Source organism: Microbacterium aerolatum, assembly GCF_007988825.1.
Classification (GTDB): Bacteria; Actinomycetota; Actinomycetes; order Actinomycetales; family Microbacteriaceae; genus Microbacterium; species Microbacterium aerolatum.
In genome coordinates, this window is sequence record NZ_BJUW01000004.1 from 113,187 (window position 1) to 170,307 (window position 57,121).

Consider the following 57,121-nt stretch of genomic DNA (forward strand, 5'->3'; position numbering starts at 1 on the left):
CAGCGCCTTGTCGATGTGCCGGATCTTGGCGAGCTCGTCGTTGTCGATCACGGGGAAGTCGACGGCCACGGTGCGGGTGTGCTCCGGGCCCCAGCTGAGCAGGTTGCGTTCGGGGCCGAGGGAGGATCGCAGGCTCGTGACGACCTCTTCGCGGATGGAGTCCAGCGGCGGGTTCGTGACCTGCGCGAATTGCTGCGTGAAGTAGTCGAACAGCAGGCGCGGGCGCTCGCTGAGCACGGCGATCGGGGTGTCCGATCCCATCGCGCCGAGCGGTTCGGCACCGGTCTGCCCCATCGGGGTCAGCAGCAGCCGCACCTCTTCCTCGGTGTATCCGAAGGTGCGCTGGCGGCGGGTGATGGATGCCGGCGGGTGCACGATGTGCTCGCGCTCGGGGAGATCGGCGAGACGCACGGCGCCTTCGTCGAGCCACTCCTGCCACGGGTGCAGCGTCGCCAGCTCGTGCTTGATCTCCTCGTCCTCGACGATCCGGCGCGCGGCCGTGTCGACGAGGAACATCTTGCCCGGCTGCAGGCGGCCGCGGCGCTTGATGCGATCCGGCTCGAACTCCAGCACACCGGTCTCCGAACCGATGACCACCAGGCCGTCGGTGGTCTCGGTCCACCGTCCGGGCCGCAGCCCGTTGCGATCTAGGGTCGCGCCGACGTGGGTGCCGTCGGTGAAGATGAGGGCGGCCGGGCCGTCCCACGGCTCCATCTGGTTCGAGTGGTACTCGTAGAACGAGCGCAGTTCCGGCGAGATGTCAGTCTGCTTCTCGTACGCCTCGGGGACCATCATCATGATCGCGTGCGGGAGGCTGCGGCCGGTGAGCGTCAGCAGCTCGAGCACCTCGTCGAAGGACGCCGAGTCGCTCGCGCCCGGCGTGCAGATCGGCAGCAGCGGACGGATGTCGCCGAGCAGCTCGGACTCCAGCTGCGACTGCCGGGCGCGCATCCAGTTGCGGTTGCCGCCGACGGTGTTGATCTCGCCGTTGTGCGCCAGCATCCGCAGCGGCTGCGCCAGCGGCCAGGACGGGAAGGTGTTGGTCGAGTAGCGGGAGTGCACGACCGCGAGCTCGGAGGCGAAGCGCTCGTCCTGGAGGTCGGGGTAGAACGGCTCGAGCTGGAGCGTGGTGACCATGCCCTTGTAGCCGAGGGTGCGGCTGGACAGAGAGACGAAGTAGGCGCCGATCTCGTGGCCGGCGCGCTTGCGCAGTCGGTAGGCCACGCGGTCGAGAGCGATGCCGGACAGGCGTCCGTCTGCCCCTGCCGGGGATGCCACGAACAGCTGTTCGAACGCGGGGCGCGCCTCATCGGCGAGCTTGCCGAGGTTCTCGTTCGCGGTGGGGACGACGCGCCAGCCGAGGACCTCCAGGCCCTCGTCGCGGGCGATCTTCTCGACCCCGGCCTTCTGGGTGCGGCGCTCAGTGGCCTGCAGCGGGAGGAAGGCGAGCCCGGCGGCGTATTCGCCGGCATCGGGCAGTTCGAAGTCCGTGACTTCACGCAGGAATGCGTCGGGCATCTGGGTGAGGATGCCCGCCCCGTCACCGGTGCCGGCGTCGGAGCCGATCGCACCGCGGTGCTCGAGGTTGCGCAGCGCTTGAAGCGCCAGCGCGATGATGTCGTGTCCTGCAGTTCCTCGCAGGGTGGCGACCATGGCCAGGCCGCAGGCATCCTTTTCGAATGCCGGGTTGTACAGACCCTGCTTCGGGGGGTAGGCGCCGGAGGCACCGTAAGGAGGCTGGAAGTACATCTAATACCGCCCTCAGGTATTCAGGTGACACCGGGGACGTCGTCGGCCCACTCGTTCAGTGCAATGGATTCCTCACTCGACGAGGAGGGTTATCGGGAACCGTCCTCGGTACTGGGAGCAGTGCTTGTGGCGGTGGCTCCGACGGTGACTTCGGCCGGAGGCTCGCTCACGTCGACGAAATCATCGAGATCGTTCTGCGATTGTACATCAGCGTCCGCATCCTTCCGGCCCCGGCCCGCCATGTACGGCGAGGGCTCGGTTCCGGGGTGCCGGCGGGTCTGCACGATGAGGATCACGATGCCGAGGACGACGCCGATGATCGCGGCCCACACGTTGCTGCGCAGGCCCAGGATGATCTCGCTCGGATCGATGCGGATGGACTCCCACAGGATGCGTCCTGCGCTGTACCAGATGAGGTAGATCGCGAACAGCTTGCCCCACTGCAGCTGGAGTCGCTTGCCGATCCAGAGCAGGAAGATCACGCCTACCCCGTTCCAGATGACCTCGTACAGGAACGTGGGGTGGAACAGCGTGCCCTCGGCGAGGCCAGGGGGGAACGCGGCGTTGTCGGATTCGATCTCGAGTCCCCAGGGCAGGTCGGTGGGAAGCCCGAACAGCTCGTGGTTGAACCAGTTGCCGAAGCGACCCATGGCCTGTGCCAGCAGCAGTCCAGGTGCGAGCGCGTCGGCGAACGACCAGAACCGGATGCCCGTCCACCGGCATCCCAGGTACGCGCCGACGGCGCCGCCGATGAGCGCGCCGAAGATGGCGATGCCGCCCTCCCAGATCGCCCATACCGAGCCGGGCTCGAACGGGTTCCAGGTGTTCTTGCCCTCGCCGAAGTAGAAGTTCGGGTGGGTGAGCACGTGGAAGATGCGCGCGCCGATGATGGCGAGCGGCACGGCGAGGATCGCGATGTCGATCACGACCCAGGGCTCGGCTCCCCGCTTGGTGAGGCGGTGGTTGGTCATCAGCGTGGCCACGACGATGCCGGCGATGATGCACAGCGCGTAGAAGTGGATCCGCAGCGGGCCGAGGTCGAAGTAGCTGACCTCGGGGCTGGGGATGCTGGTGAGCGCGCCGTTGAGCGCGGTGTGGAACGCGAGGGACATGAGTGCGATTCTAGTTCTCGTGTGAGCGGACTGCAGACGGCGTGCCTGCAGCGAGGTTCCTGGTGACGTCGGCGAGGGCGGGAAGCCCGCCGTCGCCGAGCGCGCGCACCAGGGCGGTGCCGACGATCGCGCCGTCCGCGTAGTCGATCACACCGGCGATCTGATCGGCGGTCGAGATGCCGATTCCCACGCAGGCGTTCTGCACGCCGTGTTCGCGCAGCCGCGCCACGAGCGTGCGGGCGGCCTGGTCGAGCGACGCGCGCTCCCCCGTGATGCCCATCGTCGAGACGGTGTACACGAAACCGGTGGAGGACTTCGCGACCAGCTCGAGGCGTTCGTCGGTCGACGACGGCGCGGCCAGGAAGATCCGGTCGAGCCCGGTGCGCTCGCTGGCGGCGATCCAGTCGGCCGCGGCCTCCGGGGTGATGTCGGGGGTGATGAGCCCTGCGCCGCCGGCGGCGAGCAGGTCGTCCGCGTAGCGGTCGACGCCGTACTGCATGACCGGGTTCCAGTAGGTCATCACGACGACCGGGACGTCGGTTGCGGCAGTGATCTCGCGCGCCGCCGTGAACAGGTCACGCATCTTGAACCCGTTCGCCAGTGCCGCCTGCGTGGCCTGCTGGATGACGAGTCCGTCCATCACCGGGTCGCTGTAGGGCGGGCCCAGTTCGATGATGTCGACGCCGTTCTCGGCGAGCGTGATCGCTGCCTTGATGCTGGTCTCGAGGTCGGGGAAACCGACGGGGAGATAGCCGATGAAGGCCCCTCGTCCGGCATCCCTGGCCTTCTGGATGGCGGCTTCGACGCGGCTCATCGGGTCTCCTCCACGGCATCTGCGTCGTACAGCTCGAAGTAGCGGGCGGCGGTGTCCATGTCCTTGTCGCCGCGACCGGAGAGGCACACCGCGATGACCGCGTCCTCACCCATCTCCTGGCCGAGGCGGATCGCCCCTGCCAGGGCGTGGGCGGATTCGATCGCCGGAATGATGCCCTCCGTGCGGCTGAGCAGCCGCAGCGCCTGCATCGCCTCGTCGTCGGTGGCCGGGATGTACTCGGCGCGGCCGATGTCGGCGAGCCAGGAGTGCTCAGGGCCGACGCCCGGATAGTCGAGGCCGGCGGAGATCGAGTGCGACTCGATGGTCTGCCCGTCCTCGTCCTGCAGCACATAGGTCTTCGCACCGTGCAGCACGCCCGGTCGACCGCGTTCGATGGATGCCGCGTGCTTGTCGGTGTCGACGCCATCGCCGGCTGCTTCGACGCCGTAGAGCTTCACGCTCTCGTCGTCGAGGAACGCATCGAACATGCCGATGGCGTTGGAGCCGCCGCCGACGCAGGCGACGACCGCGTCGGGCAGGCGCCCGATCTCGTCGAGGAGCTGCTGGCGGGCCTCTTCGCCGATGACCTTCTGGAAGTCGCGCACCATGGCGGGGAACGGGTGAGGGCCGGCTGCGGTGCCGAAGATGTAGTTGGTCTTCTCGACGGTCGCCACCCAGTCGCGGTAGGCGTCGTTGATGGCGTCCTTGAGCGTGCGTGAACCGGTCGTGACCGGAACCACCTCGGCGCCGAGCAGGCGCATGCGGGCGACGTTGAGCGCCTGACGCTCAGTGTCGACCTCGCCCATGTAGATCGTGCAGTCCAGGCCGAACAGGGCCGCAGCGGTCGCCGTGGCGACGCCGTGCTGGCCGGCACCGGTCTCGGCGATCACGCGCGTCTTGCCCAGTCGCTTGGTGAGCAGCGCCTGTCCGAGGACGTTGTTGATCTTGTGGCTGCCGGTGTGATTGAGGTCTTCGCGCTTGAGGAAGACGCGCGCTCCCCCGGCGTGCGCGGCGAAACGCGGCACTTCCGTGAGGGCAGACGGGCGGCCCGCGTAGGAGCCGAGCAGCTGCGCGAGCTCGGCGCGGAACTCCGGATCGGCGATGGCGGCCTCATAGGCGACAGTGAGCTCGTCGATCGCGGCGATGAGCGATTCGGGCATGTAGCGCCCCCCGAACTCGCCGAAGAACGGTCCGTGCTGGTCACGCAGGCTCACAGCGATCCCCTCCGCTCGTCGTCGCCGGCATCGAGGAAGCTCTGCAGCGTGGCGACCGGGTCGCCGGTCACGAGCGCCTCGCCGATCAGGACGACATCGGCCCCCGCGGCGCGGTAGTGGGTCACGTCGGCAGGCTCGAGGACGGCGGACTCGGCGATCTTGATGGTGCCGGCAGGAATCCGGTCGACGAGTCGCCCGAACAGATCGCGGTCCAGTTCGAAGGTCGACAGGTTGCGTGCGTTGACCCCGATGAGGGAGGCCCCGAGGTCGATTGCGACTTCGAGTTCCTCCGCCGAGTGGGTCTCGACCAGTGGTGTCATGCCGAGTTCGAGGATCAGCGCGTACAGCTCCTGCAGCACCTTCTGCTCGAGTCCTGCGACGATCAGCAGGGCAAGATCGGCACCGGCGGCGCGGGCTTCGAGCACCTGGTATGGCGTCGCGATGAAGTCCTTGCGCAGGACGGGCAGGGCCACGCGGGTGGTGACGGCCTCGAGGTCGGCGAGCGACCCGCCGAAGCGGCGTTCCTCGGTGAGGACGCTGATCGCCGAGGCGCCGCCGGTCTCGTAGAGCGAGGCCTGGTGAGCGGGATCGGGGATCTCGGCCAGGGCGCCGCGGGACGGGCTCGCGCGCTTGACTTCCGCGATGATCTTGACGCGGGATGCCGGGGCGAGTGCTGCGAGGACGTCGCGGGCCGCCGGGCGCGCCAGAGCCGCCTTCTCGACCTCGGCCACCGGGCGCGTGAGCGCGCGACGCTCTGCGTCTTCGACTGCGCCGGCCGTGAGGTCGGCGAGCACCATCAGTGGCCCTTCGGCGTGTACTTGGGTCCGTTGACGCCGTAACCGGCCTTGGCGAGGATCCAGCCGAGCAGCAGCCCGATCACGATGATCCCGACGGACACCCATACGAAGACGGGCTGTTCGAGGCAGAAGGCGATTGTGCCGGCGAAGAAGCCGAACAGCATGACCACCACGGCGGTCCAGGCCGCAGGCGAGTGTCCGTGGCCGGGGTCGGCGATCGGGTTGGTCATGTTCTCCTCCGAAGCGGTCGTGGGTGTGTCAATCAGTCTATCGGGGTCACCGGGTCGGATCGGTCCCACGCGACAGGTCGTCCCAGGAATCGATCGCGTCGACCGGTCCGTCCCCGTCGGCGTGGGCTGCGGCGTCGGTGCGGAAGCGGCGTCCGCCGCTCTTCCAGCGGTGCGCCGTCGCAAGCGCGAACAGGGCCGTCACGATCAGCAGCACCCAGCCGATCAGGGCCAGCACGGGCCAGGTCGAGGGTTCGATCGTCGCGATCATATCGGCGATCGTGGTGCTGCCTGCGAGGCCTGTCGTCTCGGTGACCGTCGGCGCGACGGCAGAGATCGGGGTCGCGAAGAGGATCTCCGCCGTCCACCAGGTCAGCAGGACTCCGGCGGACAGGGCGAGCGCGGCGAAGATGTACCTGAGCGTCCTGCCGACGAGCGCGAGGGCTGCGCCGACGGCGAGCACAGCGAGGCTGAGTGGCGCCAGCAGCGCCATGGCATCGGCACCGGCGACCAGGATCGGTTCGCCGGCATCCGCCCTCGTCACGGTCAGCCAGGTCTGCGTCGACGAGATGATGCCGATGCCTCCGGCGAGCAGCAGCCCGATCACCGAGACGCTGCGACCACGCCGCGCGATGTTCATTCGGTCACGCCGTCGTTGGCTTCCAGATCCGCGGCATCGAAGCAGGTGCGAGTGCCGGTGTGGCAGGCGGGGCCGGTCTGGTCGACGTACAGCAGGATGGCGTCCCCGTCGCAGTCCAGACGTGCCTCCTTGATGCGCTGGATGTTGCCGGAGGTGTCGCCCTTGCGCCAGTACTCCTGGCGTGACCGCGACCAGTAGGTGACTCGACCGGTCGTGAGAGTGCGGCGCAGAGCCTCGGCGTCGAGCCAGGCGAGCATGAGCACCTCGCGCGTGTCCCACTGCTGCACGATCGCGGGCACGAGGCCGTCGGCGTTCCAGGCGACCTGGGCGATTCGCGCTTCGAGATCACTCATCGGACCAAGATCCCTTCTGCGCGCATGGCGTCTTTCACGTCGCCCACGGTGAGTGCTCCCGAGTGGAACACGCTCGCGGCGAGCACGGCGTCCGCGCCTGCTGTGATGGCTGGTGCGAAGTCCGTGACCGCGCCCGCTCCGCCGGAGGCGATGACGGGGACGGATGAGACCTCGCGCATGAGCCGGACGAGTTCGAGGTCGAATCCGTCGCGGGTGCCGTCGGCATCGATCGAGTTCACCAGCAGTTCGCCCGCGCCGCGTTCGATCGCCTCGCGGGCCCAGTCGACGGCATCCAGGGTCGTCGCCGTGCGGCCGCCGTGCGTGGTCACGACGAATCCGGAGTGCGTGCCGGGGGCGCGCTTCACGTCGAGGGAGAGCACGAGCACCTGCGCGCCGAACCGGTCGGCGATCTCGCCGATCAGGTCGGGGCGGGCGATGGCTGCGGAGTTGACGCCGATCTTGTCGGCGCCGACACCCTGCAGACGCGCGACGTCCTCGACGCTGCGCACTCCCCCGCCGACCGTGAGCGGGACGAAGACGTGCTCGGCCGTGCGCTGCACGACGTCGTAGGTCGTGGAGCGGTCATCGACCGTGGCCGTGACGTCGAGGAAGGTGATCTCGTCCGCGCCCTGGGCCGCGTAGTGCGCGGCGAGTTCGACGGGATCGCCCATGTCGCGCAGGTTCTCGAAGTTCACGCCCTTCACGACACGTCCTGCGGCGACGTCCAGGCACGGGATGACGCGACTGGTGAGGGTCATCACAGTCTCGCAGCGTGGATGGCGGTGACCAGCAGGGCGCGCGCGCCGATCGAGTACAGGTCGTCCATCACCTGGTTGATGCCCTTGCGGGGCAGCATGACCCGTACGGCGACCCACTCGGGGTCCTGCAGCGGGGAGATGGTCGGGGACTCGCGACCGGGGGCGATCGTGGCCGCCTTCTCGACGAGGTTCGCCGGCAGATCGAAGTCGAGCAGCACGTAGCGCCGTGCGACGATCACGCCGCGCACGCGGCGCAGCAGGCGCTCGGTGCCCTCGACGTCGCCGGGGCGGCTGATGAGCACAGCCTCGGACTCGATGATCACCGGGCCGAAGATCTCCAGTCCCGCCTGACGCAGCGTGGTGCCGGTCTCGACGACATCGGCGATCGCGTCGGCGACTCCGAGCTGCACGGCGGACTCGACGGCGCCGTCGAGCGGCACGAGCGTCGCCTCGACGCCGTTCTCACGCAGGAACGCGTCGACGAGCCCTGGATAGGCCGACGCGATGCGGATGCCGGCGAGATCCTGGATGCCCTCGAAGCGTCCGGGAGGAGCTGCGAACCGGAATGTGGACTGTGCGAAGCCGAGCGCCTCGATCTCGCGGGCCTGCTGAGGGACGTCCCGCAGCAGGTCGCGGCCGGTGATGCCGACGTCGAGCGCACCGGATGCCACGTAGGTGGCGATGTCGCGTGGGCGGAGGAAGAAGAACTCGACGTCGTTGGCGGCGTCGATGACGTGCAGGGTCTTGGAGTCGCGTCGACCGGCGTATCCGGCCTCGGCGAGCATCTCGGCGGCGGTCTCGGCGAGCGAGCCCTTGTTGGGAACAGCGATGCGCAGCATGGGGAGCTTTCAGATCAGGGGAACGAGGCGGGGCGCATCAGAGATGTCGGTACACGTCCTCGAGCGTGAGCCCCTTCGCGAGCATCATGACCTGAAGGTGATAGAGCAGCTGCGAGATCTCTTCGGCGGCCTCGGCATCCGACTCGTACTCGGCTGCCATCCAGACCTCGGCGGCCTCTTCGACGATCTTCTTGCCGATGGTGTGCACGCCGGCGTCCAGCTCGGCGATCGTGCCCGATCCCTCTGGACGGGTCTCGGCCTTGACGCTGAGCTCGGCGAACAGCTCGTCGAAAGTCTTCACGATTCCAGGTTACCGGCTCGGGCACGCTCTCGAAGCCCGGCGATGGCCGCCTCGATGCTGTCCGCGCCGTAGACGGCGGAGCCCGCGACGAAGGTGTCGGCACCGGCTGCGGCCGCCTGTGCGATGGTCGCGTCGGAAATGCCGCCGTCGACCTGGAACCAGGCGTTCGAACCGCGCCTGCGGGCCTCCGCGACCAGTGCGCTCAGCTTCGGCATGGTCTCGGGTATGAAGCCCTGACCGCCGAATCCGGGCTCGACGGTCATCACGAGGACCTGATCGAACTCGTCGAGGATGTCGTAGAGCGCGTCCCCCGCCGTTCCGGGTTTGATCGCGACGCCCGCGCGCGAGCCGATGTCGCGCAGCCGCCTGGCCAGAGCCACCGGGTCGGACGCGGCCTCCAGATGGAAGGTGACGCTGGCGGCGCCCAGCTCGGCGTAGCCGGGGGCCCAGCGGTCCGGATCGTCGATCATCAGATGGACATCGAGCGGGATCGGGCTCGTCGCCTGGATGCGCTCGACCATCTGCGGCCCGAACGTGAGGTTCGGGACGAAGTGGTTGTCCATGACGTCCACGTGGGCGAAATCGGCGGTCGCGATGCGCGCGAGATCGGCCTGCATGTTCACGAAGTCGGCCGAGAGGATGCTCGGGTTGATGCGGGGCGCTGCGGGAAGGCTCATCGGTCTACTCCTGTGGGTTGCGCTGCAACAGGGCGAGGAACATGGCGTCGGTGCCGTGACGGTGCGGCCACAGCTGCACGCGTCCGGTTCCGTCGCCGGCGAGGTCGATGGGGCTCTCGACCAGATCGGAGACGACGGCCGCGGCATCCAGCTCCGTGACGTCGTCGCGGCCGCGCAGCACCTCGGCGACGATTCCGCTGGTCTCGGCGAGGTGGGGCGAGCAGGTCGCGTACGCGACGATTCCGCCCGGTGCGAGGGCGTCCAGCGCACCGGAGAGGAGCTGCGCCTGCAGCGGGGCGAGTTCGGCGACATCGGCGGGCGACTTGCGCCAGCGCGCCTCCGGCCTCCGGCGGAGGGCACCGAGACCCGTGCAGGGGGCGTCGACGAGGATCCGGTCGAACCCGCCGAGATTCGCGGCGGTCAGGTCGCGGCCGTCCTGCTCGTGCACCGTGACATCGCCGGGGACTGCCTTCAGAGCGCCCCGGACGAGCCCGGCGCGCGCGGGGACGACCTCGTTGGCCTCGAGTGTGACGTCGTGCTGCCTTGCGACCGCCGCGAGCAGAGCGGTCTTGCCGCCGGGGCCGGCGCACAGGTCGAGCCACTTCTCCCCCTCCGCGATCGGCTTCGCGGCAGTCAGCGCCAGCGCGACGAGCTGCGAACCCTCGTCCTGGACGCGTACGGTGCCGCCCGAGGCGCTGATCACGCGCTGCGGGTCGCCGCCCGGCGAGCCGAAGGCGGTCGCGGCGTACGGACGCCGCGGTTCGCCGGCTTCGGCAAGCCCAGGGAGCGCTACGAGCGTCACCTCGGGGGCCGCGTTGTCCGCATCGAGGAGGTCTTCGAGTTCGTCGGCCCTGCCCTCGGCCGTGAGTGCGCGGCGCAGGGCGCGGATCACCCAGACCGGGTGCGCGGTTCGCAGACCGAGCCGCTCATCATCAGAACGGGCGGCCTGCTCGATGCGCTCCTGCCACTGCCCAGGGGTGTCACGCGAGATGCGGCGGAGCACGGCGTTGGTGAAGCCCGCCGGTCCCCTGCCGAGTTCGGCGGCCACGAGATTGACGGATTCGTTGACGGCGGCGTGCGAGGCGACCCTGGTGGACAGCAACTGGTGCGTGGCGAGCCGGAGCGCGTCGAGCACTGCCGGGTCGATCTCATCGACGGTACGACCCGCGGCCGAAGCGATGACAGCGTCGTACGCGCCTCGCCGGCGCAGCGCGCCGTAGGTGAGCTCGGTCGCCAGCGCCGCGTCCTGCGGGCTGAGGGATGCCGCAGTGATCGCCGACGGCAGCAGAAGGTTCGCGTACGCATCCGAGTCGTTCACGGCCCGCAGCACGTCGTAGGCGACGCGCCGCGCCGGCTGCACCCGCCGCGCCTGGGTCGCGCCGCCGGTGCTGTTGTGCGGCGTGCGGGCCGGACGCCGCCTGGGGGCGCTCATGATCCCGCCCGCATCGTGTCGCTGCTGCGGAATCCGCGCCACCAGTCGACGGCGTTCATGGCGGGCTTGCCGGCCGGCTGCACGCGGCTCACAGCGAGCGGCGTGGTGGCGGTGCCGATGAGGAGGGCGTTCTTGGTGGCGGCGATCTCGCCGGGCTCGAGGGCGTCGGCGCCGTCGGCGGGCGCTGCAGCGAGGATCTTCACTCGCAGGCCGCCGACCGTGGTGTGCGCACCGGGTTCCGGGGTGACCCCGCGGAACCGGGCGTAAACGGCTGCGACCGGCTCGTTCCAGTCCAGTGCGCCGTCCTCGAAGACGAGTTTGGCCGCCGTTGTGGCCTCCCCTCCTTGAGGCTGCGCGACCGCGGTGCCGTCCGCGATGCCCGCCACGACGTCGGCGGTGAGGCGCGCGCCGTCCTCTGCGAGCACGTCGAGCGCGACATCTGCCGTGGCATCCATGGGAACGTCGACGGTCCGCGCCGCGAACACGTCGCCGGCGTCGAGTGCGGGCACGAGCTGGAACACGCTCGCCCCGAGCACGTCGTCCCCGGCGATCAGCGCGCGCTGCACGGGTGCGGCGCCGCGCCACTGCGGCAGCAGCGAGAAGTGCAGGTTGATCCAACCACGATCCGGCGTCGACAGCAGCGGCTCGCGGACGAGCCCGCCATAGGCGACGATCACGCCGAGCTCGGGGCGGAGCGCGGCGATCCTGCCGGTGGCCTCATCGTCGAGCAGGGCCGCCTTGAGGATGGGGAGCCCGAGCTCCTCCGCCGCCTGGGCGACCGGAGATGGCGTGAGCACGCGCTTGCGGCCGAGCGGGGCGTCGGGGCGGGTGATCACCGCGGCGATGTCGTGCGAGGCCGCGAGGGTGCGGAGTGTCGGTACTGCTGCCGTCGGTGTACCGGCGAAGACGATGCGCATGAAGGTGCTCCGGAAGGGGTCAAAGCTCAGGATCGAGCATATCGAGGCGGACGGACAGGGGGATCCGGTTGCTCTGCCCTCGCCGCCGTCGCCGGCCAGCTGCCTCCGCAACGACGGCGGCGCGCAGACGAGTCGCGACGGCTGGGCCCGCGGCGTATTCGAATCGGACGAGCGCGCGCACGCGCCCGGTGTCGCCCTTGTCCGATGTGGGGTCGCTCTCGACCGGCACGGGCCCGAGAACGGCGTCCGCGGGAAGCGGGAGCTCGCGAAGTCCGTCGATCGCGCGCGCCACAGATGCCGGCAGCCCCTCGACGAGCGCCACCCTGGTGGCAGGAGGGAGGTGCAGCGGCGCGCGGCTGTCGAGCTCGGACCGCGCGTAGGCCGGCTGCGTCCAGGTCGCTAGCGCCCGGCCGACGGGGCCGTCGACGCCGACGAGGTGTATCGGTGCGCCGGGGGCCGCGAGGGCCGCTGCGTTCGACCACCAGCGCAGGCAGGACTCTCCGATGCGCAGGTCGGGTGCCTGCAGCATCCGCGGCCCGTCCAGCAGGAGCACGGCGCGGTAACCGCCATCGGCTGTCGGCTCGGCGCCGCGCGTCGCGACCACCAGCGCCGGCTTCGCCTCGACCCTCTCGACGGGGTGGGCGCCGTCGGCGACGATGACCCGCACACCGGCGAACGCGCGACCGAGCTCGTCAGCGGTGCGCTCACTGCCCGACGCCGCCAGGCGCAGCTTCGTCGACGAGCACGCGCTGCAGTGCCACGCGCGCGCAGAACGACCGCACCAGCCGCACACCGGCACTGCTCCCCGATGGGCGGCCCCCAGCGGTCCCCCGCAGTGCGCGCAGCGGGCGGGCGCGCGGCAGTCGGCGCACACGAGCGTCGGAGCGAAGCCGGGGCGTGCGACCTGCACGAGCACCGGGCCCTCCTCGGTCGCCTTGCGCGCGGCCGCGAAGGCGCCGGAGTGGACGCGCTGGGCTGGTTGCTCCATCTCCTGCGGGCTGCTCAGCACGACCCGAGGGGTGATGCGGCGCTCGGCGCGCACATCGGTGAGCCAGCCGCGCTGCACGAGCCGCTCGACGTCGGTCGTGCGCGTGTGGCCGGCGAACAGCAGCGCAGATCCCTCCTGCTCCTGCCGGAGCAGCAGGGCGTCGCGGGCGTGGACGTACGGCGCCAGCGGTTCGCTGTACAGCGGGTCGCCGTCGTCCCAGATGGCCACCAGCCCGGCCTGGACGGGGGCGTACACCGCCGAGCGATTGCCGACCACGATGCACGGGGCGTCCTCCAGCGTGCGCAGGAAACCGCGGTAGCGGTCGGGGTTCGTCTGCCGCGAGTCGTGCCGGACGATCGCCTCGGCGGGGACGAACGCCTCGAGCGTCGCCAGCAGCCGGTCGAGGTCGCGATGATCGGGGACGGCGATGATCGCGGATGCCCCGGATGCCAGCACCCGCACCGCGGCAGCGGCGAGCAGTTCGGTCCAGCGCAGGATCCCGTCGCGAACTCCGGGGATCGCTTCGATCGCGGCTCGTCCACGATCGTCGATCAGTGTCGCAAGGCCGTCGTACTCTCCGAGCACGGCATCCGCCCGCTCCACGGCATCCGCGGCCGGCACGGGAGTCGGCGAATCGGCCTTCCACGCCTTCTCCACCCGCACCTGGCGCTTCGGCACCGCAAGACGCAGGATGTCGGATGCCGAACCGGCCGCGCGGTCCGCCGCACGCCGCGCGAGCCGGTACAGCCGCTCCGGCAGAACCGGCACGAGCGAGATGATGCTCTCCACGGTCGAGAGAGGGCGCTCCGAGTCGTCCTCCTCGGCCACCTCGACGACATACGCGTCGATCATGCGACCGGCGGTGCGCAGCGGCACGCGCACCCGCGCACCCACCGGGACGTCGCCGAGCTCGTCGAGCAGCACGTAGTCGAACAGGCGGTCCAGCTGCGGGAGGGGGGAGTCCAGCAGCACCCGCGCGACGCGCCGGCTCAAAGCCGGGCTCCGCGCGTGCGCATCACAGCCCCGCGGCGCGGCGCAGCTCGTCGGCGCGGTCCGTGCGCTCCCAGGTGAAGTCGGGCAGTTCGCGGCCGAAGTGGCCGTACGCGGCGGTCTGGCGGTAGATCGGACGCAGCAGGTCGAGCTGTTCGATGATCGCCTGCGGGCGCAGGTCGAAGACCTTCCGGATGGCGTCGGTGATCACCTCGTCGGAGACGCGGCCGGTGCCGAACGTCTCGACGTACAGTCCGACGGGACGTGCGACGCCGATGGCGTACGCCACCTGCACCTCGAGCCGATCTGCGAGCCCTGCGGCGACCGCGTTCTTGGCGACCCAGCGCATGGCGTAGGCGCCGGAGCGGTCGACCTTCGACGGGTCCTTGCCGCTGAAGGCGCCGCCGCCGTGGCGTGCGGCACCGCCGTACGTGTCGATGATGATCTTGCGGCCGGTGAGGCCGGCGTCGCCCTTCGGCCCGCCTGTGACGAAGGGACCGGCGGGGTTGATGAAGTAGCGATCGCTGGACGGCATCTCCAGGCCGGTGTTCTCGAGCACCGGGTCGATGACCAGTCGCCGCACCTGCTCGGTGAGCTCGTCCTGCGACACGTCGGGGTGGTGCTGAGTCGACAGCACGACGGCGTCGATCGTCTTGGGGGTGAAGCCCTCGTAGCCGAGCGTGACCTGCGTCTTGCCGTCGGGTCGCAGGAAGCCGAGCTCGCCGGAGCGGCGAACCTCGGTGAGGCGCTCCGCGATCCTGTGCGCCGTGTGACCGGCCATCGGCATGAGCTCGGGCGTCTCGACGGTGGCGAAGCCGAACATGATGCCCTGGTCGCCGGCACCGAGACCGTCGAGGGCGTCGCTGGAGCTGCCGTCGCGGTGCTCCTGCGCGAGGTCGACGCCGTGGGCGATGTCGCTGGACTGCTCCCCCACCGAGACGCTCACGCCGCAGGAGTCTCCGTCGAAGCCGGTCTCGCTGGAGGTGTAGCCGATGCCGTTCACGACCTCGCGGACGATCGTGGGGATGTCGACGTACGCCTCGGTGCGGATCTCACCGGCGACGTGCACGAGACCGGTCGTGACCAGGGTCTCGACCGCGACGCGTGACGCCGGGTCCTTGGCGATCAGGCCGTCGAGGATGCTGTCCGAGATCTGGTCGCAGATCTTGTCGGGGTGCCCCTCGGTGACGGATTCAGATGTGAAAAGGCGCAGTGCGCTCATCTAGGAGGCTGCCTTCACTCGGCGTGGCGAAGGCGGAGCTTGTCCTCGTTGATCTCGTGCAGCGCGATGGTCAGCGGCTTGTCCTCGACGGACGAGTCGACCAGCGGTCCGACGTTGTCGAACAGGTTGCCCTCGTGGAGATCTGCGTAGTAGTCGTTGATCTGGCGGGCGCGCTTGGACGCGTAGATGACCAGCTCGTACTTCGACTCGACGCGGTCGAGCAGGTTGTCGATGGGCGGGTCGATGATGCCCTTGGTGTGGTGTCCGGCCATGGTGGGACCTCCAGATCAGGCGACGGGTTCGTCGCGAAGTCGAATCGGCGGGCGCGCGAAAGCGTTCAGCGCGCGGTTGCCTCAGACAATTCTACGACCTCGCGCGCTGCTGCGGCGACGTCCTCGTTCACAATGCGGAAATCGAACTCGCTCTGAGCGGCCAACTCGACCTTTGCGGTGCGCAGGCGACGGGCTCGCTCTTCCTCGTTCTCCGTGCCGCGGCCGACCAGCCGCTGGACGAGTTCGTCCCAGGACGGCGGCAGCAGGAAGATCAGCGTCGCGGACGGTTCCGCGGCCCGCACCTGCCGTGCGCCCTGCAGGTCGATCTCGAGCAGGACCGTCTTCCCATCGGCGAGAGCCGCGTCGATCGGCGCGCGGGGCGTGCCGTAGCGGGAGCGGTTGTGGACGACCGCGTACTCGAGCAGCTCGCCGTCTGCGATGAGACGGTCGAACTCGGCGTCGTCGACGAAGTAGTAGTGCACGCCGTCGATCTCGCCCGGGCGGGGCGCGCGTGTCGTCGCCGACACCGAGAGATGGATCTCCGGGTGGTGCTCGCGGATGTACGCGGCCACGGTGCCCTTGCCGACCGCCGTCGGGCCGGCGAGCACCAGGAGCCTGCTGCGTCCTGCGCGCGGCTCGGACGCCGGGAATCGCTCATCGAGCCAGTTCGTGAGGCTGACGCGCTGCCGAACGCCCAGACCGCCGAGGCGCTTCACCGGCGAGATATCGAGGTCGAGCAGGATGCGGTCGCGCTTGCCCACCCCGATCGCGGGAAGGGCGAGCAGGAAGTCCGTGATGCGCATCGAGCCTGCCACCGACTCCGCGTCGGCGAACGCCTGGGCTGCGATGGACTGCGGAGTCACGACCCGCATCGTCAGGTCGCGTTTCAGCGCCGCTCGCGCGCGGCGCCGCTCCACGGCACGGCGCGCGGCAGCGGCCCGATCCACTTCGGGGACAGTGCGCTCAGACATCGAGAGCCTTCCGGTAGTCGGCGACGCGGGTGTCGATCGCCGTGGCGATGCCGTCAGGGCCGGCGGAGAGGATGCTGCGGCTCTCGGAGGCGATCACCATCGCCGCGGATGCTGTGAAGCGCGCACGCAGGTCGGCGGGACCGGCGCCCTGGGCGCCGAATCCGGGAGCGAGGATCGGGGCGGGAGGTGAGAACCGCGTGAGGCCGGCGTCCGTCCAGTCGACCGTCGCTCCGATGACGAAGCCGAGGCTCCCCCACTCGCCCGACGGCGTGCTGTGCGCGTTGCGCGTGCTCACCTGCGCCACGATCTCCGCTGAGACCGCCTGCTCTGCCGCGGTGCGGGCGCATTGCACACCGGCCGCCTCCGGATTGCTCGTGGCGGCGAGGACGAAAACGCCCTTGCCATGCTCCTGCGCACGCGTGAAGGTGGTGTCGAGAGCGCCGACGCCGAGGAACGGGTTGACCGTCAGCGCGTCCGCCTCCAGGGGCGAGCCCGGGCTGAGCCAGGCCGCGGCGTAGGCATCCATGGTCGTACCGATGTCGCCGCGCTTGGCGTCGGCGATCACGATCAGGCCGGCATCCCGTGCGGCCCGCAGCACGTCTTCGAGCGCCGCGAAACCGGCGGAGCCGAAGCGCTCGAAGAACGACACCTGAGGCTTGACGATGCCGACCCGCGATGCCGCGGCATCCACGGTGCGCAGCCCGAACTCGCGCACGCCGGCAGCGGAATCCTCGAGCCCCCAGGACTCGAGCAGCGCCGCATGCGGGTCGATGCCGACGCAGAGCGGGCCCCGCGCGGCCAGCGCCGCACGGACCCGCTCACCGAAGGAACCGGTCACAGGGCCGCCTGACGATCGAGCGCGTACTCCTGCAGGCTCTTGACGTCGAAGCCCTCGTCGGCGGCATCCATTCCGCTGACCGCTGCGCCGAGCACCGCGATCGTCGTGAACAGCGCCTTGTCCGCTGCCACGGCTGCCGCGCGGATCTCGTAGCCGTCGGCGCGCGCCGCACCACCCGACGGCGTGTTCACGACGATGTCGATCTGCCCGTCGTTGATGAGGTCGACGATGTTCTCGCCGCCACCGGCCTGCGTCTCGCTGTACTTCGCGACGACCGTCACCGGGATGCCGTTGCGGGAGAGGATCTCAGCGGTTCCCTCTGTCGCGACCAGCGTGAAGCCGAGCTGCTGCAGGCGGTGCGCCGGCAGGATCACGGCGCGCTTGTCCGCGTCGGCCACCGAGATGAACACGGTGCCCGAGGTCGGCATCCCGCCGTAGGCAGCGGCCTGGCTCTTCGCGAACGCGGTCGGGAAGTCCTTGTCGATGCCCATGACCTCACCTGTCGAGCGCATCTCAGGGCCGAGCACGGAGTCGACGATCTTGCCGTCCTTGGTGCGGAACCGCTTGAACGGCAGCACGGCCTCCTTCACCGAGACCGGGGCGTCCAACGGGACGCGCGATCCGTCGGACGCGGGCAGCAGCCCCTCGTCCTTCAGTTCCGCGATGCTCGCGCCCGCCATGATGCGGCTGGCGGCCTTCGCCATCGGGATGCCGAGCGCCTTGGAGACGAACGGCACCGTGCGGCTGGCGCGCGGGTTGGCCTCGATGACGTAGAGCACGCCGGCGCTGATCGCGAACTGCACGTTCAGGAGCCCCCGCACGCCGACGCCCTCGGCGATGGCGAGCGTCGCCTCGCGGACGCGGTCGATGTCGCTCCGGCCGAGCGACATCGGCGGCAGGGTGCAGCTGGAGTCGCCGGAGTGGATGCCGGCCTCTTCGAGGTGCTCCATGACGCCGCCGATGTACAGCTCCTGGCCGTCGTACAGCGCGTCGACGTCGAGCTCGATGGCGTCGTCGAGGAAGCGGTCGACGAGCAGCGGCGTGCCGGGGCCGACGATGACCTCACCGGCGGTGCGCACGAAGTAGTCGCGCAGGCTCGGGGTGTCGTAGACGATCTCCATGCCGCGTCCGCCGAGCACGAAGCTCGGGCGGACGAGCACCGGGTAGCCGATGTCCTCGGCGATCGCGACCGCGCCGTCGGCGTCGATCGCGGTGCCGTGACGGGGTGCGACGAGTCCGGCCTTGTCGAGCAGCTGCGAGAACAGCTCGCGCTCCTCGGCGATGTCGATCGCCTCGGGGCTCGTGCCGAGCACGGTGTAACCGGCGGCCTGGATGCCCTTCGCGAGACCCAGCGGCGTCTGGCCGCCGAGCTGGCAGACGACGCCGAGGATCGTGCCGCTCGCCGCTTCGGCGTCGAGCACCTCGAGCACGTCCTCGAGCGTGAGCGGCTCGAAGTACAGGCGGTCGCTGGTGTCGTAGTCGGTCGAGACGGTCTCGGGGTTGCAGTTGACCATGACGGTCTCGTAACCGGCATCCGACAGCGCGAACGACGCGTGCACGCAGGAGTAATCGAACTCGACGCCCTGGCCGATGCGGTTCGGACCGGATCCGATGATGACGACCTTCGTGCGGTCGGAGGGCGCCACCTCGGTCTCGAAGTCGTAGCTCGAGTAGTGGTACGGGGTCAGTGCGGGGAACTCTCCGGCGCAGGTGTCGACCGTCTTGTAGACCGGGCGGAGCCCGAACCCGTGGCGGGCGGTGCGCACCTCGACCTCGGAGATGCCGCGGATCTCGGCGATCTGCGCATCCGAGAAGCCGTGCTCCTTGGCGTGGCGGAACGTGTCGGCGTCGAGCTCGCCAGCAGCGCGCACGATCTCGGCGACCTCGTTGATCAGCACGATCTGGTCGATGAACCACGGGTCCATCGCAGTCGCCTCGAACGCCTGCTCCGCGGTCGCGCCGAGGCGCAGCGCCTGCTGCAGGGTGACGATGCGGCCGTCGGTCGGGGTCTTCGAGATCTCGAGCAGCTCGTCGACCGAGCGGGTCTCCTCGCCCCAGTGGAAGCTGGAGCCGCGCTTCTCGAGCGAGCGCAGTGCCTTCTGCAGAGCGGTCGTGTAGTTGCGGCCGATCGCCATGGCCTCGCCGACCGACTTCATGGTCGTCGTGAGCGTGGCATCAGCGGCCGGGAACTTCTCGAACGCGAAGCGCGGCACCTTGACGACGACGTAGTCGAGCGTGGGCTCGAAACTCGCCGGCGTGACGCCGGTGATGTCGTTGGGGATCTCGTCCAGGCGGTAGCCGAGGGCGAGCTTGGCGGCGAGCTTGGCGATCGGGAAGCCGGTCGCCTTGGACGCCAGGGCGCTCGACCGCGAGACGCGCGGGTTCATCTCGATGACGATGATGCGGCCGTTGGCCGGATCGACGGCGAACTGGATGTTGCAGCCGCCGGTGTCCACGCCGACGGCTCGGATGATGTCGATGCCGATGTTGCGCATCTTCTGGTACTCGCGGTCGGTGAGCGTCAGCGCCGGAGCCACCGTGATGGAGTCACCCGTGTGCACGCCGACGGGGTCGACGTTCTCGATCGAGCAGACGACGACCGTGTTGTCGGCCGTGTCGCGCATGAGCTCGAGCTCGTACTCCTTCCAGCCGAGGATCGACTCCTCCAGGAGCACCTCGTTCGTGGGCGAGTCGTGCAGGCCGGCACCGCCGATGCGGCGCAGGTCCTCCTCGTCGTACGCGAACCCGGAACCCAGGCCGCCCATGGTGAACGAGGGGCGGACGACGAGCGGGTAGCCGAGCTTCTCAGCACCGGCGAGCAGGTCGTCCATGGAGTGGCAGATGACGGATGCCGCGACATCGGCGCCCGCCTCGATGACGAGCTCCTTGAAGATCTGGCGGTCCTCGCCCTTCTTGATCGCATCGACCTTCGCGCCGATGAGCTCGACGTCGTACTTGGCGAGGATGCCCTGCGCGTCCAGAGCCATGGCCGCGTTGAGCGCGGTCTGGCCACCGAGGGTGGGGAGGATCGCGTCGGGCTTCTCCTTCGCGATGATCGTCTCGATCACCTCCGGGGTGATCGGCTCGATGTAGGTCGCGTCGGCGAAGTCCGGATCCGTCATGATCGTGGCCGGGTTGGAGTTGACGAGAATGACGCGCACGCCCTCCTCGCGCAGCACGCGGCACGCCTGGGTGCCGGAGTAGTCGAACTCGCAGGCCTGACCGATGACGATCGGACCGGAGCCGATGACGAGGACGGACTTGATGTCGTCGCGCTTCGGCATTACTTGGTGTCCTTCTTCTCGATGTGCGCGATGACCAGGTCGCGGAAGCGGTCGAACAGGTAGTTGGCGTCGTGCGGGCCGGCCGCGGCCTCGGGGTGGTACTGCACGGAGAACGCCGGGATGTCGAGAGCGCGGAGGCCCTCGACGACGTTGTCGTTCAGCCCGACGTGGCTGACCTCGACCTTGCCGTAGCCGTTGGGGCTGTCGAAGGAGCCCTCCAGCGGGGCCTCGACCGCGAAGCCGTGGTTGTGAGCGGTGATCTCCACCTTGCCGGTGGACTTGTCAAGCACCGGCTGGTTGATGCCGCGGTGGCCGAAGGGCAGCTTGTAGGTGCCCAGGCCCAGGGCGCGGCCCAGCAGCTGGTTGCCGAAGCAGATCCCGAAGAACGGCAGTCCGTCGTCCAGCACCGAGCGCAGCAGCTCGACGTGGTCCCCCGACGCCGCCGGGTCGCCAGGACCGTTGGAGTAGAACACCGCCACCGGGTCGATTGCGCGGATCTCTTCGATGCTGGCGGTCTGCGGCAGGACGTGTACCTCGAAGCCGCGCGCGGCGAGGTTGTCGATCGTAGCCTGCTTGACGCCGAGGTCGAGCACGGCAAGGTTGCCGATCCGCTCCCCCACGGCCGCCGTGACGGTGGCGACGTCGACCGACACCTGAGCCGACAGGTTCTGGCCGCTCATCTCGGGAGCCTGCTGCACGAGGCGCAGCTGCTCGTCGGCGTCCAGCGCGGCATCCGCACCCGAGAAGATGCCGCCGCGCATGGATCCGTCCGAGCGGATGCGGCGCGTGACGGCTCGCGTGTCGATGCCGCTGATGCCCACGATGCCGTCGCGGACGAGAATCTCGTCGAGCGAGGCGTTCGCGCGCCAGTTCGACACGACGCGCGAGGGGTCGCGCACGATGTAGCCGGCGACCCAGATGCGGCGGGACTCGGTGTCCTCGTCGTTCATGCCGGTGTTGCCGATGTGCGGTGCGGTCTGCAGGACGATCTGGCCCGCGTACGACGGGTCGGTGAGGGTCTCCTGGTAGCCGGACATTCCGGTGGAGAAGACGACCTCGCCCAGGGTGGTTCCCTCGGCGCCGTAGGCGCGTCCTGGGTACCGGGTGCCGTCTTCCAGTACGAGCACGGCGGGTGCCGGCATCCGGTCGTTCGATGGGGTTGAGCTTGTCAAGACGTGGCTCCTGTGTCGTGTGCGGGGATGAGCCGCTGAAGTTCAGAGATGAGAGTGTCGGGGGCGCCTGCGGTCGGGCGCAGATACGAGTCGACGATGGTGCCGGCATCGACGTTCCACGCGATGCGGACGAGACCGCCGGGTTCGACGACCCGGTCGATCGTGACCGTGGCGCGGTCGATGCCGGCGAGCTTGTCCTTGGCGAGGAACACGGTGGGCGCCCCGTCGAGGCAGAGCGCTGCTCCTCGATCCGTGACGGTCACCTCTCCGCGCGCACGATACGCGAGAGGCGTGATCGCCAGACGTTCGAGGGGCTGATCGTGGCGCGTGGTCGAGACGTAGAGCACCTCGTGCCTGCTGAGGACCTCGGCATGCTCCGGCACGCCGAGGGGTGCGCTGTACGCCGCGTCGCGCCCCAATCGTCGTCGCCACGCGAAGAGCATCGCGAGCAGCACGAGCACTGCGACGCCGATCGTGACCGCTATGGCGATGTCCCGCATGCTCACGCGTTCAGCTCCTCGACGACGGTTCCGGCGGCCAGGGTGACGACGCCGTTGTGGATGGTCCACTCCACGCGACCCGGGAGCTCGCGCCCCAGGTACGGCGAGTTCTCGCTGCGACCGTGAAGGTCGGCGGCGCTGAACGTGCTGGCGACGCTGGGGTCGTAGAGGGTGATCTGGGCGGGCCGGCCGACCTCGAGCGGTGTTCCGTGGCCCTCGAGCATCCCGATCCGGGCCGGTGTCGCACTCATGACGCGGGCGACGTCCGCCCAGTCGAGCAGCCCGGTCTGCACCATCGACTGGTGCACGACGCGCAGTGCGCTCTCCAGACCCACCATGCCGTTGGCAGCGGCCTGCCATTCGCAGGCCTTGCTCTCGACGGGATGCGGGGCGTGGTCGGTGGCGACGATGTCGATCGTGCCGTCGGCGAGGCCTCCACGGACGGCCATGACGTCTTCCTCGCGGCGCAGCGGCGGGTTGACCTTGTACCGGGCGTCGTAGCCGCGTGCGAGCTCGTCGGTCAGCAGCAGGTGGTGCGGGGTGACCTCGGCGGTGACATCGATGCCGCGCTTCTTGGCCCATCGGATGATGTCGACCGATCCCGCGGTGGAGAGGTGGCAGACGTGCAGGCGAGATCCGACGTGCTCGGCGAGCAGGACGTCACGGGCGATGATCGACTCCTCGGCGACCGCCGGCCAGCCGGCGAGCCCCAGCTCTGCTGAGACGACGCCCTCGTTCATCTGGGCGCCCTCGGTGAGGCGCGGATCCTGCGCGTGCTGGGCGATGACTCCGCCGAACGCCTTCACATATTCGAGGGCGCGGCGCATGATGAGGGGGTCGAAGACGCAGAAGCCGTCGTCGCTGAAGACGCGGACCTTCGCGCGGGAGTTCGCCATCGCGCCGAGCTCGGCGAGGCGTTCGCCCTTCTGCCCGACTGTGACTGCGCCGATCGGCTGCACTGTGGCGTAGCCGGCCGCCTCGCCGAGTGCGAGCTCCTGCTCGACGACGCCGGCCGAGTCGGCGACCGGTGAGGTGTTGGGCATCGCGAACACCGCGGTGAAGCCGCCGGCTGCGGCGGCGCGTGTGCCGGTCAGGATCGTCTCGGAGGCTTCGTAGCCGGGTTCGCGGAGGTGCGTGTGCAGGTCGACGAGGCCCGGGAGGGCTACGAGGCCGTCGGCGTCGATGACGCGCGCGCCGGTGCGGCTGAGCCCGCTGCCGATCTCGGCGATGACGCCGTCCTCGACGAGGATGTCGGCGCCGTCGCGGCCAAGCATCCGCGCGCCGGCGATCACGAGGGTCTCGGTCACAGGTCTCTCCCTCGTTCTTCGTCTCGTTCTCCTGCGAGCAGCAGGTAAAGCACGGCCATCCGCACGGACACACCGTTCGTGACCTGCTCGAGCACCGTCGAGCGGGGCGAATCTGCGGCGGCGGATGAGATCTCGAGGCCGCGGTTCATGGGCCCTGGGTGCATGACAATGCTATCCCGCGGAAGCGCGGCCGCGCGCACGGCGTCGAGACCCCAGGTGCGGGAATACTCCCGCTCACTCGGGAAATACGCGGCATTCATGCGCTCGAGCTGGATGCGCAGCATCATGACGGCATCCGGCCCGTCGGCCAGGGCGGCGTCGAGGTCGTACAGAACGCGGACCGGCCAGTGCGAGACGTTCTGCGGAACCAGCGTCGGCGGGGATACCAGCGTGACCTCCGCACCGAGCGTTGTGAGCAGCCACACGTTCGAGCGCGCCACCCGGGAGTGCAGCACGTCGCCGACGATCACGACGCGGATGCCGGCGAGATCGCGGCCCCGGCTGTCGGCGCCGAACCGGCGCTTGCGGATCGTGAAGGCGTCCAGCAGCGCCTGTGTGGGGTGCTCGTGCGTGCCGTCGCCGGCGTTGACGACGCCGGCGGAGATCCAGCCGCTGGTCGCGAGCGTGCGCGGTGCGCCTGATGCGGAGTGGCGGATGACGACGGCATCCGCGCCCATCGCCTGCAGGGTCTGCGCGGTGTCCTTGAGGCTCTCGCCCTTGGAGACGCTGGAGCCCTTCGCGGCGAAGTTGATGACGTCGGCGGAGAGCCGCTTGGCGGCGGCTTCGAAGGAGATGCGCGTGCGGGTGGAGTCTTCGAAGAAGAGGTTCACCACCGTCTTGCCGCGCAGCGTCGGCAGCTTCTTGACTTCACGCGACTGGGTGTCGGACATGTCCTCTGCGATGTCGAGGATGCGCAGGGCCGTCTGACGGTCGAGGGTCTGGGTGTCGAGGAGGTGTCTCATTCGCCGATCGTCACCTCATCGACGCCGTCGTTCTCGCTGAGGCGCACGTTGACGCGCTCGGTGCGGGCGGACGGGATGTTCTTGCCGACGAAGTCGGGGCGGATCGGCAGCTCGCGGTGGCCGCGGTCGACGAGGATGGCCAGGCGCACGATGGCGGGCCGGCCGATCGACTGGATCGCGTCGAGGGCGGCGCGGATGCTGCGGCCGGAGAACAGCACGTCGTCGACGAGGACGACGGTCTTGCCCTCGATGCCGCCGGGCGGGATCTGCGTCGGACGCGGAGAGCGCGTCGGGTGCTTGGCGAGGTCGTCCCGGAAAAGGGTGACGTCGAGTGCTCCCGTCGGGACGGGCTGCTGGGCGATCGATTCGATCACCGCGGCCAGGCGCTGGGCGAGTGCCACTCCCCTGGTCGGGATGCCGAGGAGGACGAGGCCGTCCGCTCCGCGGTTCGATTCGAGGATCTCGTGCGCGATGCGGGTCAGAGCCCGCGAGATATCGGCTTGCTGCAGCACGGTGCGCGTGCTCATCCGCCGCTCCCTTCTCCGCCTCTCTGGACGGTGTTAAAGGTTGCTGATGAGTCGAGTATATCGTCCGTCCGCTGAGGTCCCGGTGTTCTCGCTGGCGCGAGGACTCCGCCCCCTGCCGGTGTTCTCGCTGGCGCGAGGACTCCGATCACGCAGGCGCGGACTCAGCCGAGGCGCAGCGCGTCTTCGGTCACGGGGCAACGCTGCGCGCGGATCTCGTGGCCGGTCGTGGTGAGGCACTTACCGGTCTTGAGGTCCCACTTCCAGTCGTGCATGCTGCACGTCAGGACGCCCTCTTCGTCGACCTTGCCGGTCTTGGTGAGATCGGCGCGCAGGTGCGGGCAACGGCGCTGGACGATCCAGTCGCCGACCTCGGCATCCTCGGTCTGATCGGTCTGCTCCGAGTACCAGTTCTCGACGTACTCGATGCGGTCCACCGAGAGGCACTTGAGGAACGTGGTCAGGAACTCGTTGAACTTGCCGCTGCGGCCCACCGAGAACTGCATGGACAGGAAGATCGAGTTCGACCAGTCGATCTCACGGTCGCGGATGTTCGTCGAGACGAGGTCCGCAGGGATCGTGTACCAGTAGATGCACTCCTCGCCGGCGTACTCGCGCACCTTGGCCCGCGGGAAGTCGACAACCATGTCGAGGTCGCCGATGCGGAACCGGACGCAGCCGCCGACACCGAGGCGGATGGTGCGGGACTTCTTCAGCAGAGGCTCCCACCAAGCCTTGATCTCGGCGAGGATCTGGTCTGCCGGCAGCGCTTCGGCACGCTCGGCTTCCTCAGCCCGGATCTCCTCCTGGCGGCTGGCGCGCTGCTCCTCGAGGTAGTCCCACTTCTCGTCGAAGATGTGGTCGATCTCGGCCTGCGTGTAGAGGGTCTGCTCGATTGAGACGAGCTCGCGGTTGTCCAGCGTGACGACGGTGCCCGGCACGAAGAGCTGTCCGTCGTACTGCGGCGCGAGTTCCTTCATGTGCGCGATGAACTGCTTCTGGTCGGTGAAGATCGACTCACCGTTGCGTCCGAAGCCGTTGAAGTCGAACAGGTCGTCGCGCAGGAACATCGGCGGCCCCGCCATCGGGAAGACGTGCGGCGCATCGACCTTCTCGATGTAGTACATCGCGCGCTTGTTCTGCGCCTCGCGCTTGAGCTTCGCGAAGTTCTGCTTGGCATCCACCGGCAGGTCGTAGACCATCGGCCACCATATGGCCCCGGAGACCTGCGTGAAGTACGCGTCGGGCTTGCCGAAGCTCATCAGTTTCTCGAGGTCCAGCGGATGCGAGTCGTTCTGATTCAGCACGGAGGCGGTGCCGTCGTCGACGCTCAGGGAGGAATCGCCGATGGGGCCGTCGCTCGGGGCGCGCAGCGGCGTGATCATGATCTTCAGCTCGCCGCGCTCGATGACCTGCCCGGCCGGCGCATACGTGATGTTCTCATAGCCGAGGGCGCGGATGTCCTGCTCGAGGTCATCGATCGGATACTCCGGCAGAAGCACCTCGATGTCCTTGCGGATGTAGCGCTGCAGCAGCTTCGGGTCGAAGTGATCGCGGTGCCGGTGCGAGATGTACAGGAAGTCCGCTTCGCGTCCGATCTTCTCCCAGTCGAGACCGCGGTTGTCGGGGAACGGGAACCAGGAGCCGAAGAACGAGGGTCCGAGAACCGGGTCGCAGATGATGTTTCCGCCCGTGGTCTCGATGAACATCCCGGCGTGGCCGAGTCCGGTGATCCGCATTGCGCTCCTCCTGAGGTGGACTGCTCGATTCTACCGGTGGGCCCCTCGGCGTCGGCCGAGGGCGGCCGTGGATATGCTCAGCCCTCGAACAGCCCGCGGATGTCGTCGGCGGTGAGCGACTGTGCGAACAGCGCCTCGTCGTCCATCACGGCTGTGAACAGACGCGCCTTTCGCTGCTGGAGCGCCAGCACCTTCTCCTCGATCGTGCCGGTCGAGATCATCCGGTAGACCATCACCGGGTTGCGCTGCCCGATCCGGTGCGTGCGGTCCACGGCCTGGGCCTCCGCCGCCGGATTCCACCACGGATCGAGCATGAAGACGTAGTCGGCCTCGGTGAGGGTCAGCCCGAATCCACCGGACTTCAGGCTGATCAGGAACACCGGTTGCTCCCCGGCACGGAATCCATCGATCACCTGCTCGCGCTTCCGCGTCGAGCCGTCGAGATACGCGTACGGGATGCCGGCCTGATCGAGCCGCTCGGCGGCGAGCTGCAGGAACGAGGTGAACTGGCTGAACACCAGCGCCCGATGCCCTTCGGCGTGCAGTTCGATCGCGCGCTCGACCAGCGCATCGAGCTTTCGCGAACCGAGCTTCGCATCGACCTCGTCGACGAGCCCAGGCGCGAGGCTGAGCATGCGCAGCATCGTCAGCGATCGGAACACGATGAACCGGTTCCGGTCGAGGTCCTTCAGCAGTCCCAGCACCTTCTGCCGTTCGCGCTGCAGCACGGTGTCGTAGAGTGCACGGTGCGAGGGGCTCAGCTCGACATGCAGCAGCTGCTCCTGCTTCTCCGGAAGATCAGTGGCGACCAGCTCCTTCGTGCGTCGCAGCATGAGTGGCCGGATTCGACGCCGGAGCCGCTCCAGCCGTCGCTGCCGGTACTCGCCGCCTTCCTCGTTCTCGGGAACCTTGCCCTGCTCGATCGGTTGGATGTAGTCCTGCCGGAACCTCCGCGCGGAGGCGAACAGGCCTGGCGCTGTGAGTTTGAGCAGCGCCCACAGATCGCCGAGGCTGTTCTCCATCGGAGTTCCGGTCACCGCGAACGTGACGTGTGCGGGGATGGATGCCACGGCACGATGCTGCTTCGTCGCGGGGTTCTTCACGAACTGCGCCTCGTCGAGGACGAGCACGGCCCATTCCGCCGCGGCGTACTCGTCGGCATCCAAACGCGCCAGCGTGTACGAGGTGACCACCAGATCGGCATCCTGCGCGACGTCCACGATCGACGAACCCCTGCGGCTGCGCGTGCCTTCGACGATGCGCACGCGCAGCGACGGCGCGAACGCGGCGGCCTCGTCGCGCCACGTCGCCAGCACGGAGGTCGGGGCGATGACGAGGAACGGCCTTCGCTCCCCCACCTCGCGGGCGTGCAACATCAGCGTCAGCAGCTGAATCGTCTTGCCGAGACCCATGTCGTCGGCCAGGATCCCCCCGAGCCGGTGCGCCCACAGGAACGCGAGCCAGTCGAATCCGGTCTTCTGATACGGGCGGAGCTCGGCACGCAGCCCGGTGGGCACCACCGCCGGTGGGACACCGGTCGTGTCTCTGAGCCCTTCGGCTGTCGCACGCCAGTTCATTGCCGGGATCGCTTCATCCGCGAGATCCTCGAACTCCTCCCAGAGATCTGTCTGGTACCGGCTGATGCGCGGGCCTGTCTCCCACTCGGCGATCTCGGTCGCCTCGTCGATCAGCTCGCGCAGCGAGTCCAGTGCCGGGTGCGCGAGCGAGAAGTAGCTGCCGTCGACGAGCAGCAGCTTCGTACGGCGCATGCTCAGTGCTGTGAACAGCGGGGCGAACGGGATGCTGCGTCCGTCGATCTTCACGATGACGCCCAGGTCGAACCAGTCCGGGTCCGTGCTCTCCACGGTCGACACCGTGATCTCGGGGACACCGCTGAGTTCGTGGTAGGTCTTCGGCTTGCCCGTGACGACGACCGAGAGTCCCTGCGCCTGCAACGCAGGGACGATGTGCGTGGCGAACTCGGCGGCCGCCACGTCATGGACGGTGCCGCTCGGCTCGAATGTCTCACCTGTCGTCGTCTGCCACAGCTGTTCGACGTCACGAAGGGCCGACTGCTCTGCATCGTCATCCCGCACGGCGTCGGGCGTGGGCGTTAACGGGAAACGTCCGTGACCGCGGTAGGTCCACTCGAATGCGTAGTCGATCTGATCCCGTGGGCGGTGGGCGACGACGAGGGTGGCGATCGGAGTCGGCACCGGTGGCAGCTCGATGGCGCCGACGGTTCGCACCGGAACACGGCGGGCGAGAGCGGGGTAGGCGTCACGCAGGAACGCGTCCTCTTCGTCGGCGGGGACGGCGAGCGACGAACGCGCGGTGATGAGCGCGTGGACGATGGGGCTCAGCGGCACCTCGGCGAGCGTGACCTGAGCCCTGCTGCCGAGCGGGGTCACAGTGTAGAGACCCGAGTGCCCGATGGTCCGCACCGTGCGCGCATCGACCGGCTGACCGTCCAGAACCACGTCAGCTGCAACGGAGAGCCCGTCTTCGGTTCGCTCCACTTCGGCCGTGACGGCTCCGGATTCGGCCAGCCCGATTGAGAAGCTCTTCTGCACCGTCACGAGCGGGATGCCGTGGTCGGCGCCGGCCCGCAGATGCGGCCACAGCAGACCGGACTCGACGAGATCGAGAATCAGCCAGTCGCTCGCGGTGCCCGACAGCACCGAATCGCGGACGATGCTCAGCAGTTCGGCGAACCAGCGGAGCTGGTCGGGCCGGAACTGCGCCCCGGGGCGGCGCACGGCGTCCCAGGAAGCGGTTCCCTGGATCCAGCCGCCCGTCGCCCCACTGCGCATGAGCGGACGGATGCCGAGCAGCAGGTCGCCACCGCCCTTCACGACATCGCGGACGGTCGCGGCGCGCATCGGACGAGGTGCCCACTGGTGTGCGCCCTGCGCCGCGCGGTGCCGCACCTCGACGCCGAGCGCGAGGGGCGCTGCTCCGTCGACGCGCGGCTGCGAGTCCAGCAGCATCCGCCAGGTCGGCAGCCCCGGGGCTTCCGGCACGCTGGCGGGAGAGGCGACCGGGGACGCCTCGACCTCCGCATTGCTGGTGAGCACTGCAGCGACGATGTGCTTGCACCCGAACCGCACAGGGCAGGTGCACGTGGTGGAGGAGATCTCGGCGGCTTCCCTGCCCGCGGCGACCCGGACGACGCAGCGGTACTGTGCACCGCCCGAGCCGTGCACATCGGAGGTGAGCGTCGAGAAGTCAGCGTTCCACGCACGGCGGATCACCATGCCGCCGCGGGCATAGGCGCGTCCTCGCTCGAGGCTGCCCGCATCGGTGACGCGCCGAAGAATGGACAGGTCGATCAGCGGTGCGGGCATACCGGCAGTCAGCTCGCGCGGGCCACCCGAGCCAGCACGCCGTGGACGAACGCACCGGAGTCGTCGGTCGAGAACTCCTTGGCGAGTTCGACGGCTTCGTCGATCGCGACGGCGGTCGGCACCTGATCGTTGAACAGGATCTCCCACGTACCGATGCGCAGCAGCGCACGGTCGACGGCCGGCATCCGCTCGATCTTCCAATCGCGACTGTGCGTGACGATGTTCTCGTCGATGTCGCCGCGGTGGTCGATGATCCCGTCGACGATCTCACGTGCGTACAGCCAGGAGGCTTCGCGGGCCGGTTCGCTGGCCGCGCGCTTGGCCTCCGCCGCGAGGGTCACGGCGAGGTCGTCGCCGCGGACATCAGCGGAGAAGAGGATGTCGAGTGCGCGCTTGCGCGCCTTCGTCCGGGCGCTCACGCCTTACTTCTCGCGACCGAGGTAGTCACCCGTGCGAGTGTCGACCTTGATCTTCGTGCCGGTCTCGATGAACAGCGGCACCTGCATCTCGTAACCGGTCTCGACGGTGGCGGGCTTGGTGCCTGCCGAGGAGCGGTCGCCCTGCAGGCCCGGCTCCGAGTAGGTCACCTCGAGGATGACGGAGGTCGGCAGCTCGATGTAGAGCGGGTTGCCGTTGTTGAGCGCGATCGTGACCTGCTGGTTCTCGAGCAGGAAGTTCTTGGCGTCGCCCACGACGGCGGGGCTCAGCGTGATCTGGTCGTAGTCGGTCGTGTCCATGAACACGAAACCGTCGCCATCGTCGTACAGGTAGGTGAAGTCCCGGCGGTCGACGTTCTCGATGTCGACCTTGGCGCCGGCGTTGAACGTCTTGTCGTTGGTGCGGCCGGTGACGACGTTCTTCAGCTTGGTGCGGACGAAAGCGCCGCCCTTGCCGGGCTTGACGTGCTGGAACTCCACGACGGTCCAGAGCTGTCCGTCGAGGTTCAGGACGACGCCGTTCTTGATGTCTGCGGTGGATGCCATGCGGGAGAGTTCCGTTCGTCGGGGCGGGGGCCGCGCTCTGTGGAGGCGGCCGACAGTCGATTCTACGGGATGAGCGCCGTCAGCTGCGCGATGGCGCTTGCGTACCCGTTCACGCCCTGCCCGATCACCCGAACGGCGGCGACGTCGTGCAGGTAGGAGAAGCGGCGGAACTCCTCACGGGCGTTCACGTCCGAGATGTGGATCTCGGCGAAGGGCAGGTTCACACCGGTCAGCGCGTCGCGCAGCGCGACCGAGGTGTGCGTGAGCCCGCCGGGGTTGATGACGATGCCGTCGCAGTCCTCGCGCGCGGCGTGGATCGCGTCGATCAGCACGCCCTCGTGGTTGCTCTGGATGCTGCGCAGCTCGAAGCCAGCCTCGGCTGCGGCCTCGGTGGCGATCCGCTCGACGTCGGCAAGCGTCTCCGTGCCGTAGACGCCGGGGTCGCGGACGCCGAGGAGGTTCAGGTTCGGCCCGTTGACGAGCAGGATGCGGTGCGTCATGCGCCGACCTCCTGGTAGGCGGCGAACAGCAGCGATTCGTCCGGGGCCTGCAGCACCGTGGGCTTGGCGATGTCGTCGAGGACGATGAAGCGCAGCATCCCGCCGCGGGCTTTCTTGTCGCGTTGCATGCTGGCCAACAACGTCGCCCAGGCCCCTGTGCGGTAGGTGGTGGGAAGACCGAGAGACTCGAGGATCGAACGGTGCCGGTCGACGGCCTCGTCGGACAGGCGTCCGGCGAGGCGGGAGAGCTCTGCGGCGTACATCATGCCGATCGAGATCGCCGCGCCGTGGCGCCAGCGGTAGCGCTCGGCGTGTTCGATGGCGTGGCCGAGCGTGTGGCCGTAGTTGAGGATCTCGCGCTGTCCTGCTTCGCGGAAGTCCTCCGAGACCACCTGAGCCTTCATGCCGATCGCGAGCTCGACGGTGCGCCGGAACTCGTCCGTCGACGTGTCGACGGCGCGCGACGGATCGGCCTCGATGATGTCGAGGATCTCGGGCGCCCAGATGAATCCGGCCTTGACGACTTCGGCGTAGCCGGCTGTCGCCTCGTGCGCGCTGAGGCTGCCGAGCTCGTCGAGATCCCCGATCACGGCGCGCGGCGCCCAGAACGCGCCGACGAGGTTCTTGCCCTCTGCGGTGTTCACACCGGTCTTCCCGCCGACGGAGGCGTCGACCAGTCCCAGCACGGTGGTGGGGATCTGCACGACCTGGATGCCGCGCAGCCACGTCGCCGCCACGAACCCGGCGAGGTCGGTGACCGCTCCCCCGCCGTAGCCGATGACGGCGTCGCTGCGGGTGAAGTCGGACTGGCCCATGACCTGCCAGCAGAAGGCCGCGACCTCGATGCGCTTGCCCTGCTCGGCGTCCGGCACCTCGGCCAGCAGCACCTCGCGCTGACCGTTCGCAGTATCCGCGAGCAGGCGGTCGCGCAGCTCGGCGGCGCGGGCTGCGAGCGTCGGCGGGTGCACGACGAGGATCTTCCGCACTGCCGGGTCGAGCGCTGCGGAGGCCTGGTCGAGGATGTCCCGGCCGACCGTGATGTCGTAGGTGGCCTGCCCGGCGACGCTGATCGTGGTGGTGTTCATGCCTGTTCTCTCCTCCATGCCGCGATCTCCTCGGCGATGTGCTGCATCGGCCGGTGAGACGTGTCGAAAGTCGCATCCGCGACCTCTTCGTACCAGCCGCGGCGCTGTTCGTAGATCTCGTTCCAGCGGGTGATCGGGTCGTCGTCGCCGGCGAGCAGGGGCCGGCCTCCGCCGCTCAGGCGCCGGCGGACGGACTCCGGGGTGACGGTGAGGAGGACGACCGGATGCTCCCTCAGCAGCTCGCGCGTCTGCACGGAGGCGACGGCACCGCCGCCGACCGAGACGACGCCGCCCTCGGACAGCGCGTCCGCGACCGCCGCGGCCTCCAGAGCCCGGAAGTACGCTTCACCGTGCGCGGTGAAGATCTCCGGGATCGGGCCGTGCGCCGCGACGATCCTCTTGTCCGTGTCGACGAAGCCGACTGAGAGCATCTTCGCGACCCGTCGGCCGACGCTGGTCTTGCCCGAGCCCATCGGGCCGACGAGCACGAGCGTCAGCGGCTCAGGACTGCTCATCGTGAGCGATCAGCGCCGCCTCCGAGGCGGGCGCGGTGCGCAGCTCGGCGGGGATCGCCGCGAGGTACCCGTCGAGGTTGCGTCGCGTCTCGCGGATGCTGTCGCCGCCGAACTTCTCCAGCACTGCACGTGCGAGCTCGACCGCGACCATGGCCTCGGCGACGACGCCCGCTGCGGGGACGGCGCACACGTCGGAGCGCTGGTGGTGGGCGCTGGCAGCCTCGCCGGTGGCGGTGTCGATCGTGCGCAGCGCGTGCGGAACCGTGGCGATCGGCTTCATGCCCGCGCGGACGCGCAGCACCGTGCCGGTGGACATGCCGCCCTCGGTGCCGCCGGCGCGGTCGGAGGCGCGGGTGATGCCGTCATCGGCGATGAACAGCTCGTCGTGGGCGGCGGAGCCGCGGCGACGCGTCGTCTCGAAGCCGTCGCCGACTTCGACGCCCTTGATCGCCTGGATGCTCATGAGCGCCTGGGCGAGGCGCGCGTCGAGCCGTCGATCCCAGTGCACGTGCGAGCCCAGCCCCGGCGGCAGTCCGTACGCGAGCACCTCGACGATGCCGCCGAGCGTGTCGCCGGCCTTGCGGGCGTCGTCGACCTCTTCGACCATGCGGGCGGACGTGCCGGCGTCGAAGCACCGCAGCGGATCGGCGTCGAGCGCGTCGACGTCGTCCGGCGTGGGCAGCACGGCATCCTCAGGAGCGCGGACCGGACCGATCGACAGCGTGTGGCTGACCAGCCGGATGCCGAGTTCGCCGAGGAACGAGCGTGCGACCGCGCCGAGGGCGACACGGGCGGCGGTCTCACGGGCGCTCGCCCGTTCGAGGATCGGGCGAGCCTCGTCGAAGTCGTACTTCTGCATGCCGACGAGGTCGGCGTGGCCTGGACGCGGGCGGGTCAGCGGTGCCGAGCGGCCGCGGGACTTGTCGGTGATCTCCACCGGCTCCGGGTTCATCACCTCGACCCACTTGGGCCACTCGGTGTTGCCGATGCGCAGCGCGATCGGGCTGCCGAGGGTCTTGCCGTGGCGGACACCGCCGGAGATGGTGAGCTCGTCCTGCTCGAACTTCATCCGGGAGCCGCGGCCGTAGCCGAGCTTGCGGCGCGCCAGGTCGGCCTGGATCGCCTCGGAGGAGATCGGGACGCCGGAGGGAAGTCCCTCCATGACGGCGATGAGTTCGGGGCCGTGCGATTCGCCGGCGGTGAGCACGCGGAGCATTGCTCTAGTCTCCCATGAGTGCCGATCGCATTTCGTCACGCACCCGGTGCTCGTTCTCGAGCACGTGCAGCGGGTCGCCGTGGACGAACACGCGGACCTGCCGGATCGCCTGATGCAGCAGCATCGCCAGTCCTGAGGTGACCTGCCCGCCGTGCCAGATGCTCGCCAGCGCGGACGGCCACGGTGCGTACGCCGCGTCGAAAAGTGCGCCGCCTGCGTCGCTGAGAGGTGCGACGAGCCGGTCGTCCAGCATCGTGCCGCTCGGAAGCGTCGCGACTGTGAGGTCCACGGCGGTGGCCGGGGCGTCGAACCCCGTCACCGAGACCGCGATGCCCAGGCGCTCTCCGAGAGCGCGGAAGAGCTCAGCGCGTTCGGGGCGGCGGGCGCGGATCTCGACGTGCTCTGCACCGCCCTCAGCCGTCGCGACGAGCGCAGATGCGGCAGTCGCACCCGCGCCCAGGATGCGGGTGCGCGACATCGTGCAGATGTCGTTCTCTGCGAGGGCGTCGAGGATGCCGCCGACGTCGGTGTTGAACCCCGCGGGCTCCGCTCCGAGCAGGAGGGTGTTGACGGCACCGGTGAACTGCGCGTGGCGGTCGCGCGTGGCGGCTGCGGCGAACGCCGCCTCCTTCAGGGGCATCGTCACCGACAGCCCGCGCCAGGTGTCGTCGAGAGCGGCGAACGCGCCGGCGAATCCCGCGGCGTCGACACGTCGGCGCCCGTAGTGCCAGTCCAGGCCGAGCGCACGGTAGGCCGCGGCGTGCAGCACCGGAGATTTGCTGTGCGCGATCGGATCGCCCCAGACCTCGAGGCGGTTCCCCCTCACCTGATCAGCATCCCTGGTCGGGGTTGGCGCGGCACCAGTCGTGCCAGGTGTCGATCGCCGCCTGATGCTCCTCGTAGGTCGTCGAGAACACGGTCTCGCCGCTCTGCGGGTTGATCGTGACGAAGTAGAACCAGGGGCCGTCCACCGGGTGCATGGCGGCGTCGATCGCGGCGTCGCTGGGGTTGGCGATCGGGCCGATCGGCAGTCCTTCGATGACGTAGGTGTTCCAGTCGTTCTCGTCGAACTGCGCCTCCTCGGACGTGCTCACGACACCGGCGTGGAGCTCGCCGTAGCCGTACTGCGCGGTGGAGTCCATCTGGAGCATCATGCCGTCGTCGAGCCGGTTCTGGATGACGCGGGAGACCTTGCCGAAATCGCCGGTCCGTCCCTCCCGCTCGATGATGGAGGCGATCGTGAGGACACGGTTCTCGTTCCCGGCCGGGACGCCGGCCGCAGAGAGCGATTCGCGGGTGCGGTCCACCATCCGCTGGATGACCTGCGTGGCGGTCGCCTCCGGATCGAAGGTGTACACCGCGGGGAACAGCCACCCCTCGAGGCTGCCGGCGTCCACGCCGTACGCTCCCGGGTCCTTGACTGCCGACTCCAGCTCCTCGATCGGGATGTCGAGGCTCTCGCTGATCACGGGCAGCGAGGACTCGATGGTGCCGCCCTCGGAGATGCCGACGGTGTTCGCGATGATGTTGGCGGGATCGCGCAGGATCTCGAGCGCGGCTTCCGCCGTCATCTTCTCCTGCAGCGGATAGACGCCGGGGTAGAACGTCACCGCGATGTTCTCGTCGACGAGGTAGTCGTAGAAGACGTCCTCGGTCTTGGTCACACCCGCCTCGTACAGGGCGGTCGAGATCGGAGAACCGGTGTCGCCCTCGCGGATCGTCACCATGACCTCGCCGGTGGCCATTCCCGGCTCCCAGTCCGCGGGAGGCCCCCACCCCATCACCTCGTTGATCTTGTCCCCGTAGGTGTTCATCACCCAGAATCCGGCGCCCACGGCGCCGCCGATCAAGGCGAGGACGATGATCAGCGCGACGAGACAGCCGGTGCGGCGCTTCTTCTTCGCCGCGCGGGTGTGCACGGCGTCACCGTGATCCGCCTCGAACAGGTCATCGAGCGTCGGCGCTGCCGGCTTCGCGGGAGCCTCTGCGGCAGGTGCGCCTGCTGCCGCGGCCTCGGTCGGCGCGTCGGCACCGGCGTCGGTCTGCAGCGCGGACTTCGGAGAACTCTCGGCCGGCGTGCCTGTGACTTGTGGCACCTGCTCGCCGACGGGTGCCTGTTCGGCGGCCGGTGCCTGCTCGGGCGCCGGTGTCTGCTCGGGCGACGGCGCCAGCTCGGGTGACGGCGCCTGTTCTGCCGCCGGCGCACCGGACCGTGCGGCCTCACGGCGGGCGCGACGGGAACCCGGCGCCGGTGGCGCCTGCTCGACGGCCGGTGCCCGATGCGAGGGCTCGGGCAGCTTCGCGAAGAGCTCGTCGGACAGGCTGTGCGAACTCGGCTCTGGGTTCTCACGTTGGGGCATGCTCAGGTGGGCTCCTCGGGTGTCGGCACCACGGAACCGGCCGGGCTGCCGGTGCTCTTCTCCGTGTCGATCGCGTGCTGCAGCAGAACCACTGCGGCGACCTGATCGACAATGCTACGAGAGTTCCGCTGAGTTCTGCCAGAGGACCGCAGCGCCGCATGCGCGGACACGGTGCTCAGCCGCTCGTCGACCATGCGTACCGGGACGGATGTGAGGCGCTGCAGAGCGGCGGCGAACTCCCTGGCATCCGACGTCGACGGGGTGTCCGCGCCCTGCATGTTGACCGGCAGGCCGACGACGAACTCCAGCGGCTCGTACTCCTTCGCGATCTCCGCGAGACGGGCCAGCGACGTCTCCGACCGCGGCACGGTCTCGACGGGCACGGCAAGCATGCCGTCCGGGTCGCAGCGTGCCACGCCGACGCGGGCCTTGCCCACGTCGACGCCGAGACGCACCCCGCGACGGAAGCCGGTCACGCGGTACGCAGCTCGGTCGTGATGGCCTCGAAAGCGGCGGGAAGCGCTGCGGCGTCCGTACCGCCGCCCTGCGCGACGTCATCGCGGCCGCCGCCGCCTCCTCCGAGCACTCCGGCGGCGCGCTTGGCAAGCACGCCGGCCTTCGCGCCCGCGGCGCGCGCGGCGTCGTTCGTGGCGACGACGACGATGGGTCGTCCTGCCACGATGCCGCCGAGGGCGACCACAGCGGCCTCGGAGCCGAGGCGCTCGCGCACACTCAGCGCGAGTCCGCGCACATCGTCACCCGAGGCGACCTCTCCCACGGACAAGGCCGCGACGCGGAAGGCGCCGACGCGCTCGGCGGCCTCGGCGATGGCGGGGACCCGGCCCTCGCGCTCCTTCGCCTCGAACTGCGCGATCCGCTTCTCGGCTGTCTTCAGATTCGCCGCGATCTCGGCGATGCGGTCGGGCAGCTGCTCGCGCGGCGTCTTCAGTGCGGCCGTCAACTGCGACACGACGGCGCGCTCTGCGGCCAGTTCACGGAAGGCGTCCTGGCCCACGAGGGCCTCGATGCGGCGGTTGGAGGCGCCGACCGACGACTCACCGACGACGCTGACCAGCCCGATCTCGGCGCTGGTGCTCACGTGAGTGCCCGCGCACAGCTCGCGCGACCAGGGACCGCCGATGTCGACCATGCGCACGACGTCGCCGTACTTCTCGCCGAACAGCGCCATGGCGCCGGCTTCCTTGGCCTCGTCGAGCGAGACGATGCGGGTGGTCACCTCGAGCGCGTCGTGCACGGCGCGGTTGGTGATCTCCTCGATCTCGCTGCGGGTGTCCGTCGACAGCGGCTGCGACCACGAGAAGTCGAAGCGCATGTAACCGGCGCGGTTCAGCGACCCGGCCTGTGTGGCTCCGGCGCCGAGCGTGTCGCGGAGAGCGGCGTGCACGAGGTGCGTCGCGGAGTGCGCCTGACGGGCGGCGCGGCGGTTCGCGGCATCCACCACGGTCGTCGCGCGGTCGTCGATCGCGACCGTTCCGGTACTCACCTGCACGGTGTGACTGATGAGACCAGGGACGGGCTTCTGCACGTCGAGGACCTCGAGCTCGTAGCCGGGACCGACGATCGCGCCCTTGTCGGCGACCTGGCCGCCGGACTCGGCGTACAGCGTGGTCTCGGCGAGGATGATCTCGGCGACCTGGCCCTCGGCGGCCGACGTGGCGGGTTGCCCGTCGATGAGGATGCCGAGCACCCGCGAGTCGGTCTCCAGATCGGTGTATCCGGCGAAGGACGTCTCACCGAGGGCCCGGAAGTCGCGGTAGACCGAGACGTCGGCCAGCTGGCGGCGGCGGCTCTTGGCATCGGCCTTGGCACGCGTGCGCTGCTCGGTCATCAGCTCGTCGAACGAGCTGCGGTCGACGCTGAGACCCTGCTCCTCGGCGATCTCGAGCGTCAGATCGATCGGGAAGCCGTAGGTGTCGTGCAGCAGGAAGGCTTCGGATCCGGCCAGCGTCTGCTTGCCGGACTTCTTCGTGTCCCCCAGCGCCAGGTCGAGGATCGTGGAACCCTGTGCCAGCGTGCGAAGGAACGTCTCCTCCTCGGCGACAGCGAGACCGGAGAGGCGGTCCCAGTCCGTCTCGAGGACGGGGTACGCCGACTTCATGGCGTCGCGCGAGGTCGCGAACAGCTCGGGGAACGTCGGGGCGTCGACGCCGAGCAGCCGCATCGAGCGCACGGTGCGGCGCATCAGGCGACGCAGGATGTACCCGCGGCCGTCGTTGGCGGGCTTGACGCCGTCTGAGAGGAGCATGAGCGAGGAGCGCACGTGGTCGGCGATCACGCGGAACCGGACATCGTCCTCGTGCGAGGCACCGTACTTGCGGCCGGAGATCTCCATGGCACGGTCGAGCACAGGACGCACCTGGTCGGTCTCGTACATGTTCTCGACGCCCTGCTTGAACATCGCGACGCGCTCGAGGCCCATGCCGGTGTCGATGTTCTTCTTCGGCAGGGGTCCTGCGATGTCGAAGTCGACCTTCGAGCGGACGTCGGAGAGCAGCTCCTGCATGAAGACCAGGTTCCAGATCTCGGTGAACCTGTTGTCATCGACCAGCGGCCCACCGTCCGGACCGTAGGCGGGTCCGCGATCGATGTAGATCTCGGAGCAGGGGCCGCCGGGGCCGGGCTGCCCGGTGTGCCAGTAGTTGTCCTCTTTGCCCATGCGCTGGATGCGCTCGGCGGGAAGGCCCGCGATCTTCTGCCAGAGAGCTGCGGCTTCGTCGTCGGTCTCGTAGACCGTGACCCAGATGTCCTTCTCGGCGAATCCGAGTCCGCCGTCGGCCTCGGAAGTCGTCAGCAGCTCCCAGGCATAGCTGATGGCGCCCTCTTTGAAATAGTCGCCGAACGACCAGTTGCCGAGCATCTGGAAGAACGTGCCGTGACGGGCGGTCTTTCCGACCTCTTCGATGTCGTTGGTGCGGATGCACTTCTGGAGGTCGGTCGCGCGCGGATAGGGCGCAGGCAGGAGCCCGGTCAGGTATGGCACGAACGGCACCATGCCGGCGATGGTGAACATGACCGTGGGGTCGTCGCTGACCAGTGATGCAGAGGGGACGACCGTATGGCCGTTCTTCTCGAAGTAGTTGAGGTAGCGCTGCGCGATGTCCGCGGTTTTCATGGGGTTACTGCGTGTCCTTGTCTGAGAAGAGTCTGGCTTCCTGGTCGCGGTAGGCGTCGCCGAGGATCGCGGTGAACTCGGTGATGCGCGCGTCGACGTCGGCCAGCAGATCGTGGCCGCGCGGGTCCTTGTTCATGAAGTGAGCGGCGACGAATCCGCCGATCACGCCGACCAGGAACCACAGCAGATTCTTCATGTCGTCATCCTCGCGATTGGGCCCGCAGAGCGCGGTCTTTCCATCGTATGCGGAAACGGCCGGTGGTACGACGAGAGGCGCCGGGATGAACCCGACGCCTCTCGTGCGAAATCAGCGAACTGAGATCAGCGAGCCGCGTAGTACTCGACGACGAGCTGCACTTCACAGGTCACGGGGACCTCGGCGCGCTTCGGACGACGGACCAGGCGGGCCTGCAGCTTGTCGAGCTCGACCTCGAGGTAGCCGGGAACGGGAGGCAGGACCTCGGCGTGACCGCCGGCGGCTGCCACCTGGAAGGGCTCGGTGCCCTCGCTCTTGGGCTTGACGTGGATGAGCTGACCCGGCTTCACGCGGAAGGACGGGCGGTCGACGAGCTGGCCGTCGACCATGATGTGACGGTGCACGACCATCTGGCGGGCCTGTGCGGTCGTGCGGGCGAAGCCCGAACGGAGCACGAGGGCGTCCAGACGCATCTCGAGCAGCTCGACCAGGTTCTCACCGGTCAGGCCGTCGACGCGGCGCGCCTCGTTGAACGCGATGCGCAGCTGCTTCTCGCGGATGCCGTACTGTTCACGCAGACGCTGCTTCTCGCGCAGACGGACGGCGTAGTCGCTGTCGGCCTTGCGCTTGGTGCGGCCGTGCTCGCCCGGAGCGTAGGGACGCTTCTCGAGGTAGCGGGCAGCCTTCGGGGTGAGTGCCACGCCGAGGGCGCGGGACAGGCGGACCTTGCGGCGGTCCTGGGACTTCGTGACCACGAAGCATTCCTTCCGATGACGTGGACGTGTCTTTCACGTCTCACGGACGTATCTCCCGCGCTCTGCCTGAATCGCGCACGCCGGGGCGCGAAGAAGGTGGGGTGTGAACGAAGAGATGCCCGAAAACTGTGTTTCGAGCCGCTCAACTCTAACAGACCGTCAGTGATCGTCGAGGATGCGGCGGATGCGCTCGAGCCGTGCGGATGTGTCACGCTCGGCGCCGAGGCTCTTCGGGGTGTAGTAACGCTTGCCGTCGAGTTCATCCGGTAGGTACTGCTGCGGGACGATGCCGTGCTCGTTGTCGTGCGGATACCGGTAGCCCTTGCCATGCCCGAGCCGCTTGGCTCCGGGGTAGTGCGCGTCGCGCAGGTGCGGGGGCACGCGCCCGAAGCTGCCGGCGCGCACGTCGGCGATGGCGGCGTTGATGCCGGCGTAGGCCGCATTGGATTTCGCGGTGGTGGCAAGGTAGATCGTCGCCTCTGCGAGCGGGATCCGCCCCTCCGGCATGCCGATGAACGCCACGGCATCCGCCGCGGCCGTCGCGATCACCAGCCCCTGAGGATCGGCGAGCCCGATGTCCTCGGATGCCGAGATCACCAGACGCCGCGCGATGAACCGGGGGTCCTCCCCCGCCTCGATCATGCGGGCCAGATAATGCAGCGCAGCATCCGGATCCGAACCGCGGATCGACTTGATGAAGGCGCTGATCACGTCGTAGTGCTCGTCGCCCTGGCGGTCGTACCGCAGCAGCGCCCTATCGACGGCCTGAGCGACGTCGTCCGCTGTGATGGCAGGAACCGACTCGTCACCGCCGTCGGCGTGCGAGACGGCGACCGCCGCGGCCGCCTCGAGTCCCGTCAGCGCCCGGCGTCCGTCGCCGGACGCGAGCCGGACGAGCGCGGCGCGCGCGGCATCCTCGATCTCGACGGTGCCGCCCAGCCCGCGCGCGTCGGAGACTGCACGATCGACGAGCAGGGCGATGTCATCGTCGGTCAACGGCTGCAGTGTCAGAAGGAGCGATCTCGACAGCAGCGGCGAGATGACCGAGAAGGACGGGTTCTCGGTGGTCGCGGCGATCAGGATGACCCAGCCGTTCTCGACACCGGGCAGCAGGGCGTCCTGCTGCGCTTTGGTGAACCGGTGGATCTCGTCGAGGAACAGAATCGTGGTCTGCCCGTAGAGGTCACGCTGGGTGATGGCTTCCTGCATGACCTCGCGGACGTCCTTCACACCTGCGGTGATCGCCGACAGCTCGACGAAACGGCGCCCGGACGAGCGGGCGATCGCCTGCGCGAGCGTGGTCTTGCCGGTACCGGGAGGACCCCAGAGGATGATCGACACCGCACCGGGTGAAGCGGCATCGGGATCGGCCAGCGCCACGATCGGGGAGCCGGCGCGCAGCAGATGCTGCTGGCCCGCGACCTCGTCGAGCGAGACGGGACGCATCCGCACGGCCAGGGGCGTCTGTCCCGAGAGCAGTGGCGCGGATGTCATGCATCCAGGCTAATGCGCACCGCTGACAACGCTCACCGGTAGGCTCGCCTGTGGCGCTGGCAGGTGCGCCGGAGGAAGGAAGATGATGGCCGGTCGTGGATCGAAGAACGCAGTGCGCTCGAAGGCCGCCACCGAGCGTGCGCGTCTCTATGCGGCACGGACGTCTTGGCACGAGGGCCGGATCAGCCGTCGCGTGCGCGACAACACGATGGCGGGCATAGTCGGCGGCCTGATCGTCGTCGCCGCGATCGTGAGCCAGTCCGTGCACGCCGCCGTCACGGTGCCGGAGCCGGAGCCGACCGAGACCTCGACGCCGGGGCCGCTGGAGAATCCGTTCGCCGACCTGTTCACTACGACGCCCGCGGCGCAGTAGCCGATCTCACACCTGCGGATGCGCGAGTGTGAGCGGTTCGCTCCACACTCGTAACGAACGACGCCTGTACCGGAAACGCCGGTGGGTCACGCTGGGACCGAACCAGCTCGTGTGCTCATCGATTCGTCCGTGGAGGTCGCCCGTGTCCTACGTCAAGCCCGCCGAACTTGTCACCCGAATGGTCGACGCCGGCGCCTACAAGCTCCAGCTGTCCACCCGGGACACCCTGCTCCGCGCCTTCATGGGAGCAGCGTTCCTGACCCTCGGCGCCGCGTTCGCGGTCACGGTCTCGACCAACACCGGTCAGCCGCTGCTGGGAGCGGTGCTGTTCCCGGTCGGCTTCGTCATCCTCTATCTGTTCGGCTACGACCTGCTCACCGGTGTGTTCACTCTCGGCCCGCTCGCGGTGCTGGACAAGCGGCCCGGCGCAACGCTCGGGGCGATGTTCCGCAACTGGGGGCTGGTGTTCCTCGGCAACTTCGGCGGCGCGTTCCTCATCGCGATCCTCATGGCGATCTACTTCACCTACGGGTTCTCCACCGAGCCCAGTGCCGTCGGCCAGGCGATCGGAGAGATCGGGCACGGGCGCACGGTCGGCTACGCCGATCACGGCGCCGCCGGGATGCTCACCCTCTTCATCCGCGGTGTGCTCTGCAACTGGCTGGTCTCCACCGGCGTGGTCCTGTCGATGGTGTCCGACAACGTGGTGGGCAAGGTGCTGGCCATGTGGCTGCCCATCATGCTGTTCTTCTACATGGGCTTCGAGCACTCCATCGTGAACATGTTCCTGTTCCCCTCGGGGCTCCTGCTGGGCGCCGACTTCACGATCATGGACTACCTGATCTGGAACGAGATCCCGACCGTGATCGGGAACCTCGTCGGAGGGTTGCTCTTCGTCGGCCTTCCGCTGTACTTCACGTACGGGCGGCCCGCCGCCCGCCGCGTCCGTGTGAAGTCCCGCGCTGGCAAGGTCGCACCGGCTGACGTTCCTGCGCAGACGGTGTCCGGCGTCGAGACGACGGCGTCCGGCGAGATCACGACGGACAGCGACGTGGAGCGCGAACCGGTCAGCGTCGGCTGACCGCACAAGGCGAAATCCCGGTGAGACCGAAGCTCACCGGGACTTCGCGTGTTCTCAGACCGCGACCCGCGCTGTCCGGAAGCGCTCGGCCACGATGGCCGCGATCCGCTCGTCGGGCGCGAGCGGATCGCTCACGACATCCGCACCGGCGCCGGCGACGAGCCCGGCGAAGAATCCGGGCGCGAGCACATGGCTGGCGGCGATCACCCGTTGTGCCCCGGTCTCGCGCGCCGCGGCAACCGCGTCGACGATCCGGGGCGTGGATGCCGAGGCGAAACCGATGCTCACCGAAACGGGGATACGGCTGCGGAGGCGACCCGCTGCCACCTCGACGTCGCGGACGGCACTCGGATTGCTGGAACCCGCGGCGGCGAGCACGACGTGATCGCCTCGCCGCCAGCCGTCCGGCAGGGCACTCTTGAGCCGATCGGCGAGGACGTCGGCGACCAGCGGATGAGTGCCGAGCGGAGCCGTCTGCGATGCTCTCGGGTGCGACTGCACGGCTCGGGAGATGTCGACGGCGGTGTGGTAGCCGACAGAGAGCAGAAGCGGAACGACGACCACGTCGTCGCTCCGGGACTCCGCTGCGATGACCGCATCGATCTGGGGATGCTCGACGTCGACGACGGCGTGCACGACTTTCGCCTCGGGGACGAGCGTGCGGACGCCGACGATGAGCTCCTGGACGGCTGAGCGTCCGGCAGGGTCGCCCGTACCGTGCGAACATGCGATGAGTGTCGTCACGCGCTCTCCTCCACGGCGAGGCGATAGCCCCGCTTCACGACTGTCTGAACCACTTCGAACCCGCGGAGGGCTTCGCGCAGCCTCGCAACGGCCATCTCCACCGCGTGGGCGTTTCCACCGGCCCGAGGCGCCGAGGCTGCGATCTCATCCCGCGAGAGCACACGCCCGCCCGCGTCGAACAGGGCACCGAGCGCACTCGCGGCGGTTCGCGAGAGCGGGAGGAACTCTCCGCCGATCACGACCCCGCCGCTGCGCATCGACATCTCACCCGCACTTGTGACAAGTGACGGCGCTGCGCCGCCTTCGCCGAAGAACGCGATCACGCACCGCGCGAGTGAACCCAGCCTGCCGCGATCGGCCTGAGTGGCGCGGAGCCCGGCCGTCTCGAGAGGGGACGCCGTGATGGGACCGACGGCCGCGAGCAGCAGACGTCCGCGGGCGGCACGCTCTCGAATCGTCGTCAGCGCGCCGTGGTGCTCTGCGGAGCGGACCCACTCCGATGCGCCCGGTGCCGAGGTGAAGAGCACAGCGTCCGCTTCGCCCGTCGCTGCCTGCGCGACCGAGCGCGCCACGACGGCGGCATCCGGCGGCGGTCCCCACCGGTACACGGTCAGGGCGACTACATCGGCGCCGGCGGACGCGAGCAGCGCGTCCAGTCCATCGGCTCCCGAGCCGTGGTGCTGCACGGCGATGCGCCTGCCCTCGAGACGCGTCGTGAGCAGATACTCCCCCACCTCCGCCGCGGTCTCCGACTCGGCGACCCAGTCGGCGACGAATCCGGCCTGCTGGATGGCGCCGTGCGCCTTCGGTCCTCTCGCGATGAACTGCGTGCGGCTCAGGGCTGCGCTCAGGTCTTCCGCGAGGTCGTGCTCGTAGGCGGCATCCATCCACCCCCGGAATCCGACCCCGGTCGTCACGACCACGACGTCCGGCGGATGGGCGATGAGCTCGCGGGTGCGCTGCAGGAGCGCGTCGTCGTCGGCCCCCCGTACGATGCTCAGCGCGGGTGCGCGGTACACCTTCGCACCGCGGCGTTCGAGGGCGTTCGCGAGGTCCCCCGCACGCCGGTCGGCGGCGACGACGACCGTGCAGCCGGCGAGAGCCATGTCCAGCGTGCGCGAACTCACCGCGCGTTCTCCTCCGATCGCAGTCCGCCGGGCATCAGCAGCCCTGCCCGTGCCACCTCGCCGAACACGATCACGGCCGGATTGCGCACCCCGGCGTCCGCTGCGGCATCGACGACCTCGCCGAGTGTGCTCCTCGTCGTCCGCTGACGCGAAGTGTGGCCGTTCTCCACGATCGCGACCGGCAGATCGCTGCCGATCCCGCGCTCGAGGGCGGCCGTGACCACCCTGGGGAGTGCGGCGACGCCCATGAGCATCACGGTGGTCACGTCGCGGTCCGCCAGCGCCCGAAGAGTGGTGGGCGTGACCTCGCCCTGGCCGTTCACCAGATGCATGGCGGATGCCGTTCCGCGATGGGTCACCGGGATCCCCGCTGCCTGGGGCACCGAGATCGCGCTCGATGCGCCCGGTGTGACCTCGACGGGAATGCCGGCGCGCTGACAGGCGATCACCTCCTCACCGCCGCGGCCGTACACGAAGGGATCACCGCCCTTGAGCCGCACCACGCGTCTGCCGGCCGATGCGTGCTCGACGAGCAGAGCGTTGATCCGCTCCTGCGGCACCGGGTGGTGATGCGGACGCTTGCCGACGTCGATCACGAGGACGTCCGGGTCGAGTTCGGCCAGCACCTCCGCGGTGGGGCCGAGACGGTCGACGACGACGACGTCGGCTTCTGCGAGCAGGCGTCGGGCGCGCACGGTCATGAGATCGATCGGTCCCGGCCCGCCGCCGATGAGGTCGACGCGTCCCGACTGCGTCGCACGTCGCCTGCGCAGGGGGATGCGGCCGGATGCCATCGTCAGCGCGATGGCATCGCGCACGCCGGCCGCACGGCGGGGGTCGACGCCCACGTCGCTGGCCACTCCGACGACGACATCGCCCGACGTCGTCTGCGCCGTCATCCGAGCGCTGCCGTGGGCGCCGTCCGAGGCGTTGACGCAGAACACCCTGTACCGGTCGCACGCTGCGGTGACCTCTCGATCCGCAGCGGGGTCGCCGGTGGCGGTGTGCACGAGCCACGCATCTGCGACGTCGCCGGGCGCGAACTCTCGCTCGTGCCACTCGAGGTCGTGCTCTCGCACGAGCGCCTGCGTCTCGGGTGCGAGCCGCGGTGCCACGATCCCGATGACGGCGCCGTCCGCGAGGAAGCGGCCAAGGCGGCGCGCCGTCACGGCACCGCCGCCGACGAAGAGCACGCGCCGGCCGGTGAGCGAGAGTCCGAGTAGCGACGTCATGTCATTCCTCCAAGGTGGGGTTCCGGGTCCGGTCAGGCGGTAGCAGGTGCACGTCTTCGCCTTCGACGATCACCCGCCACACGAGCAGATGCGCCTCCGGTTTGCCCTGGGTGTCAAGGCACAGTCCGGTGCGGAGATCGAACACCTGCTTGTGCATGGGAGAGGCGACCGTCGGGCTCTCGCCCTTCGTGCCGACGATGCCGCGCGAGATCACGTGGGCACCGCTGAACGGATCGAGGTTCGACACCGCGTGGATGCTGCCGTCGCGCAGCAGGAAGAGGGCGACCTGCTCCGATCCGATGAGTGCCGCTCTGCCGCGCTCCACCTCGAGGTCGTGGGTCCGGCACACCCGCACGGCTGTGGTGTCTGCGGCGACCAGGCTCATCGGCGCACCGCCAGGGTGGTGCCGGCGATCAGGACGCCCGAGTCCTCTCGCTCCGACGGCGAAGCGGGCCGCACCTGCCCGCGCGTCGCGACGTAGGCCAGTGACGGGTCGGGAGTGTCGGCCGCGTTGACGAACGACTGGAAGCGCGCGAGTTTGTCAGGGTCGCGCAGGGTCGCGGCCCATTCGTCCTCATAACCGTCGACGTGCCGCGCCATGGCCGCATCGAGATCCGCGCAGATGCCGAGGCTGTCGTCGAAGATCACGGACCTGAGTCCGTCAAGGCCGCCTTCGAGGTCCTCGCACCAGGGCGCGGTGCGCTGCAGGCGGTCGGCGGTGCGGATGTAGTACATGAAGAACCGGTCGATCGCCTGGATGAGGGCGTCGTCGGAGAGATCGGATGCGAGCAGCTCGGCATGACGCGGTGAGAAACCGCCGTTCCCGCCGACATACATGTTCCAGCCGGTCTCGGTGGCGATGATCCCGACATCCTTCGATCGCGCCTCGGCGCACTCGCGCGCGCACCCGGACACGCCGATCTTCAGCTTGTGCGGCGCGCGCAGGCCGCGGTAGCGCAGCTCCAGCCGGACGGCCATGCCCACCGAGTCCTGCACGCCGTACCGGCACCATGTCGAACCGACGCAGGACTTCACGGTGCGCAACGACTTGCCGTACGCATGACCGGACTCGAACCCGGCATCCACCAGCCGCTGCCAGATCAGCGGCAGTTGTTCGAGGCGGGCGCCGAACATGTCGATGCGCTGCCCGCCGGTCAGCTTCGTGTACAGCCCGAAGTCCTCTGCCACCTGACCGATCACCATGAGCCCTGCCGGCGTCACCTCGCCACCTGGCATCCGCGGCACCACCGAGTAGGTGCCGTCCTTCTGCAGGTTCGCCATGACGTGGTCGTTCGTGTCCTGCAGGGTGGCGTTCTCGCCGTCCAGCACATGGGCGCCGACCAGGACGGAGAGGATGCTGGCGAGAGCCGGCTTGCAGATGTCGCAGCCGCGTCCGCGCCCGAACCGTTCGATCACGGCGCTGAAGGTCGTCAGCTCGGACACCCGCACCGCGTCGAAGAGCTGCCGCCGTGACATGTCGAAGTGCTCGCAGAGCGCGTTCGAGACCGTCTGGCCGAGCTTGGTGAGCTCCTGCCCGACGACCTTCTTCACCATGAGGACGCAGGAGCCGCACGTGGCACCCGCCTTGGTGCAGGCCTTGACCTCCCCGGCATCCACGCAACCCTCGTCATGCACCGCCTGGCGGATGCGGCCGGCGGTCACGTTCGAGCACGAACAGACCACCGCTTCGTCGGGCAGATCGCCTCCCGGCGCCTCCACTCCACCCGCCGGCATCAGGTACGACACCGGATCTGCGCCGAGCCGCGCGCCGACGAGGGGGCGCAGCGACCCGTATGCGCCGGCGTCGCCCACCAGGATGCCGCCCAGCAGCGTCTGCGCGTCGTCGGAGAGCACGAGCTTCTTGTAGACGCCGGCCACCGGGTCCGTGTAGACGACGTCCAGGGCGCCGGCGGTCGTCGCGAACGCGTCCCCGAAGCTCGCGACGTCCACGCCGGAGAGCTTCAACTTGGCCGATTCGTCGTAGCCGCCGAAAGAGGCCTCCCCGCCCAGCAGGCGGGTCGCCGCGACCTCGGCCATCGCATACCCGGGGGCGACGAGGCCGACGCTTCGGCCGCCGAAGCTGGCCACCTCACCGATCGCGAGGATCGCGTCGTCGCTGGTCTGACAGCCCTCGTCGATCACGACGCCGCCGCGCGGGTCCACGGCGAGCTGCGCCGCACGGGCGAGCTCATCGCGCGGGCGGACGCCGACCGTGAACACGACGACATCCGCTCGATGGATGCTGCCGTCCTGGAACTCCAGCGCCGTGACGGATCCGGACGCGTCGGGATCCAGGCGCGTGGTGCGCGACTGGGTGCGCACGTCGATGCCGCGCGCCTCGATGAGACGGCGCAGCATGCTGCCGCCTGCCAGGTCGAGCTGCGCCGACATGAGGCGGTCGGATGACTGCACCACCGTGCAGTCGACATCCAGGCTCTGGAGCGCACCGGCCGCCTCCAGCCCGAGCAGACCGCCGCCGATGACCGCGCCGCGCAGCGGGCGTCCCAGCTCGGCGCTGCGACGCTGGACGAAACGCCTGAGCGCCTGCACATCGTCGAGGGTGCGGTACACGAAGCATCCGGGCAGATCCGCGCCGTCCACGGCCACGCGGGCGGCGTACGAGCCGGTCGCGAGGACGAGGCGGTCGTATGTCAGAACACGCCCGGACCGCGTCGTCACGGAGCGGCCATCGCGATCGATGCGCGTGACCCGGTCTCCGGCGAGAAGCGCGACCCGCTCGTCGTCCATGACCTCGCGCTCCAGCGTCAGCTCGGCGGGAGTGGTGCCGGAGAAGTACGACGTGAGCCCGACCCGGTCGTACGGATGACGGTCCTCGTCGCCGATGACGGTGACGCGTACCGCGGCGCCGGCGCGGCTGAGCAGGCTCTCCACGAAGCGGTGCGCGACCATGCCCGCTCCGGCCACGACGATCTCGGTGATGTTCATCAGGCCTCCTGCTTGTCGGCGATGACCAGACACTATGCGGGCCGTGTTTCGCGAACCCGACGATGCCTGTTACGCGCATCGAACGATCTCCTCACAAACCGATAACGATGCTGTGAGATCTCGGAACTCTGAGCGCGTCCCCCGCGTACTAGGCTGAACGAAGTCCTTTCCCACCCTCACGCGGGCTGACCGCGCAAGGAGCACATCGTGTCCGCAGACGAGACCTCGAAGCCGACCCCGCCCGTCCCCGCGCCTCCGCGCGTGCCGATGCCACCGCGCACGCCGGCCCCGGCTGCAGCGCCGTCGGCTCCCGTGTCGCCGATCGCCGCCGCAGACTCGGCCGATTGGGGACGCGTCACAGACGACGGCACCGTCGAGGTGCGAGAGGGCGACGACTGGCGCGTCGTCGGCCAGTACCCCGACGGCACGTCCGAGGAGGCGCTGGCGTACTACGTGCGCAAGTTCGACGACCTCGCCTTCAAGGTGCACACGCTCGAGCAGCGTCACCAGACCGGCGGTGCGTCGGCGAGTGACCTGACCAGTCAGGCGCAGAAGCTCGTGACCGAGGTCACCGGCGCCGCCGCTGTCGGTGACCTGGCTTCCCTGCACACCCGCCTCTCGACGCTCACCGAGACTCTTGCCGAGGCGCGCGAGGCCGAGACCAAGGCCGCCAAGGAGCAGGTGGATCAGGCGATCGCAGAGCGCACGGTCGTGGTCGAGAGCATCGAAGCCATCGCCGCCCGTGACCTGAGCAAGGTGCAGTGGAAGCAGGTCACCGAAGAGGTGAACACGCTCTTCGAGACCTGGCAGGCGCACCAGCAGAACGGTCCGCGTCTGCCGAAGGGCATCTCGCAGCAGCTCTGGAAGCGTTTCCGCGACGCGCGCGCCGTCGTCGACAAGGGGCGCCGCGCGTTCTACGCCGAGCTGGACGAGACTCACAAGGCTGCGCGTGATCGCAAGAACGCGCTGATCGAGCGGGCAGAGGCTCTCGCACCGAAGGGTGTCGACGGCATCCCCGCCTATCGCGGTCTGCTCGACGACTGGAAGGCGGCGGGCCGCGCAGGACGCAAGGCCGACGACGCCCTCTGGGCTCGTTTCAAGGCGGCCGGTGACGCGCTGTACGCCGCACGCGCAGAGCAGTCCGCCGCGGAGGAGGCCGAATCAGCGCCGAAGATCGAGGCGCGCAAGGCGCTTCTCGAAGAGGCGAAGGCCGTCGCCGACGAGTCCAACATCAAGCAGGCGCGGGCGCTGCTGACGAAGATCCAGCGCCAGTGGGACGAGGTCGGGCGGATCTTCCCGCGCGAGCAGGAGCGCGCGCTCGACGACAAGCTGCGCGTGATCGAGCAGTCGCTGAAGTCCCGCGAAGAGGTCGACTGGAAGCGCAACAACCCCGAGACCAAGGCTCGGGCGAACGACATGAGCCAGCAGTTGCTCGACGCGATCGAGAAGCTCGAGAGCGAGCTCGCCGCGGCCGAGAAGTCGGGCGACAAGAAGGCCGCCAAGCAGGCCGCCGATGCGCTCGAAGCGCGTCGCGCGTGGTTGAACGCCCTCGAGGGCTGACGTTATCCACAGCCGCCCCGGAGACGGTGGGCACGCGGTCACACTGAGAGTGTGCATCCGTCGCTGCTCTACCTCCCCGGGGCGCCGCTGTCTCTGCCCGAGCTGACAGCGGCGCGCATCGACGGGCTGCTCATAGAGGTCGGCGACGGCTACATGCCGCCCGACATCCCCGAGGGCCCTGCCGCGCGCCTTGCCTCGCTCGCTCCCATCCTCTCCCCCGGTTACGCGGCCAGCGGCCCCACTGCCGCCTGGGTGCACGGCGTCGGTGACGGGCCGCCGCGGTGCCACCACCTGCAGCGGGTAGCCCAGCGACGCGCTCGGGTGCGTCCCATCCGCGACGTCGTGCTGCATGATCGGCAGCTCGAGGCCGGCGACATCGAGGTGGTCTCTGGAGTGCCGGTCACGACCCGCGTGCGCACACTGGTCGATCTGATCGTCACAGCCGGCGACGATCCGGAATCGGCGCTCTGGATGCGTCGTCTCGCCGCCGCCTCACCCGAACTCGTCGAGAAGGTGCGCGTCATCATCCAGGAGCGCACGCGGATGCCGGGAAAGCGGGCGGCGCTGGCGAGGATCGCCGAGCTCGCCGACTATGAGGACGTCACGCGGTACACGTCGTAGACGGCGTCGATCCGCCGCACCGCGTTCAGAACACGGTCGAGATGCACCGAGTCGCCCATCTCGAACACGAACCTGCTGATCGCCAGCCGCTCATCGTTCGTGTTGACGGTCGCCGACAGGATGTTCACGTGATGCTCGCTGAGCACCCGCGTCACATCGGAGAGCAGACCCGAACGATCGAGCGCCTCGACCTGGATCTGCACGCGGAACACGCTCTTGGTGGTCGGAGCCCACTCCACCTCGATGAAACGCTGCTCCTGGTCACTGAGGGCCTTGACGTTGACGCAGTCCGAGCGGTGCACGGAGACGCCGCTGCCGCGCGTGACGAACCCGACGATCGGGTCACCGGGCACCGGTGTGCAGCACTTGGCGAGCTTGACGAGGATGTCCGCGGCACCGCGTACCAGGATTCCCGAATCGCCCGAGCGCGGCGCATGCGTGCGAGGACGCGATGGCAGGTCGATCGCGCCGGTGCTGGTGTCGTTGGCCGCGACGAGAGCTGTGACCTTCTCGAGCACGGACTGCGTCGAGACGTGGCCTTCGCCGACCGCGGCGTACAGCGCCGAGACATCCTCGTAGTGCAGCTGCTGGGCGACATCCGCGAAGGAATCCTGGCTCATCATCCGCTGCAGCGGCAGGTTCTGGCGTCGCATCGCGCGGGCGATGGACTCCTTGCCCTGTTCGATCGCCTCTTCGCGGCGCTCCTTCGTGAACCAGCCGCGGATCTTGTTCCTGGCGCGGGTGCTCTTGACGAAGGTGAGCCAGTCCTGGCTCGGGCCGGCATCCGGGTTCTTGGAGGTGAAAACCTCGACGACGTCGCCGGTGCGCACCTCCGTCTCGAGTGGAACGAGACGGCCGTTGACCTTGGCGCCCATGGTGCGGTGGCCGATCTCGGTGTGCACGGCGTAGGCGAAATCGACGGGCGTCGCGCCGGCGGGGAGCCCCACCACCCGGCCCTTCGGGGTGAAGACGTACACCTCCTTCGCACCGATCTCGAAGCGCAGCGAGTCCAGGAACTCACTCGGGTCGGCGGTCTCTGCCTGCCAGTCCGAGATGTGCGCGAGCCAGGTCATGTCGGTGTCGGAAGGACCGTCGACGGCCTTGCCGCCGTTCATCCGCTCCTTGTACATCCAGTGCGCTGCGACACCGAACTCGGCCTGCTGGTGCATCTCGTGCGTACGGATCTGGATCTCTACCGTGCGACCGCTCGGCCCGATCACCGTGGTGTGCAGCGACTGGTACAGGTTGAACTTCGGGGTGGCGATGTAGTCCTTGAACCGGCCGGGCAGCGGCGTCCACCGGGCGTGGATGGCACCCAGGACGGCGTAGCAGTCGCGCACCGAGTTCACGAGGACCCGGATGCCGATCAGGTCGTAGATGTCGTCGAATTCGCGACCCCGGATGACCATCTTCTGGTACACGGAGTAGAGCTGCTTCGGTCGGCCGCCGACCTTGCCGCGGATGCGCAGATCGTGCAGATCCTCATTGATCGACTCGATGACCTGCTTGAGATACTTCTCGCGCTGCGGGGTGCGCTGCGCGATCAGGCTGTTGATCTCGGCGTAGATCTTGGGATGCAGGACGGCGAAGGAGAGGTCCTCGAGCTCGGACTTGATGGTCTGGATGCCGAGGCGATTGGCCAGCGGCGCATAGATCTCCAGCGTCTCCCTGGCCTTCGGCGCGGCCTTCTCGGGCGGCACGAAGCCCCAGGTGCGGGCGTTGTGGAGCCGATCGGCGAGCTTGATCAGCAGAACGCGGATGTCCTTCGACATCGCCACGATCATCTTCCGGACGGTCTCAGCCTGTGCGCTCTCGCCGTACTTGACCTTGTCGAGCTTGGTGACGCCGTCGACGAGCATCGCGACCTCGTCGCCGAACTCGTCGGTGAGCTCGGAGAGCGCGTAGCCGGTGTCCTCGACGGTGTCGTGCAGCAGGGCCGCGGCGATGGCGCGAGGTCCGAGTCCCATCTCAGCGAGGATCTGGGCTACAGCCAGCGGGTGCGTGATGTACGGCTCGCCGCTGCGGCGCTTCTGGCCCTCGTGCTTCTCCTTGGCGACCTTGTAGGCGCGCTCGATGATCGCGAGATCGCCCTTGGGGTGATTCACCCGCACGGAGCGGATCAGGTTGTCGAGGTCGTTCACCCGGGGTGCGCGGGAGAAGATGCGCGGCACGAGCCTTCTCAGGCTCGAGCCCTGCGCCTGTGTCGTGGCCTCGGCCATCAATTCACCTCCGGGTCAGATCATCCTACGCGCCCGAAGGGGTACGGGCCCCGGGCGCTCAGCGCCCTCAGGCGTCGACGGCGGCGCGTTCGCGGAGCTCGAGAACCCGGCGGTCGCGCTCGACGATCTGCGGCTCCCGCTCCCGGAACAGCGAGTACAGGGGAGCAGCGACGAAGAGCGTGGAGTACGTGGCGACGATGATGCCGACGAAGATCGACAGCGAGATGTCGGTGAGAGTCTCGGCACCCAACCAGAACGCACCGATGAACAGGATCGCGCCGACCGGCAGGGCCGCCACGATCGAGGTGTTGATCGAGCGCACGAGCGTCTGGTTGACCGCGAGGTTCACGGACTCGCCGAACGTGCGGGCAGAGTTCTCCCCGTCCTCCGTGGTGTTCTCCCTGATCTTGTCGAACACGACCGTGGTGTCGTACAGCGAATACGCGAGGATCGTCAGGAAGCCGATCACCGCCGCGGGCGAGATCTCGAACCCGGCGAGGGCGTATACGCCGACCGTGATGACGAGCACGTCGAGCAGACCGATGATGGCCGCTGCGGACATCTTCCAGGTGCGGAAGTAGATCGCGAGGATCAGGAAGGTCAGCGCGAGGAAGATCGCCAGACCCCACAGCGACTGGCGTGTCACGTTGGCACCCCAGGCCGGGCCGATGAACGATGAGGTGACCTCGGCGGGGTCGACGTCGTATGCCTCTGCGAGGGCATCTGCGACGGCGAGGGTCTCGCTCTGCGTCATCTGCGAGGTCTGGACGCGCACATCGGTGCCGCCGACGATCGCGACCTTCGCGGTGGATTCCGGGACGACGGACTGCACCGCCTCCGTCGCCTTGGTCTGATCCGTCGACGCAGGTGCGACGACGGTGAACTGCGAACCTCCGGTGAACTCGATGGAGAACTCCACCGGTCGGAGGAACGGCACCAGCACCGAGCCGGCGACCAGGACGATCGCGATGATGAACCACAGGCGCCGCTTGGCGACGAATGGGAACGATGTCTTCCCGGTGTAGAGGTTGTTGCCGAACTCATTCATGGAGGCCATCAGCGCTCTCCCTCGCTTCCGGCGTCGGTCGGTCTGTTGCCCGTGAGGGCTTCGGCGCGTTTGCGTTCGGCAATCGTCTGCCTGCGCTCCGCCTCGCCCCGGGAACGGCTGTTCTTGGCGCCGCGACCGGCCTTGGCGGGCGTGACCTCACGGTACTGCGACCGCGTGTGGTAGACCGCGCCGAGCGCGTCTGGATCGAGCCCGGAGAGCTTGTGCCCTCCGCCGAAGAACTTCGTGCGGGCGAGAATCTGCATCACCGGGTGCGTGAAGATCACGAAGATGAACACGTCGATGATGGTCGTGAGGCCCAGCGTGAACGCGAAGCCCTTCACCGTCGAGTCGGCCAGGATGTACAGCACGACGGCGGCGAGGATGTTGATCGACTTCGAGATGTAGATCGTCCGTTTGGCGCGGCCCCAGCCGTCCTCGACGGCTCCCGTGATCGATTTGCCGTCTCGCAGCTCGTCACGGATGCGCTCGAAGTAGACGATGAACGAGTCGGCCGTGAATCCGATCGAGACGATCAGACCCGCGACGCCGGCCAGCGACAGGCGGAAGCCGAGGCGCCACGCGAGGATGCACACGATGATGTAGGTCAACACGCCCATCACTGCGATCGACGCGATGATCACCGTGCCGAGCGCGCGGTAGCTGAGAAGCGAGTAGACGGCCACGAGCGCGAGACCGATGAGACCGGCGATGAGGCCGATCTGCAACTGCTGGGTTCCCAGCGTGGCGGAGATCGTGTCGGAGCTCTCGGTGTTGAAGCTCAGCGGCAGGGCGCCGTACCGCAACTGGTCGGCGAGGGCCTGCGCGGACTCCTGCGTGAACGAGCCCGAGATGCTGGGCTTGCCGTTGAGGATCTGCGCGTTCATCTGCGGCGCGGAGATCACTGCGCCGTCGAGCACGAAGGCGAACTGGTCGCGCGGGCTCAGCCCATCGATCTGGTTCTGGTAGAGGCGCTGGCTGATCTTGCCGAAGACCTCGGTGCCGTGTCCGTCCAGGGTCAGGTTCACGGTCCAGGCGGCGGACTGCTGGTCGCGCCCGCTGGTCGCGTCGTCGATCGCGTCACCGGTGAGCTCGGTGGGCCCGAGGATGTACTTGACCGTGCCGGTCTCGTCGCAGGTGATCAGCGGCTGATCGGCCGGAGCGCTGCCCGGGTCGTTCGCGGGATCGGTGCAGTCGTAGGCGAGGAACTCGCCCTGGAGCTTCTCGGTGATCCAGGCCATGTCGCTGCCGTCGGTGGGCTCCGGCGTGGGAACGGCGTTCGCGGACGGGTCCGGCGCAGGGTACGGGGTGCTGTTGCCGTCCTCGCCGATGAACTCCGTCGCCGGGTCGCCCACGTACAGCACGGAGCGGAACTCGAGCTGCGCGCTCGCCTCGATGCGGGCGCGCGTCTCCTCATCGGCGACACCCGGGATCTGGACGACGATGTTACGTCCGCCCTCGGTGGTGATGTCTGCCTCGGCGACGCCCGAGGCGTCGACGCGCTGGCGGATGATCGCCGCGGCCTGGTCCAGCTGCTCCTGCGTCGGATCAGCACCGTCCTCGGTGGCGGCGCTGAGGACGATCTGTGTTCCGCCCTGCAGGTCGAGGGCCAGCTCAGGCGTCCAGGAACTCTTCTCGAATCCGTAGACGCCGATCGCGTTGATGCCGAACAGTGCGGCCGTCACGAGGAGAAGGCCGAGAAGCACCTTCCACGCATGGCGGACAGGAGAGGATGAAGCCACGTCTATTCAGCTTTCTGCGAATCCGATCAGGACCGGTGAGGACCAGCGAGGGGCTTACTTGCCGTCGGAGTCGCGATCCAGACGGGCGCGGGTCTCCTCGGGAGTCTCCGTCGGGGTCTCGGGAGTGATCTCCTCGATCACGCTGTCGTGAGCGGGGGCGTCGAGCTCGACGTCCGTGACGACGTCCTTGGGCTCGACGACGCGCAGGATCGCCTGGCTGTGCACCTCGATGACCGTGCCGGGAGCGA

General features: G+C 68.9%; 52 protein-coding genes and 1 pseudogene (2 of these 53 only partly in view). 4 read left to right on the forward strand and 49 right to left on the reverse strand.

Features of this window, described 5'->3' with window-relative positions; genetic code table 11:
* The 40 genes and pseudogenes from gltB to MAE01_RS06160 all read right to left on the reverse strand — a co-directional run.
* Positions 1 to 1,749 carry the 5' end (the start) of a glutamate synthase large subunit gene (gltB, locus tag MAE01_RS05965; RefSeq protein ID WP_147038647.1) on the reverse strand. Its footprint begins 2,823 nt before the window's first position, so 1,749 of the gene's 4,572 nt are visible here — the first part of the coding sequence; its start codon is at positions 1,747 to 1,749; its stop codon lies off the left edge, out of view.
* 89 nt (positions 1,750 to 1,838) lie between these two features.
* Positions 1,839 to 2,861, reverse strand: a complete 1,023-nt coding sequence (lgt, locus tag MAE01_RS05970; protein ID WP_147038648.1) for a prolipoprotein diacylglyceryl transferase — start codon at positions 2,859 to 2,861, stop codon at positions 1,839 to 1,841.
* A gap of 10 nt (positions 2,862 to 2,871) precedes the next feature.
* Positions 2,872 to 3,675, reverse strand: coding sequence for a tryptophan synthase subunit alpha (gene trpA / locus MAE01_RS05975; RefSeq protein WP_147038649.1), 804 nt, complete (start codon positions 3,673 to 3,675; stop codon positions 2,872 to 2,874).
* Positions 3,672 to 4,889, reverse strand: a complete 1,218-nt coding sequence (trpB, locus tag MAE01_RS05980) for a tryptophan synthase subunit beta (RefSeq protein ID WP_147038650.1) — start codon at positions 4,887 to 4,889, stop codon at positions 3,672 to 3,674. Before trpB ends, trpA begins: the two co-directional genes overlap by 4 nt.
* Positions 4,886 to 5,683, reverse strand: coding sequence for an indole-3-glycerol phosphate synthase TrpC (gene trpC, locus MAE01_RS05985; protein WP_186806146.1), 798 nt, complete (start codon positions 5,681 to 5,683; stop codon positions 4,886 to 4,888). The genes trpB and trpC overlap by 4 nt, the downstream gene beginning before the upstream one ends.
* A gap of 2 nt (positions 5,684 to 5,685) precedes the next feature.
* A complete protein-coding gene (locus MAE01_RS05990) occupies positions 5,686 to 5,916 on the reverse strand; it encodes an HGxxPAAW family protein (protein WP_147038652.1) in 231 nt (76 codons plus the stop codon).
* Between the two features lie 46 nt (positions 5,917 to 5,962).
* Positions 5,963 to 6,553 (reverse strand): Trp biosynthesis-associated membrane protein, encoded by a 591-nt coding sequence (locus MAE01_RS05995; RefSeq protein ID WP_147038653.1) that lies wholly within the window; start codon positions 6,551 to 6,553, stop codon positions 5,963 to 5,965.
* Positions 6,550 to 6,906 carry a phosphoribosyl-AMP cyclohydrolase gene (gene hisI / locus MAE01_RS06000; protein ID WP_147038654.1) on the reverse strand — a complete coding sequence of 119 codons (357 nt, stop codon included), beginning with the start codon at positions 6,904 to 6,906 and terminating at the stop codon, positions 6,550 to 6,552. The genes MAE01_RS05995 and hisI overlap by 4 nt, the downstream gene beginning before the upstream one ends.
* Positions 6,903 to 7,664: an imidazole glycerol phosphate synthase subunit HisF gene (gene hisF, locus MAE01_RS06005; protein WP_147038655.1), complete on the reverse strand. Its 762-nt coding sequence runs from the start codon at positions 7,662 to 7,664 to the stop codon at positions 6,903 to 6,905. Before hisF ends, hisI begins: the two co-directional genes overlap by 4 nt.
* The gene (gene hisG / locus MAE01_RS06010; RefSeq protein ID WP_147038656.1) at positions 7,664 to 8,503 is read right to left on the reverse strand and encodes an ATP phosphoribosyltransferase; all 840 of its coding nucleotides are present in this window, start codon (positions 8,501 to 8,503) and stop codon (positions 7,664 to 7,666) included. The genes hisF and hisG overlap by 1 nt, the downstream gene beginning before the upstream one ends.
* 37 nt (positions 8,504 to 8,540) lie before the next feature.
* Positions 8,541 to 8,804 carry a phosphoribosyl-ATP diphosphatase gene (locus MAE01_RS06015; RefSeq protein ID WP_147038657.1) on the reverse strand — a complete coding sequence of 88 codons (264 nt, stop codon included), beginning with the start codon at positions 8,802 to 8,804 and terminating at the stop codon, positions 8,541 to 8,543.
* On the reverse strand, positions 8,801 to 9,481 hold the full coding sequence (rpe, locus tag MAE01_RS06020) for a ribulose-phosphate 3-epimerase (RefSeq protein ID WP_147038658.1): 681 nt from the start codon (positions 9,479 to 9,481) through the stop codon (positions 8,801 to 8,803). The genes MAE01_RS06015 and rpe overlap by 4 nt, the downstream gene beginning before the upstream one ends.
* A 4-nt stretch (positions 9,482 to 9,485) precedes the next feature.
* Complete coding sequence (locus MAE01_RS06025; protein WP_147038659.1) at positions 9,486 to 10,913, reverse strand: RsmB/NOP family class I SAM-dependent RNA methyltransferase; 1,428 nt, start codon at positions 10,911 to 10,913, stop codon at positions 9,486 to 9,488.
* Positions 10,910 to 11,830, reverse strand: coding sequence for a methionyl-tRNA formyltransferase (gene fmt, locus MAE01_RS06030; protein WP_147038660.1), 921 nt, complete (start codon positions 11,828 to 11,830; stop codon positions 10,910 to 10,912). The genes MAE01_RS06025 and fmt overlap by 4 nt, the downstream gene beginning before the upstream one ends.
* Before the next feature lie 19 nt (positions 11,831 to 11,849).
* Complete coding sequence (locus tag MAE01_RS06035; RefSeq protein ID WP_147038661.1) at positions 11,850 to 13,811, reverse strand: primosomal protein N' family DNA-binding protein; 1,962 nt, start codon at positions 13,809 to 13,811, stop codon at positions 11,850 to 11,852.
* A gap of 22 nt (positions 13,812 to 13,833) precedes the next feature.
* Positions 13,834 to 15,030 carry a methionine adenosyltransferase gene (metK, locus tag MAE01_RS06040; protein WP_147038662.1) on the reverse strand — a complete coding sequence of 399 codons (1,197 nt, stop codon included), beginning with the start codon at positions 15,028 to 15,030 and terminating at the stop codon, positions 13,834 to 13,836.
* A 14-nt stretch (positions 15,031 to 15,044) separates the two neighbouring features.
* Positions 15,045 to 15,302 (reverse strand): DNA-directed RNA polymerase subunit omega, encoded by a 258-nt coding sequence (gene rpoZ / locus MAE01_RS06045; RefSeq protein WP_033107065.1) that lies wholly within the window; start codon positions 15,300 to 15,302, stop codon positions 15,045 to 15,047.
* A 65-nt stretch (positions 15,303 to 15,367) separates the two neighbouring features.
* Positions 15,368 to 16,273 (reverse strand): guanylate kinase, encoded by a 906-nt coding sequence (gene gmk, locus MAE01_RS06050; protein ID WP_147038663.1) that lies wholly within the window; start codon positions 16,271 to 16,273, stop codon positions 15,368 to 15,370.
* Complete coding sequence (pyrF, locus tag MAE01_RS06055) at positions 16,266 to 17,111, reverse strand: orotidine-5'-phosphate decarboxylase (protein ID WP_147038664.1); 846 nt, start codon at positions 17,109 to 17,111, stop codon at positions 16,266 to 16,268. The genes gmk and pyrF overlap by 8 nt, the downstream gene beginning before the upstream one ends.
* On the reverse strand, positions 17,108 to 20,395 hold the full coding sequence (gene carB, locus MAE01_RS06060) for a carbamoyl-phosphate synthase large subunit (RefSeq protein WP_147038665.1): 3,288 nt from the start codon (positions 20,393 to 20,395) through the stop codon (positions 17,108 to 17,110). Before carB ends, pyrF begins: the two co-directional genes overlap by 4 nt.
* On the reverse strand, positions 20,395 to 21,537 hold the full coding sequence (gene carA / locus MAE01_RS06065) for a glutamine-hydrolyzing carbamoyl-phosphate synthase small subunit (RefSeq protein ID WP_147038812.1): 1,143 nt from the start codon (positions 21,535 to 21,537) through the stop codon (positions 20,395 to 20,397). The genes carB and carA overlap by 1 nt, the downstream gene beginning before the upstream one ends.
* Before the next feature lie 26 nt (positions 21,538 to 21,563).
* Complete coding sequence (locus MAE01_RS06070) at positions 21,564 to 22,067, reverse strand: PH-like domain-containing protein (RefSeq protein WP_229718216.1); 504 nt, start codon at positions 22,065 to 22,067, stop codon at positions 21,564 to 21,566.
* Positions 22,068 to 22,069: 2 nt separating this feature from the next.
* A complete protein-coding gene (locus tag MAE01_RS06075; RefSeq protein WP_147038667.1) occupies positions 22,070 to 23,374 on the reverse strand; it encodes a dihydroorotase in 1,305 nt (434 codons plus the stop codon).
* Complete coding sequence (locus MAE01_RS06080; protein WP_147038668.1) at positions 23,371 to 24,336, reverse strand: aspartate carbamoyltransferase catalytic subunit; 966 nt, start codon at positions 24,334 to 24,336, stop codon at positions 23,371 to 23,373. The genes MAE01_RS06075 and MAE01_RS06080 overlap by 4 nt, the downstream gene beginning before the upstream one ends.
* Positions 24,333 to 24,866 (reverse strand): annotated as a pseudogene (gene pyrR / locus MAE01_RS06085) (bifunctional pyr operon transcriptional regulator/uracil phosphoribosyltransferase PyrR); the annotation flags it as partial. The pseudogene pyrR and the gene MAE01_RS06080, both read right to left, overlap by 4 nt.
* A 158-nt stretch (positions 24,867 to 25,024) precedes the next feature.
* Entirely contained in the window at positions 25,025 to 26,599 is a 1,575-nt protein-coding gene (locus MAE01_RS06090) for a Rieske 2Fe-2S domain-containing protein (RefSeq protein ID WP_147038670.1), read from the reverse strand.
* Between the two features lie 77 nt (positions 26,600 to 26,676).
* On the reverse strand, positions 26,677 to 29,946 hold the full coding sequence (locus MAE01_RS06095) for a DEAD/DEAH box helicase (RefSeq protein WP_147038671.1): 3,270 nt from the start codon (positions 29,944 to 29,946) through the stop codon (positions 26,677 to 26,679).
* A gap of 8 nt (positions 29,947 to 29,954) precedes the next feature.
* Positions 29,955 to 30,365 (reverse strand): transcription antitermination factor NusB, encoded by a 411-nt coding sequence (gene nusB / locus MAE01_RS06100; protein ID WP_147038672.1) that lies wholly within the window; start codon positions 30,363 to 30,365, stop codon positions 29,955 to 29,957.
* 3 nt (positions 30,366 to 30,368) lie between these two features.
* Positions 30,369 to 30,929, reverse strand: a complete 561-nt coding sequence (efp, locus tag MAE01_RS06105) for an elongation factor P (RefSeq protein ID WP_147038673.1) — start codon at positions 30,927 to 30,929, stop codon at positions 30,369 to 30,371.
* Positions 30,930 to 30,991: 62 nt separating this feature from the next.
* The gene (aroQ, locus tag MAE01_RS06110; protein ID WP_147038674.1) at positions 30,992 to 31,429 is read right to left on the reverse strand and encodes a type II 3-dehydroquinate dehydratase; all 438 of its coding nucleotides are present in this window, start codon (positions 31,427 to 31,429) and stop codon (positions 30,992 to 30,994) included.
* Positions 31,426 to 32,514: a 3-dehydroquinate synthase gene (gene aroB / locus MAE01_RS06115; protein ID WP_147038675.1), complete on the reverse strand. Its 1,089-nt coding sequence runs from the start codon at positions 32,512 to 32,514 to the stop codon at positions 31,426 to 31,428. The genes aroQ and aroB overlap by 4 nt, the downstream gene beginning before the upstream one ends.
* Positions 32,511 to 33,029, reverse strand: a complete 519-nt coding sequence (locus MAE01_RS06120) for a shikimate kinase (protein WP_147038676.1) — start codon at positions 33,027 to 33,029, stop codon at positions 32,511 to 32,513. Before MAE01_RS06120 ends, aroB begins: the two co-directional genes overlap by 4 nt.
* A complete protein-coding gene (gene aroC / locus MAE01_RS06125) occupies positions 33,016 to 34,245 on the reverse strand; it encodes a chorismate synthase (RefSeq protein ID WP_147038677.1) in 1,230 nt (409 codons plus the stop codon). Before aroC ends, MAE01_RS06120 begins: the two co-directional genes overlap by 14 nt.
* Before the next feature lie 4 nt (positions 34,246 to 34,249).
* Entirely contained in the window at positions 34,250 to 35,071 is an 822-nt protein-coding gene (locus MAE01_RS06130; RefSeq protein ID WP_147038678.1) for a shikimate dehydrogenase family protein, read from the reverse strand.
* Positions 35,072 to 35,075: 4 nt separating this feature from the next.
* Complete coding sequence (gene mltG, locus MAE01_RS06135; protein ID WP_147038679.1) at positions 35,076 to 36,605, reverse strand: endolytic transglycosylase MltG; 1,530 nt, start codon at positions 36,603 to 36,605, stop codon at positions 35,076 to 35,078.
* Positions 36,606 to 36,607: 2 nt separating this feature from the next.
* Positions 36,608 to 37,081 (reverse strand): Holliday junction resolvase RuvX, encoded by a 474-nt coding sequence (gene ruvX / locus MAE01_RS06140; protein WP_147038680.1) that lies wholly within the window; start codon positions 37,079 to 37,081, stop codon positions 36,608 to 36,610.
* Complete coding sequence (alaS, locus tag MAE01_RS06145; RefSeq protein WP_147038681.1) at positions 37,078 to 39,738, reverse strand: alanine--tRNA ligase; 2,661 nt, start codon at positions 39,736 to 39,738, stop codon at positions 37,078 to 37,080. Before alaS ends, ruvX begins: the two co-directional genes overlap by 4 nt.
* A 4-nt stretch (positions 39,739 to 39,742) precedes the next feature.
* Positions 39,743 to 39,934 (reverse strand): hypothetical protein, encoded by a 192-nt coding sequence (locus MAE01_RS06150; protein WP_147038682.1) that lies wholly within the window; start codon positions 39,932 to 39,934, stop codon positions 39,743 to 39,745.
* 125 nt (positions 39,935 to 40,059) lie between these two features.
* On the reverse strand, positions 40,060 to 40,689 hold the full coding sequence (rpsD, locus tag MAE01_RS06155) for a 30S ribosomal protein S4 (protein WP_147038683.1): 630 nt from the start codon (positions 40,687 to 40,689) through the stop codon (positions 40,060 to 40,062).
* Between the two features lie 159 nt (positions 40,690 to 40,848).
* The gene (locus tag MAE01_RS06160; RefSeq protein WP_147038684.1) at positions 40,849 to 42,183 is read right to left on the reverse strand and encodes a replication-associated recombination protein A; all 1,335 of its coding nucleotides are present in this window, start codon (positions 42,181 to 42,183) and stop codon (positions 40,849 to 40,851) included.
* 85 nt (positions 42,184 to 42,268) lie between these two features.
* Here MAE01_RS06160 and MAE01_RS06165 point away from each other — a divergent pair, with 85 nt between their 5' ends.
* Positions 42,269 to 42,556 carry a hypothetical protein gene (locus tag MAE01_RS06165; protein WP_147038685.1) on the forward strand — a complete coding sequence of 96 codons (288 nt, stop codon included), beginning with the start codon at positions 42,269 to 42,271 and terminating at the stop codon, positions 42,554 to 42,556.
* Positions 42,557 to 42,698: 142 nt separating this feature from the next.
* On the forward strand, positions 42,699 to 43,637 hold the full coding sequence (locus MAE01_RS06170) for a formate/nitrite transporter family protein (RefSeq protein ID WP_147038686.1): 939 nt from the start codon (positions 42,699 to 42,701) through the stop codon (positions 43,635 to 43,637).
* A 54-nt stretch (positions 43,638 to 43,691) separates the two neighbouring features.
* Here the strand turns inward: MAE01_RS06170 and MAE01_RS06175 are convergent, their stop codons facing one another.
* From MAE01_RS06175 to nirB, 5 genes are read right to left on the reverse strand one after another with little or no spacing between them, the layout of a single operon-like run.
* Positions 43,692 to 44,381 (reverse strand): sirohydrochlorin chelatase, encoded by a 690-nt coding sequence (locus MAE01_RS06175; RefSeq protein WP_147038687.1) that lies wholly within the window; start codon positions 44,379 to 44,381, stop codon positions 43,692 to 43,694.
* Positions 44,378 to 45,487 (reverse strand): uroporphyrinogen-III synthase, encoded by a 1,110-nt coding sequence (locus MAE01_RS06180; protein ID WP_147038813.1) that lies wholly within the window; start codon positions 45,485 to 45,487, stop codon positions 44,378 to 44,380. The genes MAE01_RS06175 and MAE01_RS06180 overlap by 4 nt, the downstream gene beginning before the upstream one ends.
* A gap of 17 nt (positions 45,488 to 45,504) precedes the next feature.
* Positions 45,505 to 46,740: a uroporphyrinogen-III C-methyltransferase gene (gene cobA / locus MAE01_RS06185; protein WP_147038688.1), complete on the reverse strand. Its 1,236-nt coding sequence runs from the start codon at positions 46,738 to 46,740 to the stop codon at positions 45,505 to 45,507.
* Position 46,741: 1 nt separating this feature from the next.
* Positions 46,742 to 47,125 carry a nitrite reductase small subunit NirD gene (nirD, locus tag MAE01_RS06190; protein ID WP_147038689.1) on the reverse strand — a complete coding sequence of 128 codons (384 nt, stop codon included), beginning with the start codon at positions 47,123 to 47,125 and terminating at the stop codon, positions 46,742 to 46,744.
* Positions 47,122 to 49,686, reverse strand: a complete 2,565-nt coding sequence (gene nirB, locus MAE01_RS06195) for a nitrite reductase large subunit NirB (protein WP_186806139.1) — start codon at positions 49,684 to 49,686, stop codon at positions 47,122 to 47,124. Before nirB ends, nirD begins: the two co-directional genes overlap by 4 nt.
* A gap of 207 nt (positions 49,687 to 49,893) precedes the next feature.
* On the opposite strand from nirB, the gene MAE01_RS06200 reads away from it, so the two are divergent.
* Together MAE01_RS06200 and MAE01_RS06205 are read left to right on the forward strand one after the other, a co-directional pair.
* Positions 49,894 to 51,246, forward strand: a complete 1,353-nt coding sequence (locus MAE01_RS06200) for a DUF349 domain-containing protein (RefSeq protein WP_229718190.1) — start codon at positions 49,894 to 49,896, stop codon at positions 51,244 to 51,246.
* A 51-nt stretch (positions 51,247 to 51,297) separates the two neighbouring features.
* Entirely contained in the window at positions 51,298 to 51,867 is a 570-nt protein-coding gene (locus MAE01_RS06205; protein ID WP_147038690.1) for a type IV toxin-antitoxin system AbiEi family antitoxin, read from the forward strand.
* Here the strand turns inward: MAE01_RS06205 and MAE01_RS06210 are convergent.
* The 4 genes from MAE01_RS06210 to MAE01_RS06225 form a co-directional block, all read right to left on the reverse strand.
* The gene (locus MAE01_RS06210; RefSeq protein ID WP_147038691.1) at positions 51,837 to 54,086 is read right to left on the reverse strand and encodes a RelA/SpoT family protein; all 2,250 of its coding nucleotides are present in this window, start codon (positions 54,084 to 54,086) and stop codon (positions 51,837 to 51,839) included. The two genes, MAE01_RS06205 and MAE01_RS06210, sit on opposite strands and share 31 nt — an antisense overlap.
* A 67-nt stretch (positions 54,087 to 54,153) precedes the next feature.
* The gene (secF, locus tag MAE01_RS06215; protein ID WP_147038692.1) at positions 54,154 to 55,143 is read right to left on the reverse strand and encodes a protein translocase subunit SecF; all 990 of its coding nucleotides are present in this window, start codon (positions 55,141 to 55,143) and stop codon (positions 54,154 to 54,156) included.
* Positions 55,143 to 56,873, reverse strand: a complete 1,731-nt coding sequence (secD, locus tag MAE01_RS06220; protein ID WP_147038693.1) for a protein translocase subunit SecD — start codon at positions 56,871 to 56,873, stop codon at positions 55,143 to 55,145. The genes secF and secD overlap by 1 nt, the downstream gene beginning before the upstream one ends.
* Positions 56,874 to 56,927: 54 nt before the next feature.
* Positions 56,928 to 57,121: the final stretch of a preprotein translocase subunit YajC gene (locus tag MAE01_RS06225; protein ID WP_147038694.1), read on the reverse strand. It continues 208 nt past the right edge of the window; only the last 194 of its 402 coding nucleotides appear in the window; its start codon lies off the right edge, out of view; the stop codon is at positions 56,928 to 56,930.

What these genes read in the sequence shown, in the direction of transcription:
- lgt (WP_147038648.1), bottom strand. Translation starts at nt 2,861, where the DNA reads ATGTCCCTCGCGTTCCACACCGCGCTCAACGGCGCGCTCACCAGCATC.
- trpA (WP_147038649.1), bottom strand. Translation starts at nt 3,675, where the DNA reads ATGAGCCGCGTCGAAGCCGCCATCCAGAAGGCCAGGGATGCCGGACGA.
- MAE01_RS05990 (WP_147038652.1), bottom strand. Translation starts at nt 5,916, where the DNA reads ATGACCAACCCGATCGCCGACCCCGGCCACGGACACTCGCCTGCGGCC.
- MAE01_RS05995 (WP_147038653.1), bottom strand. Translation starts at nt 6,553, where the DNA reads ATGAACATCGCGCGGCGTGGTCGCAGCGTCTCGGTGATCGGGCTGCTG.
- hisI (WP_147038654.1), bottom strand. Translation starts at nt 6,906, where the DNA reads ATGAGTGATCTCGAAGCGCGAATCGCCCAGGTCGCCTGGAACGCCGAC.
- hisF (WP_147038655.1), bottom strand. Translation starts at nt 7,664, where the DNA reads ATGACCCTCACCAGTCGCGTCATCCCGTGCCTGGACGTCGCCGCAGGA.
- hisG (WP_147038656.1), bottom strand. Translation starts at nt 8,503, where the DNA reads ATGCTGCGCATCGCTGTTCCCAACAAGGGCTCGCTCGCCGAGACCGCC.
- rpe (WP_147038658.1), bottom strand. Translation starts at nt 9,481, where the DNA reads ATGAGCCTTCCCGCAGCGCCCCGCATCAACCCGAGCATCCTCTCGGCC.
- MAE01_RS06025 (WP_147038659.1), bottom strand. Translation starts at nt 10,913, where the DNA reads ATGAGCGCCCCCAGGCGGCGTCCGGCCCGCACGCCGCACAACAGCACC.
- fmt (WP_147038660.1), bottom strand. Translation starts at nt 11,830, where the DNA reads ATGCGCATCGTCTTCGCCGGTACACCGACGGCAGCAGTACCGACACTC.
- metK (WP_147038662.1), bottom strand. Translation starts at nt 15,030, where the DNA reads ATGAGCGCACTGCGCCTTTTCACATCTGAATCCGTCACCGAGGGGCAC.
- rpoZ (WP_033107065.1), bottom strand. Translation starts at nt 15,302, where the DNA reads ATGGCCGGACACCACACCAAGGGCATCATCGACCCGCCCATCGACAAC.
- gmk (WP_147038663.1), bottom strand. Translation starts at nt 16,273, where the DNA reads ATGTCTGAGCGCACTGTCCCCGAAGTGGATCGGGCCGCTGCCGCGCGC.
- carB (WP_147038665.1), bottom strand. Translation starts at nt 20,395, where the DNA reads ATGCCGAAGCGCGACGACATCAAGTCCGTCCTCGTCATCGGCTCCGGT.
- carA (WP_147038812.1), bottom strand. Translation starts at nt 21,537, where the DNA reads ATGCCGGCACCCGCCGTGCTCGTACTGGAAGACGGCACCCGGTACCCA.
- MAE01_RS06070 (WP_229718216.1), bottom strand. Translation starts at nt 22,067, where the DNA reads ATGCGGGACATCGCCATAGCGGTCACGATCGGCGTCGCAGTGCTCGTG.
- MAE01_RS06080 (WP_147038668.1), bottom strand. Translation starts at nt 24,336, where the DNA reads ATGAGACACCTCCTCGACACCCAGACCCTCGACCGTCAGACGGCCCTG.
- MAE01_RS06090 (WP_147038670.1), bottom strand. Translation starts at nt 26,599, where the DNA reads ATGCGGATCACCGGACTCGGCCACGCCGGGATGTTCATCGAGACCACG.
- MAE01_RS06095 (WP_147038671.1), bottom strand. Translation starts at nt 29,946, where the DNA reads ATGCCCGCACCGCTGATCGACCTGTCCATTCTTCGGCGCGTCACCGAT.
- efp (WP_147038673.1), bottom strand. Translation starts at nt 30,929, where the DNA reads ATGGCATCCACCGCAGACATCAAGAACGGCGTCGTCCTGAACCTCGAC.
- aroQ (WP_147038674.1), bottom strand. Translation starts at nt 31,429, where the DNA reads ATGACGCACCGCATCCTGCTCGTCAACGGGCCGAACCTGAACCTCCTC.
- aroB (WP_147038675.1), bottom strand. Translation starts at nt 32,514, where the DNA reads ATGAACACCACCACGATCAGCGTCGCCGGGCAGGCCACCTACGACATC.
- MAE01_RS06120 (WP_147038676.1), bottom strand. Translation starts at nt 33,029, where the DNA reads ATGAGCAGTCCTGAGCCGCTGACGCTCGTGCTCGTCGGCCCGATGGGC.
- aroC (WP_147038677.1), bottom strand. Translation starts at nt 34,245, where the DNA reads ATGCTCCGCGTGCTCACCGCCGGCGAATCGCACGGCCCCGAACTCATC.
- mltG (WP_147038679.1), bottom strand. Translation starts at nt 36,605, where the DNA reads ATGCCCCAACGTGAGAACCCAGAGCCGAGTTCGCACAGCCTGTCCGAC.
- alaS (WP_147038681.1), bottom strand. Translation starts at nt 39,738, where the DNA reads ATGAAAACCGCGGACATCGCGCAGCGCTACCTCAACTACTTCGAGAAG.
- MAE01_RS06150 (WP_147038682.1), bottom strand. Translation starts at nt 39,934, where the DNA reads ATGAAGAATCTGCTGTGGTTCCTGGTCGGCGTGATCGGCGGATTCGTC.
- MAE01_RS06160 (WP_147038684.1), bottom strand. Translation starts at nt 42,183, where the DNA reads ATGACATCCGCGCCACTGCTCTCGGGACAGACGCCCCTGGCCGTGCGG.
- MAE01_RS06165 (WP_147038685.1), top strand. Translation starts at nt 42,269, where the DNA reads ATGGCCGGTCGTGGATCGAAGAACGCAGTGCGCTCGAAGGCCGCCACC.
- MAE01_RS06180 (WP_147038813.1), bottom strand. Translation starts at nt 45,487, where the DNA reads ATGGCTCTCGCCGGCTGCACGGTCGTCGTCGCCGCCGACCGGCGTGCG.
- cobA (WP_147038688.1), bottom strand. Translation starts at nt 46,740, where the DNA reads ATGACGTCGCTACTCGGACTCTCGCTCACCGGCCGGCGCGTGCTCTTC.
- nirD (WP_147038689.1), bottom strand. Translation starts at nt 47,125, where the DNA reads ATGAGCCTGGTCGCCGCAGACACCACAGCCGTGCGGGTGTGCCGGACC.
- nirB (WP_186806139.1), bottom strand. Translation starts at nt 49,686, where the DNA reads ATGAACATCACCGAGATCGTCGTGGCCGGAGCGGGCATGGTCGCGCAC.
- MAE01_RS06210 (WP_147038691.1), bottom strand. Translation starts at nt 54,086, where the DNA reads ATGGCCGAGGCCACGACACAGGCGCAGGGCTCGAGCCTGAGAAGGCTC.
- secF (WP_147038692.1), bottom strand. Translation starts at nt 55,143, where the DNA reads ATGGCCTCCATGAATGAGTTCGGCAACAACCTCTACACCGGGAAGACA.